Origin of the sequence: Dokdonia sp. LLG6352-1, assembly GCF_045055815.1 — a bacterium.
Classification (GTDB): domain Bacteria; phylum Bacteroidota; class Bacteroidia; order Flavobacteriales; family Flavobacteriaceae; genus Dokdonia; species Dokdonia donghaensis.
The window spans coordinates 2,540,073-2,597,743 of record NZ_CP159329.1 but is presented as its reverse complement, the minus strand read 5'-3'; the positions used below and the strand labels follow the sequence as shown (position 1 = coordinate 2,597,743).

The 57,671-nt window shown below is 36.8% G+C and carries 51 protein-coding genes (1 of these 51 only partly in view); 34 read left to right on the top strand and 17 right to left on the bottom strand.

Translation table 11 applies throughout. The features are described 5' to 3' along the window. Nucleotides 1-3: 3 nt before the first annotated feature. Nucleotides 4-369 carry a hypothetical protein gene (locus ABVM49_RS11665; protein ID WP_405202063.1) on the top strand — a complete coding sequence of 122 codons (366 nt, stop codon included), beginning with the start codon at nucleotides 4-6 and terminating at the stop codon, nucleotides 367-369. Here ABVM49_RS11665 and hutH read toward each other — a convergent pair. The 3 genes from hutH to folE form a co-directional block, all read right to left on the bottom strand. Next, a complete protein-coding gene (gene hutH, locus ABVM49_RS11660; RefSeq protein ID WP_405202062.1) occupies nucleotides 361-1,869 on the bottom strand; it encodes a histidine ammonia-lyase in 1,509 nt (502 codons plus the stop codon). The two genes, ABVM49_RS11665 and hutH, sit on opposite strands and share 9 nt — an antisense overlap. A 318-nt stretch (nucleotides 1,870-2,187) precedes the next feature. Then, the gene (locus tag ABVM49_RS11655; RefSeq protein ID WP_021779045.1) at nucleotides 2,188-2,493 is read right to left on the bottom strand and encodes a hypothetical protein; all 306 of its coding nucleotides are present in this window, start codon (nucleotides 2,491-2,493) and stop codon (nucleotides 2,188-2,190) included. A 51-nt stretch (nucleotides 2,494-2,544) separates the two neighbouring features. Further along, nucleotides 2,545-3,141 (bottom strand): GTP cyclohydrolase I FolE, encoded by a 597-nt coding sequence (gene folE, locus ABVM49_RS11650; RefSeq protein WP_035324811.1) that lies wholly within the window; start codon nucleotides 3,139-3,141, stop codon nucleotides 2,545-2,547. A 124-nt stretch (nucleotides 3,142-3,265) separates the two neighbouring features. On the opposite strand from folE, the gene ABVM49_RS11645 reads away from it, so the two are divergent. The 8 genes from ABVM49_RS11645 to ABVM49_RS11610 all read left to right on the top strand — a co-directional run bounded on the left by ABVM49_RS11645 (nucleotide 3,266) and on the right by ABVM49_RS11610 (nucleotide 12,752). Then, nucleotides 3,266-5,737 (top strand): DUF5916 domain-containing protein, encoded by a 2,472-nt coding sequence (locus tag ABVM49_RS11645; RefSeq protein WP_405202061.1) that lies wholly within the window; start codon nucleotides 3,266-3,268, stop codon nucleotides 5,735-5,737. 48 nt (nucleotides 5,738-5,785) lie between these two features. Further along, nucleotides 5,786-6,451, top strand: a complete 666-nt coding sequence (locus ABVM49_RS11640; RefSeq protein ID WP_405202060.1) for an ABC transporter ATP-binding protein — start codon at nucleotides 5,786-5,788, stop codon at nucleotides 6,449-6,451. 57 nt (nucleotides 6,452-6,508) lie between these two features. After that, nucleotides 6,509-7,273, top strand: a complete 765-nt coding sequence (locus tag ABVM49_RS11635; RefSeq protein ID WP_405202059.1) for a TIGR02757 family protein — start codon at nucleotides 6,509-6,511, stop codon at nucleotides 7,271-7,273. A gap of 69 nt (nucleotides 7,274-7,342) precedes the next feature. Continuing rightward, entirely contained in the window at nucleotides 7,343-8,536 is a 1,194-nt protein-coding gene (locus ABVM49_RS11630; RefSeq protein ID WP_405202058.1) for an ATP-binding protein, read from the top strand. 40 nt (nucleotides 8,537-8,576) lie between these two features. Further along, the gene (locus ABVM49_RS11625; RefSeq protein WP_405202056.1) at nucleotides 8,577-10,502 is read left to right on the top strand and encodes a BatA domain-containing protein; all 1,926 of its coding nucleotides are present in this window, start codon (nucleotides 8,577-8,579) and stop codon (nucleotides 10,500-10,502) included. Continuing rightward, entirely contained in the window at nucleotides 10,499-11,752 is a 1,254-nt protein-coding gene (locus ABVM49_RS11620) for a dihydroorotase (RefSeq protein WP_405202055.1), read from the top strand. The genes ABVM49_RS11625 and ABVM49_RS11620 overlap by 4 nt, the downstream gene beginning before the upstream one ends. Continuing rightward, nucleotides 11,752-12,087, top strand: a complete 336-nt coding sequence (locus ABVM49_RS11615) for a DUF4870 domain-containing protein (protein WP_405202054.1) — start codon at nucleotides 11,752-11,754, stop codon at nucleotides 12,085-12,087. The genes ABVM49_RS11620 and ABVM49_RS11615 overlap by 1 nt, the downstream gene beginning before the upstream one ends. Nucleotides 12,088-12,101: 14 nt before the next feature. Continuing rightward, complete coding sequence (locus tag ABVM49_RS11610) at nucleotides 12,102-12,752, top strand: alpha/beta hydrolase (protein ID WP_405202053.1); 651 nt, start codon at nucleotides 12,102-12,104, stop codon at nucleotides 12,750-12,752. Between the two features lies 1 nt (nucleotide 12,753). Here the strand turns inward: ABVM49_RS11610 and ABVM49_RS11605 are convergent, their stop codons facing one another. Further along, nucleotides 12,754-13,245, bottom strand: a complete 492-nt coding sequence (locus tag ABVM49_RS11605) for a hydrolase (protein ID WP_405202052.1) — start codon at nucleotides 13,243-13,245, stop codon at nucleotides 12,754-12,756. A gap of 2 nt (nucleotides 13,246-13,247) precedes the next feature. Next, nucleotides 13,248-14,039, bottom strand: coding sequence for an MBL fold metallo-hydrolase (locus tag ABVM49_RS11600; RefSeq protein ID WP_405202051.1), 792 nt, complete (start codon nucleotides 14,037-14,039; stop codon nucleotides 13,248-13,250). A 127-nt stretch (nucleotides 14,040-14,166) separates the two neighbouring features. Here ABVM49_RS11600 and ABVM49_RS11595 point away from each other — a divergent pair, with 127 nt between their 5' ends. Beyond that, entirely contained in the window at nucleotides 14,167-15,624 is a 1,458-nt protein-coding gene (locus ABVM49_RS11595) for a TonB-dependent receptor (protein ID WP_405202050.1), read from the top strand. Nucleotides 15,625-15,695: 71 nt separating this feature from the next. Here ABVM49_RS11595 and bcp read toward each other — a convergent pair whose 3' ends face one another. After that, on the bottom strand, nucleotides 15,696-16,151 hold the full coding sequence (gene bcp, locus ABVM49_RS11590; protein WP_405202049.1) for a thioredoxin-dependent thiol peroxidase: 456 nt from the start codon (nucleotides 16,149-16,151) through the stop codon (nucleotides 15,696-15,698). A 177-nt stretch (nucleotides 16,152-16,328) separates the two neighbouring features. On the opposite strand from bcp, the gene nth reads away from it, so the two are divergent. After that, nucleotides 16,329-17,003, top strand: coding sequence for an endonuclease III domain-containing protein (gene nth / locus ABVM49_RS11585; RefSeq protein ID WP_405202048.1), 675 nt, complete (start codon nucleotides 16,329-16,331; stop codon nucleotides 17,001-17,003). 279 nt (nucleotides 17,004-17,282) lie between these two features. On the opposite strand, the gene ABVM49_RS11580 is transcribed toward nth, so the two are convergent. Beyond that, on the bottom strand, nucleotides 17,283-17,867 hold the full coding sequence (locus ABVM49_RS11580) for an RNA polymerase sigma factor (protein ID WP_038600795.1): 585 nt from the start codon (nucleotides 17,865-17,867) through the stop codon (nucleotides 17,283-17,285). 246 nt (nucleotides 17,868-18,113) lie between these two features. Here ABVM49_RS11580 and uvrA point away from each other — a divergent pair, with 246 nt between their 5' ends. From uvrA to ABVM49_RS11515, 13 genes are all read left to right on the top strand, one after another. Next, nucleotides 18,114-20,909 carry an excinuclease ABC subunit UvrA gene (gene uvrA / locus ABVM49_RS11575; protein ID WP_405202047.1) on the top strand — a complete coding sequence of 932 codons (2,796 nt, stop codon included), beginning with the start codon at nucleotides 18,114-18,116 and terminating at the stop codon, nucleotides 20,907-20,909. A 194-nt stretch (nucleotides 20,910-21,103) separates the two neighbouring features. Beyond that, a complete protein-coding gene (locus ABVM49_RS11570; RefSeq protein ID WP_405202045.1) occupies nucleotides 21,104-21,967 on the top strand; it encodes a hypothetical protein in 864 nt (287 codons plus the stop codon). A gap of 17 nt (nucleotides 21,968-21,984) precedes the next feature. After that, a complete protein-coding gene (locus tag ABVM49_RS11565) occupies nucleotides 21,985-22,782 on the top strand; it encodes a T9SS type A sorting domain-containing protein (RefSeq protein WP_405202044.1) in 798 nt (265 codons plus the stop codon). A gap of 5 nt (nucleotides 22,783-22,787) precedes the next feature. Then, nucleotides 22,788-23,582, top strand: coding sequence for a sugar-binding protein (locus tag ABVM49_RS11560; RefSeq protein WP_405202043.1), 795 nt, complete (start codon nucleotides 22,788-22,790; stop codon nucleotides 23,580-23,582). A 114-nt stretch (nucleotides 23,583-23,696) separates the two neighbouring features. Next, complete coding sequence (locus ABVM49_RS11555) at nucleotides 23,697-25,085, top strand: M28 family peptidase (RefSeq protein WP_405202042.1); 1,389 nt, start codon at nucleotides 23,697-23,699, stop codon at nucleotides 25,083-25,085. A 48-nt stretch (nucleotides 25,086-25,133) separates the two neighbouring features. Continuing rightward, complete coding sequence (locus ABVM49_RS11550; protein WP_405202041.1) at nucleotides 25,134-26,414, top strand: amidohydrolase; 1,281 nt, start codon at nucleotides 25,134-25,136, stop codon at nucleotides 26,412-26,414. Between the two features lie 350 nt (nucleotides 26,415-26,764). Next, nucleotides 26,765-29,755: a SusC/RagA family TonB-linked outer membrane protein gene (locus tag ABVM49_RS11545; RefSeq protein ID WP_405202040.1), complete on the top strand. Its 2,991-nt coding sequence runs from the start codon at nucleotides 26,765-26,767 to the stop codon at nucleotides 29,753-29,755. Nucleotides 29,756-29,774: 19 nt separating this feature from the next. Next, entirely contained in the window at nucleotides 29,775-31,223 is a 1,449-nt protein-coding gene (locus tag ABVM49_RS11540; protein ID WP_405202038.1) for a RagB/SusD family nutrient uptake outer membrane protein, read from the top strand. A 147-nt stretch (nucleotides 31,224-31,370) separates the two neighbouring features. After that, nucleotides 31,371-32,639 (top strand): amidohydrolase, encoded by a 1,269-nt coding sequence (locus tag ABVM49_RS11535; protein ID WP_405202037.1) that lies wholly within the window; start codon nucleotides 31,371-31,373, stop codon nucleotides 32,637-32,639. Between the two features lie 216 nt (nucleotides 32,640-32,855). After that, nucleotides 32,856-33,209 carry a BlaI/MecI/CopY family transcriptional regulator gene (locus tag ABVM49_RS11530; protein ID WP_405202035.1) on the top strand — a complete coding sequence of 118 codons (354 nt, stop codon included), beginning with the start codon at nucleotides 32,856-32,858 and terminating at the stop codon, nucleotides 33,207-33,209. A 4-nt stretch (nucleotides 33,210-33,213) separates the two neighbouring features. After that, complete coding sequence (locus ABVM49_RS11525) at nucleotides 33,214-35,508, top strand: M56 family metallopeptidase (RefSeq protein WP_405202034.1); 2,295 nt, start codon at nucleotides 33,214-33,216, stop codon at nucleotides 35,506-35,508. Between the two features lie 402 nt (nucleotides 35,509-35,910). Continuing rightward, on the top strand, nucleotides 35,911-36,036 hold the full coding sequence (locus ABVM49_RS11520; RefSeq protein WP_262485470.1) for a hypothetical protein: 126 nt from the start codon (nucleotides 35,911-35,913) through the stop codon (nucleotides 36,034-36,036). 325 nt (nucleotides 36,037-36,361) lie between these two features. Then, nucleotides 36,362-36,511 (top strand): SsrA-binding protein, encoded by a 150-nt coding sequence (locus ABVM49_RS11515; RefSeq protein ID WP_405202032.1) that lies wholly within the window; start codon nucleotides 36,362-36,364, stop codon nucleotides 36,509-36,511. Here the strand turns inward: ABVM49_RS11515 and ytxJ are convergent. Next, complete coding sequence (gene ytxJ, locus ABVM49_RS11510; RefSeq protein WP_405202031.1) at nucleotides 36,508-36,900, bottom strand: bacillithiol system redox-active protein YtxJ; 393 nt, start codon at nucleotides 36,898-36,900, stop codon at nucleotides 36,508-36,510. The two genes, ABVM49_RS11515 and ytxJ, sit on opposite strands and share 4 nt — an antisense overlap. 231 nt (nucleotides 36,901-37,131) lie before the next feature. Between ytxJ and clpB the strand changes: the two genes are divergently transcribed. Beyond that, nucleotides 37,132-39,738, top strand: coding sequence for an ATP-dependent chaperone ClpB (gene clpB, locus ABVM49_RS11505; RefSeq protein ID WP_405202029.1), 2,607 nt, complete (start codon nucleotides 37,132-37,134; stop codon nucleotides 39,736-39,738). A gap of 98 nt (nucleotides 39,739-39,836) precedes the next feature. Here clpB and ABVM49_RS11500 read toward each other — a convergent pair whose 3' ends face one another. Together ABVM49_RS11500 and ABVM49_RS11495 are read right to left on the bottom strand one after the other, a co-directional pair. Next, the gene (locus ABVM49_RS11500; protein ID WP_405202028.1) at nucleotides 39,837-40,319 is read right to left on the bottom strand and encodes a hypothetical protein; all 483 of its coding nucleotides are present in this window, start codon (nucleotides 40,317-40,319) and stop codon (nucleotides 39,837-39,839) included. Beyond that, nucleotides 40,316-41,083, bottom strand: a complete 768-nt coding sequence (locus ABVM49_RS11495; protein WP_405202027.1) for a hypothetical protein — start codon at nucleotides 41,081-41,083, stop codon at nucleotides 40,316-40,318. The genes ABVM49_RS11500 and ABVM49_RS11495 overlap by 4 nt, the downstream gene beginning before the upstream one ends. Before the next feature lie 299 nt (nucleotides 41,084-41,382). On the opposite strand from ABVM49_RS11495, the gene ABVM49_RS11490 reads away from it, so the two are divergent. The 7 genes from ABVM49_RS11490 to ABVM49_RS11460 all read left to right on the top strand — a co-directional run bounded on the left by ABVM49_RS11490 (nucleotide 41,383) and on the right by ABVM49_RS11460 (nucleotide 47,058). Beyond that, nucleotides 41,383-41,826, top strand: a complete 444-nt coding sequence (locus tag ABVM49_RS11490; RefSeq protein WP_405202026.1) for a hypothetical protein — start codon at nucleotides 41,383-41,385, stop codon at nucleotides 41,824-41,826. A 228-nt stretch (nucleotides 41,827-42,054) separates the two neighbouring features. Then, nucleotides 42,055-43,008 (top strand): Fic family protein, encoded by a 954-nt coding sequence (locus tag ABVM49_RS11485; protein WP_405203676.1) that lies wholly within the window; start codon nucleotides 42,055-42,057, stop codon nucleotides 43,006-43,008. Between the two features lie 222 nt (nucleotides 43,009-43,230). After that, on the top strand, nucleotides 43,231-44,070 hold the full coding sequence (locus ABVM49_RS11480; protein ID WP_405202024.1) for a LytR/AlgR family response regulator transcription factor: 840 nt from the start codon (nucleotides 43,231-43,233) through the stop codon (nucleotides 44,068-44,070). A gap of 101 nt (nucleotides 44,071-44,171) precedes the next feature. Continuing rightward, on the top strand, nucleotides 44,172-44,720 hold the full coding sequence (locus tag ABVM49_RS11475; RefSeq protein WP_405202022.1) for a DinB family protein: 549 nt from the start codon (nucleotides 44,172-44,174) through the stop codon (nucleotides 44,718-44,720). A 340-nt stretch (nucleotides 44,721-45,060) separates the two neighbouring features. Next, nucleotides 45,061-45,507, top strand: coding sequence for a hypothetical protein (locus ABVM49_RS11470; RefSeq protein ID WP_405202021.1), 447 nt, complete (start codon nucleotides 45,061-45,063; stop codon nucleotides 45,505-45,507). Nucleotides 45,508-45,673: 166 nt separating this feature from the next. Further along, a complete protein-coding gene (locus ABVM49_RS11465; protein WP_405202020.1) occupies nucleotides 45,674-46,408 on the top strand; it encodes a TlpA family protein disulfide reductase in 735 nt (244 codons plus the stop codon). Then, on the top strand, nucleotides 46,408-47,058 hold the full coding sequence (locus ABVM49_RS11460; protein ID WP_405202018.1) for a hemolysin III family protein: 651 nt from the start codon (nucleotides 46,408-46,410) through the stop codon (nucleotides 47,056-47,058). The genes ABVM49_RS11465 and ABVM49_RS11460 overlap by 1 nt, the downstream gene beginning before the upstream one ends. 88 nt (nucleotides 47,059-47,146) lie before the next feature. Here ABVM49_RS11460 and ABVM49_RS11455 read toward each other — a convergent pair whose 3' ends face one another. Continuing rightward, on the bottom strand, nucleotides 47,147-50,365 hold the full coding sequence (locus ABVM49_RS11455) for a carboxypeptidase regulatory-like domain-containing protein (protein ID WP_405202017.1): 3,219 nt from the start codon (nucleotides 50,363-50,365) through the stop codon (nucleotides 47,147-47,149). Between the two features lie 238 nt (nucleotides 50,366-50,603). On the opposite strand from ABVM49_RS11455, the gene ABVM49_RS11450 reads away from it, so the two are divergent. After that, entirely contained in the window at nucleotides 50,604-51,914 is a 1,311-nt protein-coding gene (locus ABVM49_RS11450; RefSeq protein WP_405202015.1) for a DEAD/DEAH box helicase, read from the top strand. Nucleotides 51,915-51,959: 45 nt separating this feature from the next. Here ABVM49_RS11450 and ABVM49_RS11445 read toward each other — a convergent pair whose 3' ends face one another. The 4 genes from ABVM49_RS11445 to rpsF all read right to left on the bottom strand — a co-directional run bounded on the left by ABVM49_RS11445 (nucleotide 51,960) and on the right by rpsF (nucleotide 53,644). Then, nucleotides 51,960-52,436 (bottom strand): DUF6495 family protein, encoded by a 477-nt coding sequence (locus ABVM49_RS11445; RefSeq protein ID WP_405202014.1) that lies wholly within the window; start codon nucleotides 52,434-52,436, stop codon nucleotides 51,960-51,962. A gap of 99 nt (nucleotides 52,437-52,535) precedes the next feature. Continuing rightward, a complete protein-coding gene (gene rplI / locus ABVM49_RS11440; protein ID WP_021779000.1) occupies nucleotides 52,536-52,988 on the bottom strand; it encodes a 50S ribosomal protein L9 in 453 nt (150 codons plus the stop codon). Nucleotides 52,989-53,002: 14 nt separating this feature from the next. Next, nucleotides 53,003-53,299 (bottom strand): 30S ribosomal protein S18, encoded by a 297-nt coding sequence (gene rpsR / locus ABVM49_RS11435; protein ID WP_013752085.1) that lies wholly within the window; start codon nucleotides 53,297-53,299, stop codon nucleotides 53,003-53,005. 3 nt (nucleotides 53,300-53,302) lie between these two features. Beyond that, nucleotides 53,303-53,644, bottom strand: coding sequence for a 30S ribosomal protein S6 (rpsF, locus tag ABVM49_RS11430; protein WP_021778999.1), 342 nt, complete (start codon nucleotides 53,642-53,644; stop codon nucleotides 53,303-53,305). A gap of 469 nt (nucleotides 53,645-54,113) precedes the next feature. On the opposite strand from rpsF, the gene ABVM49_RS11425 reads away from it, so the two are divergent. Further along, on the top strand, nucleotides 54,114-54,815 hold the full coding sequence (locus tag ABVM49_RS11425; RefSeq protein WP_021778998.1) for a LytTR family DNA-binding domain-containing protein: 702 nt from the start codon (nucleotides 54,114-54,116) through the stop codon (nucleotides 54,813-54,815). 51 nt (nucleotides 54,816-54,866) lie between these two features. Here the strand turns inward: ABVM49_RS11425 and priA are convergent, their stop codons facing one another. Then, nucleotides 54,867-57,323, bottom strand: a complete 2,457-nt coding sequence (gene priA, locus ABVM49_RS11420) for a primosomal protein N' (RefSeq protein ID WP_405202011.1) — start codon at nucleotides 57,321-57,323, stop codon at nucleotides 54,867-54,869. Nucleotides 57,324-57,436: 113 nt separating this feature from the next. Beyond that, nucleotides 57,437-57,671, bottom strand: partial view of a DUF2147 domain-containing protein gene (locus ABVM49_RS11415; protein ID WP_405202009.1) — the 3' portion only. The gene runs 197 nt beyond the window's last position; the window shows 235 of its 432 coding nt (coding positions 198-432); the start codon falls outside the window, past its right edge; the stop codon is at nucleotides 57,437-57,439.

Sequence of the window (57,671 nt, the reverse complement as noted above, 5' to 3'; positions counted from 1 at the left end):
CTTTTGAAAATTACTAAAGAATTTGAGTTCGGAAAACTACATATAGAAGATAATATTGTTATAGGCGTGATGAACGAGGGATCACATATTGACCCTCTATCAAATAGACTCCTTCTATCTTACTGTGAAGAAATATTTGAGAAAAAGCCTTTTGCTTATTTATCATATAGAAAAAACTCCTACTCTGTAGACCCTACGGTATATATAGATGCCGCAAACCATTATGGTCTTAAAGCGATTGCCGTTGTATCTCAAAACCCGCTTAGCGAGACTAATGTTGCTATTGAGAAACAATTTTTTAATCAACCATTTGAAATATTTAAAACGACAGATGAGGCAAAAAACTGGTTAACTCAAGTTTTAATATAGCTCGTTGATATCTATATTAAAACTATTGATGAATATTTTGCCTAGTTTTATATCATTTGCAAAAATTCTATCTTTATCGGCAAACGGAACTACTTCTCTATAACTCTTTGTAAAAGACTGTAGGAATCCAGATGTATGAAGTGGCTGTCTGTAATGCAATGCTTGAACTGCATTAAGCAATTCTATAGAGAGTAACGTCTCAACATTATCTACAACCTTGAGAAGTTTTGTAGCCGCGTTTGCTCCCATACTCACGTGATCTTCTTGTCCGTTTGATGATACGATAGAGTCTACACTAGCCGGCGTACATAGTTGTTTGTTTTGACTTACTATACTTGCTGCAGTATATTGTGGTATCATCATACCACTATTGAGGCCTGGGCTATCTACTAAAAATGGCGGCAAATCTCGTAAACCACTTATTAATTGATAAACGCGACGCTCACTTATACTACCTAATTCTGCCATTGCAATACTTAAATAATCTAATGCAAGTGCGAGTGGTTGACCGTGAAAATTCCCGCCACTTATTATCATATCATCTGCCGGAAAAATATTAGGATTATCTGTAACACTATTAATTTCAGTTTTAAACGTTTTGGTCGCAAAGTCTATGACATCCTTGGTAGCACCGTGTACTTGAGGTATACATCTAAAAGAATATGGATCTTGTACATTTTGCTTTTCTGTTGCAGCAATCTCACTATCTTCTAAAAAAGAGATTATACGAGCTGCAGTCTTAATTTGTCCTTTATGGGGTCTCACGTAATGTACAAGTGGGTTAAATGGAGATAAATTACAATTAAAGGCATCTATAGATATCGCTCCCACAACATCTGCCAGATAAGATAATTTATGTGATTTTATAAGTGCCATAACACCATATGCACTCATAAACTGTGTACCATTTAGTAATGCAAGGCCTTCTTTAGACTGTAGAGAGATCTTAGTTAACCCATTACGCTTTAATGCCTCGACAGACGAGATAATTTTATTATCAAGCCAGACCTCACCTTCTCCTATTAAAGGTAAGGCAAGATGTGCAAGCGGAGCTAAATCTCCACTTGCGCCCAGCGAGCCCTGATCATATACAACAGGCAATATATTGAGATTGTAAAAATCTATAAGTCGTTGTACTGTATTAATGTGTACACCACTATGACCATAGCTTAAGGATTGTATTTTGAGAAGTAACATTAATTTTACGATATCCTTAGGAACGTAATCTCCAGTACCGCAAGCGTGAGACCGTACTAAATTCTCTTGCAGTTTTGTTAAGTTTTCATCACGTATAGCAACATTACACAAACTTCCAAAACCAGTATTTACACCATATACTGGTGTTTTACTTTCTTTTATTTTTTTATCTAGATAAGCTCTGGAGGCATTAATAGTATGTACACATTCCTCACTGAGTTTGAGTTTTTTATCTTCATCAAGAATAGAAGAAATTATTTTAAGGTCAAGAATTTCACTACTTATATAGTGTATTTGAGACATATGATCATATTTTCACGCAATTTCGTAAAAAATAAACATATAATTAAGAATATTACAATGAAGCTTGTAATACTATGTTGATTCAAGGGAAATGTAAACTATAATTATAATGAAATAGTAAAACAAATTTTGTTGTAAAAAATACACAATCTACTAAATAACAAATATTTATAAACCGTTTTTTCAACTTTATAGAATATTAAATACGTAACTATTTAAATATAAAAAACTTTGAAGATATCGTAATTGTTAGAGGTAAATTAAAATTTTTGATTGTTGCGCTTTCGCGAAAGCGTAATATCAATAAAAAGAGTATACTTAGTTCTTGTCTAGTATTTTACTCACTTTTGAATCTTTAAAAACATAGGTGTATAACCACATAAGTGTGAATGATGGTATAATGTCTACCCCGGGAATAAGCTCTTCTATAAAGGTTACCACTCCCCCTACCTTACCAGCAGTTCCTTTATAAAGCCGCGTCATAAGCCAGGCGGAAAATGGTGCCCAAGCAATATCTGAAAAATCTCCAATAACTGGAAATACCCAACTTGAAGTTACGATACCAAGGCCGTCTATAAGGAGACCTATAAGTAAGAGTTTGTATTTATTAGTTTGATTGTCCATAAGTGTTTTAAATATAACACTTTTGTATAATCAAAATACATTCCAAAAATATTAATCTAAATTTGACGAGATTAATTTAAGGAACTCATTGCGGGTTTCTTGTCTTTCAAATTGACCTCTAAAACCAGATGTAGTGGTCGTAGAATTTTGTTTTTGAACTCCTCGCATCATCATACACATATGTGAAGCTTCAATAACAACTGCCACTCCTTTAGGTTGCAAGGTTGTATTAATACACTCTAAGATATCGTGTGTGAGACGCTCTTGTACTTGAAGCCTACGCGAAAAAACATCTACTATGCGCGGTAGTTTGCTTAGACCTACAATATGACCGTTAGGAATATAAGCTATGTGTGCTTTTCCAAAAAAAGGTAGCATATGATGCTCGCAGAGAGAGTAGAGTTCGATGTTTTTAACAATCACCATGTCATCATAGTCTTCCTTAAACATTGCTCCCTTTAATATAGCAGCAGCATCCATTTCATAACCAGAGGTTAAGTACTGCATTGCTTTTGCAGCTCTTTCTGGTGTTTTTACAATACCTTCTCTACTTGTGTCTTCACCAAGACTTTTAATAATTGATGTAAAATTACTTTTTACATCTTCTGTTACTTCTATGTTGTACTCTTCAAATTTTCTGTATGGCATTGTCTTAATTAAAATGTTTAATCAAATATACAATTTATTAAACAGTTTGATTTTGCTTTTTAACTTTTTATTTAGAGTTTGATCTATATGACAACCATAGTTTTGTCTAGTCAAAATAAATTTTATGCGCTTTCTTGCTTTAGGAATACTCTCATTACTATCTACCGGATTTCTCTTTTCTCAGGGTACCAAAATTCTGAACGCAGAGCGTATTAGTGTAGCCCCAAAGATAGATGGGCTACTAGATGACAATATCTGGAAATCACTACCTGTTTATGGTGACTTTCAAATGTTTGAACCAGGCAACGAGGGGACGATAGAAGAAAACCAACGCACTGAGGTAAAAATGGCCTATGATGATAAGGCTATTTACATCGCAGCATACTTATATGATCCTAATCCAGAAGGTATTGCACGACAGTTTAGCCAGCGTGATGAAGTATTTGCTCAGGCAGATCATTTTATGGTAGCTCTTAACACCTATAATGATGGTATAAATGAAACGAGGTTTTATGTCACGAGTGCGGGAACTATAGGAGATCAACGAGTCACTCAAAATAATAGAGACTTCGGTTTTAATGTTGTTTTTGAATGTAAAGTATCACGTGATGAGAAAGGGTGGTATGCCGAGTACCGCATACCATATAATGCTTTACGTTTTCCAGAAAGTGACGTTCAAAATTGGAGTGTTAACTTCTATAGGCGTTTAGTAAATAAAAATGAAACACATACTTGGAGTAGAATTGAGCGTGGTATAGGGAGAGATACACAATATAATGGCACAGTTACCGGAGTGCGCAATATAGATCCTCCAGTGAGACTTACATTTTTTCCATTTGTACAAAGTGCTATAAGCACACAAGATGGCCAGACAGAAACTAACTTTGCTGGTGGACTAGATATAAAATATGGCCTTAGTGATAGTTTTACTTTAGACGCACAACTTATACCGGATTTTGGACAAGTAGCTTTTGATAATGTGGTGCTCAATTTAGGACCTTTCGAACAAACCTTTGGTGAGAATAGAGCCTTCTTTACAGAAGGTATTGACTTGTTTAATAAAGGGAGAATCTTTTTTTCTAGACGCATAGGAGGTCCAGCATCTGGCAGTGTAACTCTTGAAGATAGCGACACCGTCACCGAAGAGATTATAGATTACCCTGCAAAAGTTAAACTCCTCAACTCAATTAAAATATCTGGACGTACAAAAGGGGGCTTAGGCATAGGTTTTCTAAACTCGATAGGTAGTAAGACATTTGCAACCATAGAGCGCACAGAATTTAATGAAGACGATACAAGTAGTATTATAGACACCTCGAGACGTAAAGTTCTTATAGAACCACTATCTAACTATAACGTCTTTGTACTAGACCAGCAGTTTAATCAAAACTCTTCTGTATCACTCATAAATACAAATGTCACAAGGAGCGGTAGCAATTTTAGAAATGCAAATGTTACTGGCGGTGTTTTTGACATCGCAGATAAAAACAATAATTACAACATCTCTGGTAGAGGGATTTTTAGTAATGTGAGAGAGTCTGGCGAGACCACTACAGGTTTTCAGTCAGAATTTGATTTTAGAAAAATATCTGGAAACTGGAGATATCGAGTAGGTCACGACTTTGCAGATACTAAACTTGACATAAATGACCTAGGCGTAAACTTTAGAAATAACTTTAATAATTTCACTCTAGGTGGCTCATACCAGCTCATACAACCTAAAGGTAAATTTAACAACTATAGATTTGATGTAACTGTACGTCACCAGCGGTTATACAAGCCCAGCGTAAAAACACGTAACAGCATCCGGCTCAACTCATTTTTTGCAACTACAAAAAGACTTGCCTTTGGCGGTAATTTGAGTCTAAATGGTAAAAATCAAGATTATTTTGAGCCACGTGTAGATGGTAAGTTTGTAACGTTTGAGTCTAATCTAGGTGGAGGAGGCTTTATCTCTACAGACTTTAGAAAAAAGTTTGCCTTTGATTTTGGAGGAGCTGTAAGACAGTGGTTTGGCAATCAAGACCAGTTTAATTATAGTATTAACTTCTCTCCACGTTATAGATTTTCAGAAAAACTACTTGTCATATTAGCATCAGATTACTCAAGTAGAAAAAATAACTTTGGCTGGGTAGATAATACAGATACTGAGGTCTTCTTAGGCCTACGCGACGTAACCTCTTTTGAAAATAGAGTTACAGCAAACTATAATTTTGATCCCTACAAGGCTATAAATTTAAGTTTAAGGAACTTCTGGGCAGTGTCAGACCATAGCAGTAATATATATTATTTACTTAACGATGATGGTTCACGATCAGAAATAGCAGATTATGACTTAACAGAGCGCAGAGATCCTAATGCAAATTTTAATATCTGGAATCTTGATCTAAGTTTTAGGTGGAGATTTGCACCAGGTAGTGAAGCTTCCCTACTCTATCGTAATCAAATTTCAAAGTTTGATGAATTATCAACCATAAGCTACAATGATAGTTTACGTAATTTATTTCAAGAATCTTTAAATCATACCTTATCATTGAGGGTTACTTACTTTATAGATTATAACAACATCAAGCACGTCTTTAAAAAGGTCTCTTAATTGTGCTTATAAGGTTATTGTAGTATTTTCACAGTCAAGTAATTTTTTATGGTAAAGGCACAACACATCTCAAAAACATTTGGCGATCTTAAAGTATTAAAAGATGTCTCACTTACGGTAAATAAAGGTGAAGTCGTCTCTATAGTAGGACAAAGTGGAGCCGGTAAAACCACATTACTTCAAATTATTGGCACATTAGACAGCCCAGACACGGGAGTCACTACAAGTTTGCATATAAATGGTAAGGAAATCATAGGTATGAAAGCAAAACTTATGAGTGCCTTTAGAAATGAGCATATAGGTTTTATATTTCAGTTTCATCAGTTATTACCAGAGTTTACAGCGCTAGAAAATGTTTGTATACCCGCTTATATTGCAAAAAAAGATAAAGTTACTACAGAAAAGAGAGCTAAGGAGCTATTAGACTTTTTAGGACTATCACATCGTTATGACCATAAGCCTAATGAGCTCTCTGGAGGCGAGCAACAACGTGTAGCCGTTGCAAGATCACTTATAAATAACCCAGCACTTATACTTGCAGATGAGCCATCTGGGAACCTTGATACAGAAAGTGCAGAGCATCTACATAATTTATTTTTTAAACTTAGGGATGAGTTTAACCAAACAATAATTATAGTCACGCATAATGAAGAGCTTGCAAATATGGCAGACCGTAAACTTGTGATGAAAGACGGTATGTTTGTAAAAGCCTAAAATGACCCATAGCTTGAGGTAATATATACACCATTACGGTCAACCCCTAATCTGAAGATGAACAAAAAGGAGCTCAAAATTTTTCTAGACGAGAAGGCCATACAGTATGAAAATAATGACTTTATACCTCACGACCCTATTCAAATTCCACATAGATTTGATCTAAAAGAAGATATAGAAATAGCCGCTTTTCTTACAGCTACCATAGCTTGGGGTAACAGAAAGAGTATTATCAATAACGCTACAAAGATGATGGAGATAATGGGTGAAGCTCCTCACGACTTTGTAATAAACTACACGCCAGACCAGGCTCACCTCTTTGAAGGGTTTGTACATCGCACATTTAATAGCATAGATTTTGAGACGTTTATAAGAGCACTTAAAAACATCTACACACATCACGGCGGTCTAGAGCAGGTATTTTTATCAGGAATTACAAATGGTGATTTACAACCTGCAATCACACATTTTAAAAAAGTGTTTTTTGAAGTAGATCATTTACCACGCACACAAAAACACGTAAGTGATCCTTCCAAAAATTCGGCAGCAAAGCGTATCAATATGTTTTTAAGATGGATGATACGAGATGCTCGAGCCGGTGTAGATTTCGGGATTTGGAAATCTATCTCTCCTTCCCTATTATCTTGCCCTCTTGATGTACATACGAGCAATGTTGCAAGGAAGCTTAGATTGCTTTCGCGAAAGCAAAATGATGGTAAAACCTTGGCCGAGCTAGATAAAGCCTTAAGAAAAATGGATCCCGTAGATCCAGTAAAATATGATTTTGCATTATTTGGACTTGGTGCTTTTGAAAATTTTTAATCTATCTTTATTTATTAGAAAACAGTCATCAACATCTGTTTGCAATATAACTAGCAACTATCCATACTCGTGAAAAAACCTGTACCACCTATAAATGAACAAGAAAGGCTTAAAGCGCTACGTAGCTATGAGTTACTGGATACGTTACCAGAAGAGGCTTATGATACTATTACAAAGCTAGCCTCTTATATATGTGATACTCCCATATCACTAGTGACGCTTCTTGATGCAGATAGAAATTTCTTAAAATCTAGATTAGGTATTGAGTTCTCTGAGTCACCAAGAGATATTTCTTTTTGTGGACACGCTATTCTTACAGAAAATCCCATTTTTATAGTAGAAGATGCTCGGGTAGATGAGCGTTTTCAAGACAACCCGCTCGTAAAAGATTTTAAAGCAATATTTTATGCCGGTGTCCCTCTTAAAACTCAAGATGGCTACGCATTAGGAACTTTATGTGTATATGATCACAAGCCTAGAACGCTAGATGAAAAACAGCAAGAGGCACTGCTAGGTTTAGCAAAACAAGTTATTTTATTATTTGAGGCGCGTAAAAGAAATATTGAACTCCAGAAATCACAACAAGAGACAACAGCGCGCAATAATAGACTAGAGGACTTTGCAAGACTTGTTGCTCACGATCTAAAATCACCATTATCAAGTATAGAAGGTCTTGTAAACCAACTCAACGAAGATTATGCAGAAGAAAATGATGAAGACTTTACGGTCTTTATGGAACATCTCAGTACGTCTACAAAATCTATGAGGAGCTACATAGATGGCTTACTTGAATATTATAGAGCAGATAATTTGCTCGTGACAAAAGATGATGCTACGCTTGATACTATAGTAAGTGAAGTGAAAAACCTTCACAAATCTAGTGATGTTACTATCACTCTTAATAAAAATATTGATCTCAAAGCAGTACCCGTCGTGGCTATCGAGCAAGTTATATCAAACCTCATAGATAACGGTGTTAAGTATAACACAAGTGAGCATCCAGAGATAACTTTAAATGGCACTATTACTAAAGGTTTTTATAGCATCTCTGTGGCAGATAACGGTGTGGGTATACCAGAAGATAAGCAGGCTCATATTTTTGAGCCTTTTAAAACTATGGGGACAAATGATCGCAATGGTAATAAAGGTACGGGTATGGGTCTTGCTACCGTAAAAAAACTCGTAGAAGCATTAGGCGGTACTATTACTCTAGACTCTACTGTTGGAAAGGGAAGTATTTTCACTTTTACTATTAGGCGATAAAGGGTCTTTTATCTATTTTTGAACAAACCACAACGACTTTATGCAGTTTAGACATCCAGAACTACTTTATGCCCTGTTCTTGCTGCTTATCCCTATTATTGTTCACTTATTTCAACTACGCAAGTTTAAGACTGAGACTTTTACAAATGTTGCTTTCCTCAAGAAGATTAAGACTCAAACTCGTAAAAGTAATTCGATAAAAAAATGGCTTGTTTTACTCACTCGTATGGGATTGCTGGCAGCTATTGTATTTGCTTTTGCTCAACCATTTATACCACAATCTGATATAGCAACGCAACCTAAGGAGACTATTATTTATCTTGATAACTCTTATAGTATGCAAGCAAAAGGCCCTTCTGGTCAACTTTTAAAAACCGCTGCGCAAGACCTTATTACCAACCTACAAGAAGATCAAAAGTTTACCCTGCTCACAAATAATGCAACATATAGAAACACCACAGTAAAAGATATAAGAAATGAGTTGCTACAACTCCCCTTTACTGCTACACAACTTTCTGAAGAGGCGGTCACACTAAAAGCTCAAAAGGAATTTACAAAGGACCCCTCTACAAGTAAAAGGCTCATCCTTATTTCAGATTATCAAGAAAAAGGAACGCCTTACCAACTCCCTGCTTCAAACGTTTTAAAAAACTACATACAGCTGCAACCCGTTCTAAAAAATAATGTGAGCATTGATTCTATATATGTTTCTGCAAGAAAAGCTTCGGGACTAGAGCTTACCGTGTTACTTTCTACACTAGAAAAAAGAGAGACTAATACCGCTGTATCTCTTTATAATGGAAACACCCTACTAGCAAAGGGAACGGCTTCCTTTAATGATGATCTCACAACAAGTGTTCTATTTACAATAAAAAGTGAAGATGGCTTAGAGGGTCGCGTGGTTATAGATGATCCTTTATTACAGTTTGATAACACATTATTTTTTACAATAAATAAAGATAGACCTATACGTGTGCTAGCTATTAATGGTGGTAATTCAAATTACTTACAACGTATTTTTACCGCTCCAGAGTTTGAGTACACCACAAGCACGCTCAAAGATTTAGATTACAGCAAAATTCCTGAGGTAAATTATGTCATTTTAAATGAAGTGACAGATATTCCGTCATCTCTTATTGGGGTTATAGACGCTTTCGCGAAAGCGGGAGGAATCTGCACAATAATACCTAATAGCACCACATCACCAAACGCTTACAATCTAACACTTCAAAATCTAGCTTCTCTACAGGTTACAGCAAAGCAAAACGAAAAGCAACTAGTCACAACAATCAATTATGACCACCCTATTTATAGAGACGTTTTTGATACTAGAATTGATAATTTTCAATATCCATCTGTAAGTGAATCATATGCTATAGCTGGTGGTGATCCTATTTTAAAATTTCAAGACGGATCAACTTTTTTAACTGCTCAAAACAGCATCTATGCATTCTCTGGGAGTCTTTCACAAGAAAACTCTAATTTTAAAAGTTCACCACTCATTGTGCCTACTTTTTATAATATGGCTAGACAAAGTTTGCAACTCCCAGATCTATATATGAATACGGGGATTACAAACACCTATGATATCCCACTAGTATTACAAGACGATGAAGTTATCACACTTGAGCAAAGCACTGCTCAAGAAAATAATTTTATACCATTACAGCAATCTAAAGGTAGTAGAGTACAGATCACAACAACACAGCGCCCACAAGTGGCAGGTAATTATAACGTGCAGTATGGTACAAACACTTTACAGCAAGTGAGTTATAATTATACCAGGTCAGAAAGCAACTTGCGATATGCACAGCTAGATAATGATAAAAATTACCATACCTCAATTAAAAGTCTTTTTGACAAATTTGAGAGTAGTGATAATGTACAATCTCTTTGGAAATGGTTTATTATTTTTGCCTTACTATTTCTACTATTAGAAATCCTGATTTTAAAATTCTATAAATGAAAGTACTCATAAAGAACGCCACAATCATAGATAGTGAGAGCCCCTACCACGGCACAACACAAGATATCAGGATTAAGGATGGACTCATTATAGAAATAGGTCAAAAACTAGCGAGTCTTAAAGGTGAAACTACAATTGAAAAAGAAGATTTACACATCTCGCAAGGCTGGTTTGACACTAGCGTGAGTATGGGGCAGCCTGGTTATGAGGAGCGAGAGACTATAGATAATGGTCTTAATGTAGCTGCTCGTAGTGGTTTTACAGGTGTTGCACTTAACCCAAACACATATCCTATAATAGATACCAGCTCTGACATAACATTTGTAAAAAAAATGGCAGAGGGACACGCAACATCATTATATCCTATAGGTGCGCTTACGCGAAATAGTGAGAGCATAGATCTCGCAGAATTATATGATATGCAACAATCTGGAGCTGTAGCCTTTGGCGATTACCAGACGCCTATCAAAAACCCAAATCTCCTTAAAATTGCATTACAATATACTCAGGGATTTAATGGACTTGTATTGTCATTTCCGCAAGAGCAGCAAATAGCTGGTAAAGGGATGGTAAATGAAGGTGTGATGAGTACAAGAGTAGGCCTTAAAGGTATACCTGCCATAGCCGAAAGTTTACAAATAGCAAGAGATTTACATATACTAGAATATGCAGGTGGTAAACTGCACATACCTACAGTCTCAACAAAGGAAGGAGTTGCATTAATACGAGCGGCAAAAAGTAAAAAACTTAACGTCACTTGTAGTGTGGCAATTCATAATTTATGCCTTACAGATGATCTTATAGAAGATTTTGATACACGTTATAAGGTGTTACCTCCCCTTAGAAATAAAGAACACGTAGAGGCCCTCGTAGCAGCAGTAAAAGATGGAACTATAGATACTGTTACAAGTGACCATAATCCGCTAGATGTAGAACGTAAGAATGTAGAGTTTGACAATGCTATGTATGGTGCAATAGCTCAAGAGGCTACTTTTAAAGCACTTCTTACAATAGTTTCAGAAAAAAGAGCTATAACACTACTTACAGCAGGAAGAAATCTATTTATAGGTCAAAATAACCCTGTAAAAGAACAAGTTAAGGCAGATCTTACACTGTTCTCTACAAAGGGAAGCCAGACATTTACAAAACAAGATATTCTCTCAAGTTCTCAGAACGCCATATTTCTTAATCAGAAAGTAAAAGGTGAGGTTTATGGTATTATAGCAAATAATCAAGTTGTACTTAACTAATGGATGAAAACACAGTATTTGAAGGTAAAACAGCTGCCGTTGTAAGCTACATTACCTTTGTAGGTCTTATCATAGCTTATTTTATGAATAGTGAGTCAAAAAATGAATTTGCCGCTTTTCACATAAGACAATCGCTAGGGCTTACCCTTAGCTATTTTTTAATAATGATTCCTCTTAGCTATTTAAATATACCAATGGCATCACTTGGATTTTTGGTGCTGTTCTTTGCATTATGGCTTTATGGAATCATATCTGCCTTTCAAGGAAAGAGACAACTAGTTCCTCTAGTAGGTTCTTTTTATCAGAATATACTGGGAGGAAATAACAATAACTAGCATTATACATACCTATGACACTGTCATTAGAACACATTATACAAAAGCCTAGCATCACCTCTAGTGATAAAGCACCACTACTACTCCTACTTCACGGTTATGGAAGTAATGAAGAAGACTTATTTAGCTTTGCAGAGGAGTTACCAAAAAATTATTTTATCATATCTGCCAGAGCACCTATTGCAATGCAGCCATATGGTAATGCGTGGTATCATATAAGTATAGATCCAGATGGAGTAAAATCTTCAGATAATGATGGTGCACGTCAATCTAGAGATCTTATTGCCCGATTTATAGATGAAGCAATTGAAACATATGATCTTGATAAGCATAATGTAACCCTTTTAGGTTTTAGTCAAGGAACAATACTTAGTTATGCCGTGGCACTTACCTATCCAGAAAAAATTAAAAATGTGATAGGTCTAAGTGGTTATATTAATGAGGACATCATTGGGCTTAAAAGTAATCCCTCTTATGCGCACCTCAATGTATACAACTCACACGGTACGGTAGACCAAGTAATACCTATAGATGCTGCTCGCAAAACACCTCCTTACCTTGAGAAAGTAGGCATAAACTCTACCCTAAGTGAGTTTCCTGTAGGTCACGGCGTGCACCCTACTAATTTTTATGAGTTTAAAAAGTGGCTTAAGGAGCAGGTATAATTTAGTTAGGATATACTAAGCTTTCAACACGATTGTAATCTACAGAGCCATCTTCATTTACAAAATACTCAACTAGTATTTCTCCCCATTTTTTACCATCTGAGAAGTCGGCTATTATCCATCTGTGGTTCAAAATTTGTACACGATTGATCTGAAATGGTCTTCCGTCACCTACAAAATTTATAAGATCATTACCTTTTGAAGTATTCTTTGCATATAAACCATCTACTATAGCTGGCTTTATATCTTCAAGAACAAGGTTATCATTATCAAAGTATTCCTTTGTGTTTTCATTACCTAAAAGTGTAAAATACTCTGTATTTGCAAGTCTATCTTCCAGAGCGCTATAGAGAGAGTCTTTCTTAGCTATCTTTTGCTCTAGTTTCGTTATTCTGCGACCCTGATATTCAAGACCTTTGCTACTATTTATGTATTGAAATATGATATATAATGCAGCAAATAAAAATAGGTATAAAAATATATTTCTTCTCATAATTAAGTAGTTAGGGTAAGGCCATCATAGGCTATGTAAACGTTTTCTGGGAGCTTTGCTTCTGCGTCTGCGTGAAAACCTAAATGATGACTTATATGTGTTAAATATGCTTTTTTTGGATTAATTCTAGCTATTAAAGATAGAGCCTCATCAACGTTAAGATGCGTTCTATGTGGCTCCTCACGCAAGCAATTAAGAACAAGTATATCAAGATTTTTAAGCTTAGCTATCTCCTCTTCTGCAATAGTTTTTACATCTGTGAGATAGGCAATATTATCAAACCGATACCCAAATACCTGTAAATCGCCGTGATAAACTTCTATAGGGGTCACCGCTATATTACCCAGAGAGATTGGCTCATTATTTTTAACTTCGTGAGAAGTTACACTTGGCGCGCCGGGGTATCTATTTTCTGTAGTGAAAATATATTCAAAACGTTCTTCTAGATTTTTAATCACTCTTTTATGTCCATAAATAGGCATATCACCTTGTCTAAAAACAAAAGGTCTTATATCATCTAGCCCCGCAACGTGGTCTGCGTGCTCGTGGGTAAATAATATCCCGTGCAAGGGAGCAGGATCACCTGCTGGGGTGCGCTTTCGCGAAAGCGTACTTAACATCTGTTGTCTAAAATCTGGCCCACAATCTATCACATAGTTATACTCGTCCCACTCTATAAGCACAGACACGCGCAATCTTTTATCACGTGGGTCATCACTAAGACACACGGGATGCGTGCTTCCTATAATGGGAATGCCTTGTGAGGTGCCGGTACCGAGAAAGGTGATTTTCACGTAAGTGTAACTAGATTAAGAAACTGTAGTAGCTAATAATTCTCTCACAAAAATACAGTTATTTTTTTGGCTAGTAGCCCCTTTTTGTATCTTTGGTTAACCATTAAAAGATGGAAAAAACAATACTATGGCTGTTACAATTTTAGGAGATAAAGACTTTGAAAAGGTACCTCCCCTCAAGAATAAAGTTCTTAGAGTAAATCTTAACAATAATATATATGGAACTTTTGCAGAGATAGGTGCTGGGCAAGAGACCGTACGTCACTTTTTTAGAGCAGGTGGAGCAAGTGGTACGATTGCAAAAGCAATGAGTGCTTATGACAAAGACTTTTCTGATGCTATATATGGTGTAGAAGATGATGGTCGTTACGTGACCGAAAAGCGTCTAAAAAAGATGCTTTCTCACGAGATGAAGCTTATAGAAGACCGTATATCTCGTTACAAGCAGCCAGATAAAATCTTCTTTACGTATGCAAATACGGTTGCTACCATAGATTTTGCAAAGAAGTATAAAGGACACGGATGGGTAGGTATACGTTTTCAAATCTCTCCGGAAGGTGAGTTTAATGAAATTATTTTACACGTTCGTTTTCACGAAAATGATGCTCGTTTACAACAGTTAACTCTAGGTACACTGGGTGTAAACCTTATATATGGTGCTTTTTATAAGCACGATAATCCTAAAAATTTATTACGCTATCTATACGATCACATAGATCAAGATCAGATAGAGATAGACACGATAAACTTCTCTGGACCTCAGTTTGAACACGTGGATAACCGTCTTATGAGTTTACAACTTGTAAAGAATGGTATGACAGAGGCCGTAATGTTTGATGCAAAAGGTAACAACATTTTACCAGCAGCTTTACTTTACAAGAAAAACGTACTAGCCCTACGTGGTAGCTTTAGACCAGTTACTAAGGTTAATATGGATATGTTTGAAAAAGCATATAAAATGTTTGTAGAAGCAAACCGTGTTAATGAGAAGAAAACAGAAGCCATTTTTGAAATCACCTTATCAAACCTTCGTGCTGAGGGAGATATAGATGAAGAAGATTTTATGGCAAGAGCAAGACTGCTAGGCTCACTAGGGCAAACAGTGATGATCTCAAACTTTAAAGAGTACTATCGTGTAGTTGAGTATTTCTCAAACTATACAAAAGAGCGTATGGGTCTAGTAATGGGCGTAAACAATCTCATAGATATATTTGACACAAGCTACTATCGTCACTTGAGTGGAGGTATACTAGAGGCTTTTGGAAAATTATTCTTTAAAGATCTAAAGGTATTCTTATACCCTATGAAAGATCCAAAAACTGGAGAGTACACTACAAGCGATAATCTTAAGGTACACCCACGTATGAAAGAGCTTTACAAGTTCTTTAAGCTTAATGGTAAAGTACTAGATATAGAAAATTATGATCCAGCAATCACAGATATATTCTCTAGAGAAGTATTACGTATGATCTCTGATGGTGAAAAAGGATGGGAAGAAATGCTACCGGAAGGCGTTTCTGAACTTATAAAGTCTCGCAACCTATTCGGTTATCAACCATCTGCATTACTTGAAGCAGATAAATAAAATCAACATTATTGCAATAGAAAAAGCCTTAAGTATTTTACTTAAGGCTTTTTTTGATTTTAATTCATTTGTTAAGCATCTAGCAATTGAGCGGCGTGATCTTTGGTTTTTACTTTTTTGATAACATCTGTAACTACACCTTCCTCATCTACCTTAAAGGTCATACGGTGTATGCCGTCATATTCTTTACCCATAAACTTTTTAAGTCCCCATACACCAAAGGCGTTTATCACTGTCTTGTCTTCATCTGCAAGAAGCTGGAAAGGAAAATCATACTTAGTCGCAAAATTTTTCTGGCGCTTCTCAGAGTCTGCGCTTACCCCTAGTAGGTGGTAGCCCTGGTCTTGTAGTTCCTTATAATTATCTCTAAGATTACAAGCCTCTGCGGTACATCCAGGTGTACTAGCCTTAGGATAAAAAAATACAATAAGCTTCTTCCCTTTAAAATCAGAAAGGCTTACGCTATTTCCATCTTGATCTGTTGTAGTAAAATCTGGGACCTTATCCCCTACTTCTAATGTATTCATCTTCAATTTAAAATTTATTGTGGATGCGATATCTCATTTCACATCTCACAATGGTTAATTACCTTTACATAACAATTGGATCATCTCATAAAGACCATCACTTTTATAAAGTTACGAGTTATCTCTATTAACAAAAAGAAATACACTTTTAAGGTGCTATAAATTCTCAATAAAGCAATGACTAAGCAAGAAAAGGTTGACTTCACTATAGATACACTACAAGAGCTTTATCCTCAAATCCCTATTCCTCTAGATCATAAAGATCCCTACACGCTTCTTATAGCCGTACTTATGAGTGCACAGAGCACAGATGTGCGAGTAAACCAGATTACACCACTACTATTTGAGGTGGCAGATAATCCTTATGATATGGTAAAGCTTACCGTAGAAGAAATAAGAGAGATTATAAAGCCCGTAGGACTGTCTCCTATGAAGGCAAAAGGAATACACGGGCTATCACAAATCCTTATTGATAAATATAATGGCGTTGTACCTGCTAGTATAGAGAAGCTTACAGAGTTTCCCGCTGTGGGCCATAAAACTGCGAGTGTTGTTGTTGCTCAAGCCTTTGGTATACCAGCTTTTCCTGTAGATACGCATATACATAGACTTATGTACCGCTGGGGCTTTACAAATGGTAAAAATGTGGTGCAAACAGAAAAGGATGCAAAGCGCCTCTTTCCAGAACATCTCTGGAATGATCTTCACCTCCAAATCATCTGGTACGGCCGTGATTACTCACCTGCTAGAGGATGGGACTTAGAAAAGGATATCATTACTAAAACCATAGGCCGTAAGACAGTACTTGCAGACTATGAAAAAATGATGGCCAAAAGAAGGAAGAAGAAATAAGTTTTACGCTTTCGCGAAAGCGTACTCAAAACCCATAAAAAAACCCCGATGACTAGTCGGGGTTTTCTCAAAGTTTAGTTGATGAGTGCTTCAAACTTCATCGATTTATAATGTATAACACTTAAAGCCTTAGAGTAGTTCAAGAGATAATCTACAGTCTCTTGTTTTGGTTCATATGGGGTCGTCTTTTTATTACCTGACGAAGGTTTAGAGTAAAGTTTTGCCATTCGGATTTTCTTTGGTTCTTATCAAGAACGCAAAAAAGTATGGCTTATTATGTTAATTTGTTAAAACTATGTTATTTGTATCAATCACTTTTCTCAAATTGATCAATGCGTAGCGCATTCTTCCCAGTGCAGTATTAATACTCACTCCCGTGCGCTCTGAGATTTCTTTAAAACTCATCTCTTGGTAAATACGCATTTTAAGAACTTCCTTTTGATCTTCTGGTAGCTCTTCAATGATACGCTTTACATCTCTGTTTACTTGATCACGTACCATTTGCTTCTCAGCATTAAGACTATTATCACTCAATACAGAAAATATTGAAAACTCACCCGTGTTATCAAATTTAGGCATACGGTTATTACGTCTAAAGTGGTCTATCACAAGATTGTGAGCAATACGCATTACCCAAGGTAAAAATTTACCCTCTTCATTATACTTACCTTTTTTGAGCGTTTTAATAACTTTAATAAAAGTATCTTGAAAAATATCTTCAGAGATATCACGATCATACACCTTTGAGTATATAAAACTATATATACGTTGTTTATGCCTTGCGATAAGCATAGCTAATGATTTTTCGTCTCCTTTGATGTAATTGCTAACGAGCGTAGCATCTGTAATTAAAACACTTTTCATAAGTACCACTTTGTAGATTAAAATTGCTAGAACCTCATTCTAGCCCAAAATTTTATAAAGTAGTATTATGCTATACGCAGTTTGTTTTTGTGTTTATGACCGTAAATATATAATAATTATGTTAACCTTTCCTAAAAAATGGGGTAATTACACAATATTTTAATTAAAACATCTTAAAACCCGTCTTTACTCGGTTTTAATAGCACTACACTTTCGGTATCTTTGTTAGATATCTAAAGAATTGCGATGCTTATAGACGTTGAGGATGTAAATCCTAAGAAGAATATTATCATTAAGGGTGCCAAACTCCACAATCTCAAAAATATTAATGCTGTTATCCCTAGAAACAAACTTGTGGTCATCACAGGGCTCTCTGGATCTGGTAAATCATCTTTAGCCTTTGACACACTCTATGCCGAAGGACAGCGTCGCTATGTAGAAAGTTTATCATCATATGCCAGACAGTTTTTAGGCAGGTTAGATAAACCTAAGGTAGACTATATAAAAGGTATTGCTCCTGCTATTGCTATTGAGCAAAAGGTAAACAGCACAAATCCTAGATCTACCGTAGGTACCTCTACAGAGATTTATGATTATCTTAAATTGCTCTTTGCCCGTATAGGCAAGACCTACTCGCCTGTGTCTGGTAATGAGGTAAAAAAGGATACCGTTACAGATGTGGTAAAGTATATTTTGGCTTTCGCCAAAAGAGAAAAACTCCTGCTCCTCGCTCCTATTCACTTAGAAAAAGGAAGAAAAATTGAATCAAAACTTCAAGCCCTTTTACAACAAGGGTATGCTCGTATACAAGTAAAAGGAGAAGTAAAACGCCTAGATGAAGTAGCCGAAATAGATTCTAAGCTTAAAGCGAAAGACATCCTACTTGTAGTAGACCGTATCATCACAAATCCAGAAGATGAAGATTTTGTAAATCGTCTCTCAGACGCGATACAAACGGCGTTTTTTGAAGGTAAAGGAACGCTCTTTATAGAAAAAATGGAAGACGGCTCACGACGCCAGTTCTCAAATAAGTTTGAGCTAGATGGGATGTCATTCTTAGAGCCTAATGTACATCTATTTTCTTTTAATAATCCTTATGGTGCGTGCCCTACTTGTGAGGGCTATGGTGATGTAATAGGTATAGATGAAGATCTTGTAGTGCCTAACACGGCACTCTCTGTATATGAGAATGCTATTTTTCCTTGGAGAGGTGATAGTATGAGTCATTACAGAGACCAACTAGTTAATCGTGCATATAAGTTTGACTTCCCTATACATAAACCTTGGTTTGAACTCACGCCAGAACAGCAGCAGCTTGTTTGGGAAGGTAATACACACTTTTACGGACTCAATAAGTTTTTTAAATTCTTAGAGTCTAAAGCTTATAAAATACAAAACCGGGTGATGCTCTCTCGCTACCGCGGTAAGACCAAGTGTAATACCTGTAAAGGTAAACGCCTGCGCCCAGAGGCAACCTACGTGAAGATAGGAGGAAAAAACATAGTAGACCTTGTAGAGTTACCTCTTAATGAAGTGGAAGACTTTTTTAATGGATTAACGCTTAATGAATATGATACTACTGTTGCAAAGCGATTACTTACAGAAATAAAAAGTAGGTTACAGTTTTTACAAAAAGTTGGACTCAACTATCTCACACTTAATAGAAAATCTAACACACTCTCTGGTGGTGAGTCACAACGTATTAACCTCGCTACATCATTAGGAAGTAGCCTTGTAGGCTCTATGTATATTCTTGATGAACCTAGCATAGGTTTACACCCTAGAGATACAGAAAAACTCATAGAGGTCCTTAAATCTCTAAGAGATTTAGGCAACACAGTCATCGTAGTAGAACACGATGAGGATATTATGAAACAAGCAGACTTCATAATAGATATAGGCCCAGAAGCAGGAACCTTTGGGGGTGATGTAGTTGCAGTAGGTGACTATGATGATATCCTTAAAAGTGAGTCACTCACGGCAGGTTATCTAAATGGAACATTAGAAATAGAGGTGCCTAAAAAGCGTAAAACTTCAAAGTACTATGCAGAAATTTTAGGTGCTCGAGAAAATAATCTTAAAAATGTAGATGTTCGTTTTCCTCTAGGAGTTTTTACGGCTGTTACAGGTGTTTCTGGAAGTGGTAAGTCTACACTTGTGCGAAAGATCCTCTATCCTGCTATGCTTAAAGCTATAGGAGGTTATGGTGAGAAAGCAGGACAGTTTACAAAACTTACAGGTAATTATGACAACATAAAGACTATAGAGTATGTAGATCAAAACCCAATAGGCAGATCTTCTAGATCAAATCCGGTAACTTATATCAAAGCTTACGATGATATTAGAAAACTATTTGAAAGTCAGAAGCTTAGTAAAATAAGAAATTATAAAGCAAAGCACTTTTCTTTTAACGTAGACGGTGGTCGCTGTGAGACTTGCAAAGGTGAAGGCGAGGTAACTATAGAGATGCAATTTATGGCAGATGTGCATCTTGTATGTGAGACGTGTAAGGGCAAAAGATTTAAAAAAGAAGTGCTTGAGGTAACCTTTAATGGTAAAAATATAGACGATATCCTCACGATGACTATTGACGATGCTGTGTCATTTTTCACAGAACACAATGAGGCAAAAATAACACGTAAATTAAAGCCACTTCAAGATGTAGGACTAGGATATGTAACTTTAGGACAAAGCTCTTCTACCCTATCTGGTGGTGAGGCACAACGTATAAAGCTTGCAAGCTTTCTCGTAAAAGGAACTACAAAAGATAAGACACTATTCATTTTTGATGAGCCTACTACGGGACTTCACTTTCACGATATAAAAAAGCTCCTAGCTTCTTTTGAGGCTCTTATTGAAAAAGGTCACTCTATCATTGTTGTAGAGCATAATATGGACCTTGTAAAATGTGCAGACTATGTTATCGATATGGGACCAGAAGGTGGTAAAAATGGAGGAAAACTCGTAGCCGCCGGAACACCAGAAGAAGTTGCAAAAAATAAGAAATCATTTACCGGTACATACTTAAAGGAAAAACTTTAAGCATCTGCCTTGAACCTCACGATCTGAGATCAAATAAAAATAAAACAAGTTATGATTCGTCATCAACTACTTATGCTAGTGATAGTATCTATGAAATAGATGATCTAGATAGTGATTATGACTCAACAAAACCTCGAGAAATGTAGCATCACGCTTTCGCGAAAGCGTAACAAAAACCATCAACACGTTTAATTATGAAAAACCTATTACTACTATTACTTCTGCTTTCAATTACGTTTGTGAGGTCACAATCTGATACAGAGATTTTTCTATTTGATATCGATGCCAAGCAAGAAAAACCTGTGCTTAACAACAAAAAAAACATTAGTCAAAATAAAGGCTATGACAGCCAGCCACAATTTCTGGCAAATAATGTGATTATTTATGCTGGTACTCGTGAAGGGCAAACAGAAATCATACAGTATATGAGAGGCACTTCAAAACAGTTTAACACAAGCACTCAAGGAGGAGAATACTCTCCGCAGTTTATGATGGGTAAACGAGGAATCTCTGCAGTGCGTCTAGATCCAGATGGCTTACAGCGTTTATATCACTACCTACCTAGAAAAACAGAAACTCCTACCCTAGTTAAAGATGCGGTAGTGGCTTACTATACTTGGTTTGACAAGAATACCATTGTAGGAGCAGATATTGTTAAAGATAATTTACATCTAGTAATTCATCACTTAGATAGTAAAAAAACAGAAGATCTGAAGATAGCAGTAGGTAGATCTTTTCATAAAATTCCTGAGACTCCTCTGGTAAGTTTTATAGACAAAACTTCACAACCCTGGATGGTAAAATCTATTGACCCAGCTACAAAAAAGATAAAAAATATAATACCGCTAGATGAGGGTGTAGAAGATATAAACTGGCTACCAGATGGCCGATTACTTGCAGCAAAGGGCAATACCATTTTTGTAAAAGAAAAAAACGCGTGGAAGGTCTTCCATAGTTTTACAGATACAGCGCTACAAGACATCACACGCTTTGCTATTGCGCCTAGTGGTAACCAGATTGCTATTGTATCTTCAATCTCACAACAAAAATCTGAGTAATCCTATATATCATAAAGATGAAAAATAATATCGCAATGAAGACAAAAATGAATCGGCAGCTTATTTTGAGTATGGGATTCGTACTCACAACTGTTATTGCCACTGCTCAAGGCTTTACTTATAATGAGGAGACTGACGGTGACCTCTCAGATCAATTTGATGCTCCTAGTGGTCCTTTTATTCTCGAGGTAGGAGATAATAGCGTTACAGCAGATCAACAAGGTAATCCTCGTGATATAGATTATATCACGATAACATTGCCTCCAGATTTACAGCTAGATCAACTTATTCTTGACGGTTATACCGCAGAGGGTACAAATAATGAGGCATTTCTTGGTTTGCAAGAAGGTGATGCGTTTACAACAGATGCAATGAGTACAACTGCAAGTGATTTACTAGGAGGTATGACGTATGGTAGCGGTAATCTAGATACAGATTTACTACCACAAATTGGGCAACTGGGCACAGGCTTTACCCCACCACTACCTACCGGAACTTATACCTTCTGGCTTAATCAAACAGGCCCTAACTCTCAGGCTACGCTTAGATTTGTAGTTTCAGGAACTCTAGATATAGAAGAAGTTACCTCACAAAATGATATAGTAATCTACCCTAACCCAGTACGCGAGACGCTACATATAAGCGCTCCTGGCACAGCCGTTCAGAAACTCGAAATCTACAATATCACAGGACAATTAATAGTTTCGCAGGCTACTCTATCACCTGTAACATTTAGTGCCACACCGTCCGGAATCTATTTTGTAAAAGTCTTTACAAGCTTTGGTATAATTACTCAAAAAATCAACAAACTATAATATTAATGAAACACCTACTAGTCATCTGTTTACTCACACTCGCATTATCGAGCTGTAAAGATTCTACAACAACTGCATCCCCATCTTCAGACCTTGTTGAAGATACAAGCGAGATACCTAATAAGAAGATAGATCACCAGTTACGACAAGTTCAAAAAGCCACTATTGCGCCAGAGCTGGACGGAAAGGCAGATGATCCCATATGGAAAAGTGTGAGCTGGCAACAATTAGATCAAAAATGGCTGGGAGATGATTATTCTGCACAAGATTTCGCTGGTCGTTACAAACTTGCTTGGACTCCAGAGGCCTTATATATACTTGCAGAAATTACAGATGACGTAATTTATGATAAAGAAAAAGACCCACTCACCCTATGGTGGGATGATGACTGCCTAGAGATTTTTATAGATGAAGACAACTCTGGTGGTGGTCACCAGTTTACCCACAATGCCTTTGCATATCACGTAGCTCTAGACGGTAATGTGGTAGATGTTGCTCCAGGTAAAATACCTACATTATACAATAGCCACGTACAATCTAAAACTACAACTTTAGGAGAAAATACGATGCTGTGGGAATGTAAGATGACTATTTATGACGCTACTTATAAAGATGGCGGTGTGAACGAGCAAAAAATACTAGCACCTAATAAAAAAATGGGCTTTGCCCTTGCCTATTGTGATAATGATGCAAGTGAAGAGCGAGAGAACTTTATAGGCTCTGTAGCCGTGCCAGGTAAAGATAAAAACAGAGGTTGGATAGACGCAGGTATTTTTGGCACTATTGAGCTCGTGGAGTAAATCTTGAGTTGCTTCGGTTGAGCTGTAAGTTTTATATACACGCTTTCGCGAAAGCGGTCTACACATCAACACATTCTTTACTATCTTTAAAACAAAAATTTATACTTTATATCAATGTTAAAAAATTTACCCACCCTACACATTCCAAATCCAAAACAACTCATCACTACTTCTGTACTTACCGCTTTTACATTTTGCCTTTCTATAGGTACAAGTGTAGCGCAAACAGATACAAGAATTTATGATATCATAGATGCCGTATCTGAAGACAGATTACGGGCAGATGTAAAAAAACTTGCAGATTTTGGAACAAGGCATACTTTAAGTGATACCGTTTCAAACACTCGCGGCATAGGCGCCGCTAGAAGATGGATTAAAAGTGAGTTTGAAAAAACATCTCAAGCTTGTAATAACTGTCTAGATGTTTTTTACCAGAGTGATTTAGTAAAAAAAGGTACAAACCCTCGTATTGTAAAGGATGTAGAGGTAGTAAATGTTGTTGCTGTACAGAAAGGTAGCAAGTACCCTAACCGTTACATACTAATGAGCGGTGATATAGATAGTAGAATTTCTGATCCTACAAATTATACAGATGACGCACCTGGCGCAAATGATAATGCGAGCGGTATGGCTGGTACACTAGAGGCGGCAAGAGTATTATCAAAATATACTTTTGAAAACAGTATCATATATGTAGGCCTCTCTGGAGAAGAGCAAGGACTCTTTGGCGGAAAAGGGCTCGCAGCTTACGCAAAAGAGCAAGGCTGGGAGATAATAGGTATTATGAACAATGATATGATAGGTAATATAGAAGGTGTAGATGGAGTGATAGATAATAGAACCTTTAGAATATTTTCTGAGCCGGTCCCTCCTACTGAGACAGAGAGACAGCGCAACGCACGACGTTTTTATGGCGGTGAGGTAGATGGTATATCAAGACAACTAGCTCGTTTTATTTACAAAACCACAAAGACTTATATGCCAGAGATGAACCCTATGATGATTTATAGACTAGACCGTTTTGGTCGTGGTGGTCACCACAGACCTTTTAACGACGCTGGTTTTGCTGGAATACGTATAATGGAAGCACACGAAAATTATACACAGCAACACCAAGACATACGTACAGAAAATGGAATAAATTATGGAGATACATTTGAGCACGTAAACTTTCCATATAATGCAAAACTTACAGCCGTAAATGCCATAAACCTTGCAAGCATCGCCTGGGCACCTCCTACTCCTAGTAACGTAGGTATAGGTGGTATTGTTGAGGCAAATGCACGTTTACAGTGGGATGCCGTAGAGGGCGCAGTAGCTTATAAAGTGTACTGGAGAGACACTACCTCTCCTACTTGGGATAACTCAAGACTTATCGCAAATGGTACAAGTGCCACTCTTAAAGGTATTGTGATAGATAACTTTTTCTTTGGAGTCGCTGCTGTAGGTAAAGATGGTCACGAGAGTCCAGTAGCATTTCCTAGCACTATTATAAGAGATTAACCTAATACCATATGGACTCAAAATGTGAGTCTGCTTAATAACAACTATATGAAATACACAAAAACCTTATGTATTGTAGGGACTATTTTAGTTTCCGCTTTCGCGAAAGCGCAAACCTCTTTTGATCAAGACATCGCTGCAGTAAAAGATAGAGTAATAGAATGGCGCAGAGACTTTCATCAAAACCCTGAACTAGGAAACAGAGAGTTTAAAACCGCCGAAAAAATAGCTAAACATTTAAAATCACTAGGTATAGAAGTACAAACCGGTGTTGCAAAGACTGGTGTGGTAGGACTTTTAAAAGGAGACTTACCAGGTAAAGTGGTTGCACTGCGAGCAGATATAGATGCATTACCAGTTACAGAACGTAATGACCTTCCTTTTAAATCTAATGTAACTACCACATTCCTAGGTGCCGAAACTGGTGTAATGCACGCTTGTGGTCACGATACTCACACGGCTATACTTATGGGTGTTGCAGAAGTACTGGCTAAGAATAAGGATAAAATAAAAGGTTCTGTAAAGTTTGTCTTTCAACCTGCAGAAGAGGGACCACCACCAGGTGAAGAAGGAGGTGCAAAACTTATGGTGAAAGAAGGCGTATTACAAAATCCTCAGGTAGATGCTATTTTTGGGTTACATATTAATAGCGCTACACCCGTGGGAACTATACGATATAAACCAGGAGGCACTATGGCCGCAACAGAGCGCTTTGTTGTAAAAGTAAAAGGAAAGCAATCACACGGTAGCCAGCCGTGGTCTGGTGTAGATCCTATTCTTATCTCTGCTCAAATTATAGACGGTTTTCAAAGTATTATCTCTCGTGAGAGTAACTTAACAGAAGAAGCTGCGGTAATAACTGTGGGTAAGATAACTTCTGGATTACGTTTTAATATAATACCAGAAAGTGCAGAAATGATAGGTACTGTTCGTACGCTTGATCCAGATATGCGTGAAAAAATCATAAGACGTATGAATGAGATGGCACGCGACATTGCAAAGGCTTACGGTGGTGAGGCAGAAATTGAATGGCAAAATATGACCGTGGTAACCTATAATGACCTGGATCTTACGGCGCAATCATTACCAACACTTCAACAAGTAAGCGGTGCCGAAAATGTACAATTACAGAAGGCAGTTACTGGTGGTGAAGATTTCTCTTTCTTTCAAGAAAAAGTGCCTGGATTTTACTTCTTTTTAGGCGGAATGACTCCTGGAAATAAAGAAGCATTCCCGCATCACACTCCAGATTTCTTTATAGATGAAAGCGGATTTCAGCTAGGTGTAAAAGCCCTTAGTCAACTTACTGTAGACTACCTTTCGAAATAAGCTAAACAAAACACGATTTATAGAGCGTCTCTTCCTTGTGAAGAGGCGCTTTTTTGGTTTTTATTAAGATATAATTATCATAAACAAATGTTAACATCAATGTTACCTTAAGGTAAACTTTAAGACCATTTTTAGTTAAACATTTATTAAAACTCGACGCTTAAAATGTTAAGAAAATTCCTACTTAATGGATTTTCAAATAGTTATAAATGTTAAAGGATTTTTGTAGGAAATTTTAACACAAAATGCGAATTCTTAAATTTATGATAAACTTAGGTTAATTGTGATATGGCATTCTTAACGATTACCCTAATTGAATAATTTTATCGCATCATTAAAAACATACATACATGAAAAAAACTATTATCAAAAAGTATCTGTTTTTGGTTCTTTTAGGTTTTATGGCGCAAGTCACTTTAGCCCAAAAAACAATAACAGGTACGGTGAAGGAACAGAATGGCCCGCTACCAGGAGCCAGTGTTTTAATTCAAGGTACAACTACGGGTACCCAAACTGATTTTGATGGAAACTTCTCTATAGAAGCATCATCAACAGATGTATTAACTTTTAGCTATGTAGGCTTTAAAGAAGTTTCTATTCCTGTAGGAAATCAGACTATTATTAATGTGACGCTAGAAGAAGATAATGCGCTGGATGAGGTCGTTATTGTAGCTTTTGGTTCACAAACAAAAAAGAAAAATGTTCAATCTGTATCTGTAGTTGGTCAGGATGCTATTAAAGATATCCCGGCAAACTCACCACAAGAGTTACTACAAGGTCAAGCAGCAGGTGTACAAGTAGTACAGTCTTCTGGTGTACTTGGAGCAGCTCCTACTATTAAGATTAGAGGTGTCGCTTCAGTATCGTCTGGGTCTAGACCACTATTTGTTGTAGATGGTGTACCACTTAACGATACAGACCTTACATCTAACCAAGGTGCAAACCAAGGTCTTAACCCACTGGCAAACATCAACCCAAATGATATTGAGTCTATCTCTGTATTAAAAGATGCTTCGGCAACGGCTATCTACGGTTCTCGTGGATCTAACGGTGTTGTAATTGTAACTACAAAATCTGGTTCTAAAGGAGGACAAACTACGGTTACTTTGAACGTTAGTACTGGAATCAGTGAGTCTACAGACACATTTGATATGATGAATGCAGATGAGTTTAGACAATATGCTGTAGATGCAAACTACTTTGGTATAGACAACGTTGCAGATCTTCCTCAAGGTGGATTTAACTGGGTAGATGGTGTTACAAGAACAGGAATCTCAAACAATATAGACGCATCTGTAAGTGGTGGTAGTGAGAAAACTTCTTTCTACATAAGCACAAACTTTAAAGATGAAGAAGGATTCATCATTGGTAATGATTTAAAAAGACGTGCTGGTCGTTTAAACATTAACCACACTGCAACAGATTGGTTAGAAATAGGTGCAAACATAGGGGTTACAAGAAATGAGTTTGACCGTGTAGGTGCAGAAAACAGTACGTTTGCTCCACTTACTTCTGCTTATTTAATACGTCCTTGGGTACAACCTAGAGATGAGAATGGAAACCTAGTAAACACTGGATTTATTGCAAACACAATTGCAATTGAGTCGCTAGATATCAACGATTCAGATGTTACAAGAACAACAGGTAACGTATCTGCAAAGGTTTCTTTATTTGAAGGATTGACTTTCAACTCTCGTTTTGGTATTGATAGAGTTCTTGTAGAAGAGCAACAACGTTCTTTTGAGCTTAACTCACCAGGAGGAACAGGATCTAACTTTTATGCACAAGACAACCGTTATATCTTAACAAACACGCTTAACTACGATACTACATTTGGAGATAAGCACGATTTAGGAGCAGTAGCAGGTATCTCTTATGAAGAGAATACAATTAGAACTATTGCTGTTGCAGGTACAGGTTTTGCTAGTGATTCTAGTTTAAACATCGAGTCTGCTGCACAAAAGACTACTACTACATCTAGTGCTACAGCAAACAGCCTTGTAGGTTACTTTGCACGTGTAAACTATGCTTATGATAGTAAATATGTTCTTGAAGGTTCTTTACGTCGTGATGGATCATCTCGTTTTGGAGCAGATAACCGTTTTGGTACATTCTTCGCACTAGGTGGTGCTTGGAACCTTTCTGAAGAAAAATTCTTAGAAGATAGTTCTTGGATTAATAACCTTAAACTTAGAGCAAGTTTCGGTACAACAGGTAACGACCGTATAGGTAACTTCCAGTCACTAGCACTTTACAGTGGTGGTACTTTTGGACAGTACAATGATCAAGCTGGTCTTGCTCCTGTTTCTGCACCAAACCCAGATTTAAAATGGGAACGTTCTAAAGCTTTTGATATAGGACTAGCAGGAGATCTTTTTAACAACAGAATTTCTTTTAGTGTTGATTATTACAAGAAGAGAACAGATGACCTTATCTTAAACCTTCCACTTCCTATCTCTACTGCAGCAGGTACAAATAATACCATTGCTCGTAACGTAGGTGAGATTGAAAACAGAGGTTTTGACGTTAGCCTTACTTCTAATAACTTTAGAGACGGTGATTTTAAATGGACAACAACGCTTAACATAGGTTTCAATACAAATGAAGTAATCTCTTTACCTGGAGCATCTATTGATACAGAAGGAAGAGAGTTTATAGCTGGATCTGCTTCTCAAAGAGCAATCGTAGGTGAGTCTATTAACACATTCTACTTAGTACGTTACAAAGGTGTAAACCCACAAACTGGTGATGCAGAGTGGCTAGACGCAGATGGTAATGCAACTACAAATCCTAACCCATCTACAGATAGAGTTATTGCAGGAGATGCAAACCCAGACTTTGTAGGAGGACTTACAAACACGTTCAAATACAAAAACTTTGACTTAAACGTCTTGACTAACTTTAGTGTTGGTAACGATATCTATGTAGACGGATTACGTTTTACAGATAACGCTGCTTCTGGATCGTTTAACAACAGAGCTGCTTTATTAAATGTATGGCAACAACCAGGTGACAATGCTTTTGTACCTGCTTTTGATAGCCCAACTTTTAACACGTTTGCACAGAGATCTACTGCTCAGTTAAGAGATGGTTCTTTCTTAAGATTTAAGAATGTAACGTTAGGATACACAATTCCTAAGTCTGTATTAGATAAGACTAAACACGTTAAAAACATAAGGTTATATGCTACAGCAACAAACCTTATTACTATAAAAGGAAGCGACTTAGAAGGTATTGATCCAGAGGTAACAGATACAAGTGCTGCTTTAGGACAAGGAGAAACTTTCTTTACTCCACCACAATCAAAGTCTTTCATCTTTGGAGCAACGATCCAATTATAATATAAAACCAAATAACAATATGAAAATTTTTAAATACACACTTATTTTCCTTTTGAGCGTAGGGTTCTACTCTTGTGAGGACGATTTAGACATACTGCCAGAAGACGATCAGTCTCCTGAGCAAGTATTCTCTAGTGAAGCAGGTGCAAACGGTGCACTAGTAGGGGTTTACAGTCTTGCACAGCAAGATGATGTACTTAACGGTACTTCTGCCCTAGCTACAGAATGGCAGTCTGATAATGTTGATTTTGTAGGGTCTTTCCCAACATTTAATGACATTAGAACGTATGACACAAGATCTACAAATACTTCTATACAGGGTATTTATGATGATAGTTATGAAGTAATTAATGCTGCAAACAGAGTAATTGCTTTTGTACCAGAAATTGCAGATGAGACTTTTCTTGAAGAAGATAGAGCAAACATTGTTGCGCAAGCAAAATTTATGAGAGCCCTAGTATACTTTAAGCTTGCAGATCTTTTTGCTCAACCACTTCAAGTAGGTGGAGGTACAAACCTAGCTGTGCCATTAGTAGTTAACCCAGTTAATCCTAGTACGGCTACAGATGAGGAATTATTCCCAAAAAGAGCAACACTTAATGAAGTGCACACACAGATTGAGATTGACCTTGTAGATGCAATTCCTGCACTTACAAATAGTGATAACTCAAGAGCAACGCAAGCAGCTGCACAGCAGTTACTAGCACGTCTGTACTTATATCAAGAGCGTTTTGAAGAAGCTGCTAGCCTATCTAACGATGCGATAAACAGTTCTTTCCAACTAGCGGAGAATTATGAGTTTTACAATGACCAGTCTCCAGAGCACTTATTTACATTAGTAAACACATCTGCAGATGGACAAGACTCAGGAGAAGGATTCTCAGGTCTTACTAACCCAGCTCCTACAGGTCGTGGTGATGCACCATTTACAGATAACTTAATTGCTGCATACCTTGAAGAATTCCAAATTGATGAAGATGGAAACCCACTTCTTGATGATGAAGGAAACCCAGTACCAGATGCTAGATACACAGATCTTATTCAGATAGGTACATCTGCACCAGGTAACGCACGTGTATTTACTGCAAAGTTTCCTGACGGAGTAAACAATGCAGATAACGCACCAGTACTTAGAATTACAGAAGCATACCTTACAAGAGCCGAGGCTAACTTAAGAAACGGTTCATCTATAGGAGCAGATCCTCTTACAGATATCAACCTACTTAGAGCACGTGCAGGTCTTGTAGCACTTACTGCTGTAACACTTGATGATATCTTAAACGAGCGTCGTAAAGAACTTGCCTTTGAAGGGCAACGTAGAATGGACTTGTTAAGAAATGGTCTTGACTTAAGAAGAGCAGGAATGCCTAACGAAGTGGAGAGCGCATTTGGAGCAGATAAAACAATCTTCCCTATCCCGAATAGAGAGATTGAGCTATCTCAACTTGAACAAAATCCAGGATACTAAATCATTTAGATTCCACTAGATGTATTAAATCCCTAGCTAGCCACTAGGGATTTTTTTTGCTCTATTTTCAATAACTATCATTTTATAAAACTGTAGCATTTCATAAATCATTTGTACATTAACCACATAAAACAGCAAATCATACTTATGAAACTAAAACTCGCAGCAGTAGCCTTTTTGGTATTCGCTTTCGCGAAAGCGCAAAACAATCTAGAGCAACAAATTAATGATATAGAATCTAAGGTCATAGAGTGGCGTCGTGACTTTCATCAAAATCCAGAACTAGGAAACAGAGAGTTTAAAACTGCCGAAAAAATAGCCACACACCTCAAATCCTTAGGGATGAAGGTACAAACCGGTGTTGCCAAAACTGGAGTTGTAGGTATACTAGAAGGAAAGCGGAAAGGAAAAGTACTCGCACTACGAGCAGATATAGATGGGTTACCTGTAAAAGAACGTGCAGATTTATCGTTTAAATCTGAAGCAATGGGAGAATATCGTGGTGAGGCAGTGCCTGTAATGCACGCCTGTGGTCACGATACACACATCGCAATCCTTATGGGCGTGGCAGAGATACTTGCAAAAAATAATGACTTTGCAGGAACCGTAAAATTCATCTTTCAACCAGCCGAAGAAGGTGCTCCTCCGGGCGAAGAAGGTGGTGCAGAGCTTATGGTAAAAGAAAATGTGCTTAAAAACCCAGATGTAGATGCCATTTTTGGCCTTCACATAGGGTCTGGGCAAGATGTAAATACCATAGCCTATAAACCTGGCGGAATTATGGCCGCTTCACAGAGCTTTGAGATACATATAAAAGGAAAACAAAGCCACGGCTCAACCCCGTGGACTAGTCGTGACCCTATTATGGCTGCCGTAAAGATTATAGATGGTTTACAAACCATCATATCTCGTGAAATCCCTCTCACAGACGAGGCTGCAGTATTATCTATAGGTAAAATTAATGCGGGAGTACGTAGTAATATTATACCAGAAGAAACACATATAGTAGGTACATTACGTACACTAGATTATGATATGCAAACCTATATTAATAACCGGATGAAGGAAATGGTGCCAGCAATAGCAGCTGCATACCGTACAGAAGCGACTATTACCATACCAGAAGGGTATCCTATTACATATAATGATGAAGACCTAACCGCTCAAATGTTACCATCACTAGAGAAGGCGGCTGGCAAAGAAAACGTACACGTAATAAAAGCAATTACCGGGGCAGAAGATTTTTCATTCTTTCAGAAAGAAGTTCCTGGGCTTTATTTCTTCTTAGGAGGTAAAACTCCAGGTACCACAGAGGCGTTTCCACACCACACACCAGATTTTTATATAGATGAAAGCGGGATGCTACTAGGTGTAAAAACGTTTGTACAAATGACACAAGACTATCTAGGGCAATAACCCCTACTCTAGTATCATACATTGTTATACATTAGACCGTAAATAGCTATAAGTTATTTACGGTTTTTTTATACACAAATTCCTCATAAACTATAAAATTCGTTATATAACTATAAAAATAGTTGTTTAACTATATTTTTCGTTGTATGTTTGAATCATCAATCAAATCATTCGTATACAATCGCTTACAAAGCGCTATTATAAAAATTGTTTCTTATGGATAAACTCACAAATAAAGAAGAACAGGTTATGCACGCTTTATGGAAGCTTGAGCGCGCCTTTGTAAAAGAGGTCGTAGCCGCATTACCAGAAGGCAATCATTACAATACAGTTTCTACCATTATAAGGAATCTGGCAGATAAAGGATATGTAGGGTACCAAGCCTTTGGAAAAACACACCAGTACTTCCCTACTGTGTCTTTAGAATCATATCGTAAGGAGTTTATGGAGACGACTACTCAAAAGTATTTTGGTAACTCGTATAAGAATATGGTTTCCTTTTTTGCCAAAGAAGAAAAGATCTCTGCAAATGAGCTTAGGGAGATACTAGCAATCATAGAAAAAAAATAAGCTTATGGAAACGCTCATACTCCTTGCAAAAAGTGCCTCTATACTCGGGCTCTTCTATGTAATCTACCTAACCGTACTTTATAAAAACACCTTGTTTACCGCAAAAAGGCATTACTTTATAGCCGGTATCATTGCTGCTATTACCCTTCCTTTTATAGAATTTACACGTGAGATTGAGGTGATTATACCCTCACAACCGCTTGTGATGCCCGCTCTGGATAAAAGCTCAGTAAGTACAGCACCCATCGCTGTAGCATCGCAACCTATAGAACAAGCTATAAACTGGTGGCAAGTACTTGTAATAATATATATAATAGGTATCTGTATAATGCTCTTTAGGCTTTGTGCGCAATACATATCCTTAAGACAGCTCATTGCATCTGGCAGTCGCAGCACAAAAGGGCACTATATATTTGTAGCGGTTACAAGAGCGATAAGTCCGTTTTCTTTCTTTTCAAAAATTGTTTACAATCCTGCGCTTCACACTAAAGAAGAACTAGAGATGATTATCGCTCACGAAAAAGTGCACGCACAACAAAGGCACTCTCTAGATATGCTCTTATCTCAAATAACGCTTGTGGTACAATGGTGTAACCCCTTTGCCTGGTTGTATAAAAACAGTCTTGAGCAAAATCTAGAATACCTAGCAGATCACCAAGCTATACAAGAAATTAAGAATCCAAAACAATATCAACGCACGCTGGTACAGGTCTCATCCCCCTCATTTGCCCCAGCACTTACTAATCAATTTTATCAATCATTTATCAAAAAACGAATCGTTATGATCAATACACCACAATCCCACAAAAACAATCTTTGGAGGTTATCACTTATCATTCCCGTGCTTGCGCTCTTTATGTACTCTTTTAATGTAAAAGAAGTGACTAATTATGTGGAGGAGGATAATACCGCTTTCGCGAAAGCGGAAAAAGACACCACCTATACAAATCAAGGTAGAGATGTTTTCTTTATAGATAGCAATACCACTCCGGCAAAACTAGATCGAATAGAAGACTATGTATCAAACCACTGGGAGAACGTAGCCATTAAGTTTGACAAAAGAAAATTCAATGCGAAAAACACGCTTACTGGTTTCTTTCTACAAGCGAAGTTTGAAAACCAAGAGGCTTTTACCAATAAATTCTCTTTTAATGCAAAAGAAAATACCTCTTGGGAAGGCTATAGCCTAATGATTAATACTGAAAAGGAGATTGTTGTAATGGAGCAAAAAGATGGCACATTTATAAACATCACTCCAGATAAAACAATCATCACAGATGAGAAGCTTGCTGTAAATACAGAAAAAACAGCAGCTCAAGAAAATAATATGACAAAGGATGCACTAGGTCCTAATCCCGTAATAGTTGTGAATAATAACGTTGTACTGGGACAAGAAAAAGAGAAAAGAGTCACAGGTGATAGTATCACAAGCTTACCTCCTGCTCAAGCTATCAAAGCCTACGGAACTATTGCACAAGACGGTGCGCTCATTGTACACAGCAGTCTAAAAGCAGACACCTCACGAGTAGTATCGCGTATAGTACAAGAAACTTATAACTATATCATTACTAAAAACACAACAGACAATGAGATTGATGCGCTCAGTAAAGTAATGAGAGAAAAGCACAACGCTACTCTCAAGGTGAGTGGTATTAAAAGAAATAAGAGTCAAGAGATTACAAGTATTGTAATTAATCTCATAGATGATAAGGGTAATAATAAGAACTATACCTTACAAACACCTAACCCTATTAATGATATTTACATCTATAAGGATGAAAATGGTTTTACAGGTATGGGTAATGTAAATATGAATAAAGGTTCAAAAGCTTCATATGACAATTTGAGAGCTCAGATGGAAGAACGTCGTAAGGCTTTATTGAGCAATAGAGATAGCCTACGCGCCGGTATGGAGCTTCGTAAGCAAGAACTACGCGCTCGTATGGATGAACGTAGAAAACTGCAAGGCCGTACACAAAGCGACTCTATGCGCCAGTACATAATGGCTAGACGTGATAGTATGAAAATGCAAATGAAAGAGCAGCGTGAGGAAATTAAATTAAAAAGGGTAAAGCTTAAGAAAAATAAAACATTATCTCGTGAAGAAGATATGATAAAACGTGGTGGGCTTGATAAAGCAATCTATTACATAAATGATAAAGAGGCTTCTAAAGAAATGATAGATGCCTTAGATCCTACATTTATTAAGAGTGTTACTGTATATAAAGGTGAGAAAGCAATTAAGCTTTATGGAAAAAAAGGAAAGAACGGAGTAATTCAGATAGATACCACCTATTAAATATATCCTCAATTAGTATTTAAGTCCACTTTCCATCAGAAAGTGGACTTTTTTTATGTGCTGTTTTTTACAAGAGTCTCTTGTAAAAAACTGGACAAAAATGATGAAAACACCATTTTAAGCGTATTTATAGCCCTTTTTCCTCTACAGATTTTCAAAAGAGGTCAAAAACCCTCTACAAAACTAACAGATACGGCAATATCAATCAGCACAGGTTACAGTTACCAACACAATCGGAGATAGTTGCATTACACATATAAAGTATTGTTGTTTTTTTAGTTACAATATTGCTGTTAATTTCATTAAAAACTTCTTTTCTATTTGTTTTATCGAGCTCAAGGTGACTTCTTTGCTTCATCAATAACAAACAACGATACAATTACTAATCAAAATCTCACTATTATGAAAACGCCAGTCCACACTCAGAAACAAGTAAAAACAAACAAAGTATTAGGTCTATATACCATCTTTATGGTAAGCCTTAGCATCTCTTACATTGTAACTACCTTTTTACAACTAGGTAAGTAATAATAGTAATCATCAATCACATTCATCAATTAATCACATTCATCAATCAATTTTCATTCATCAATCAATTTTTTAAATAATCATTTTCAATCCAAACCCATTCATTATGACACAAGTAATCATTACCATTTTAGAAATACTTATAGGATAATATATCCTGCGCCTCCTGCCGCATCTAGCATCCCAACTGCTAGACGCATAAGGACCGCATAAAAGCACACGTATATAGTTGTATTTAACTATTATAACCTGTAGCAGAATTAGCCAACTAATAAAGCCGTAACGCATTGCGTTACGGCTTTCTAATTTATATATCTTTGTCTAGATGTCTACTTTCTATAAAACACTAGCAAAACTCAATAAAGCAATCTTACCATCGTATTCTAAACGTGGTCTTGACCTTACACAAGCCACAAAGTTTCAGCTTGCCATTATAGGCTATAGAACGTGGGTTACAAAAAGAGCGTTAGGTTAAATTTTTTCGGCAAGTGCTTGTGCGCTTATCGCTCCGTGGCTGTCAGAATACACAGCGGTTCCATTCTTAATCAATATAATCTGCGGGCTCTGGTGCATTACCTGAAATTTATATCCCACCTCATTAGATACTTCTCTGTACGCCTTAAGATCTAAGTAATAGATATCCAGCTGGTTTGGATCTATATTATATTGTGCCTCTAGCTGGCGTATTGCCATACGGCTTATACCGCAAGTTGTAGAATGCTTAAATATCGCCTGTGGCTTGGTTTCAGAATCTTTTGCAATTTGATCCAGTTGCTCGAGAGTGGTAAGTTGTTTCCACGGCATTGGTGTTTTTTCCTCTTGAGGTTCTTTATCTCCTCCAAAAATCGAATTAAATATTCCCATTCTTCAATATGCTTTTATACAAAGGTAGTCGTTGTGTTTGTGTTACGCTTTCGCGAAAGCGTAAAATAGTTCTTAAACAAGTCATAAAGTCAGTTAATTCAAGCCTTTACAAGACATTATGTCGCAATACCGTATTGGAACAATACTTGACTATTGTCTCTCAAAAAAAGTACAACCAGAAATCATTAGCAAGCGCTTTACAGCAAGTAATGGTCTCTTAAAACATATGAAATGAATATTAACAATTTTACGATAAAGTCGCAGGAGGCCATACAGCGAGCACAGCAAATTGCTCAAGAGCTAGGTCACCAGCAAATAGAAAATGAGCACATTTTTAAAGCCATTTTTGAAGTAGATGAGCACGTAACGCCTTTCTTGCTTCAAAAACTTGATGTAAATGTGCCTTTATTACAGCAAATTTTAGACAGCACCCTTGAGAGTTATCCTAAGGTGTCTGGTGGTGATATAATGCTAGGGAGAGAAGCAAATAAAGCAATCACTCAGGCTAATATTATTGCCAAAAATATGAACGATGAGTATGTCTCTATTGAGCATCTCATACTCGCTATTTTCGAGACAAAAAGTAAAGTAGCCCAAATCTTAAAGGATCAAGGTGTCACTGAGAAGCACCTGCAAGCTGCTATTACAGAAGTGCGCAAGGGTAACCGTGTGACCTCACAAAGTGCAGAAGAGACGTATAACTCACTAAGCAAGTATGCAAAAAACCTTAACGAACTAGCACGCACAGGCAAGCTAGACCCCGTGATAGGTAGAGATGAAGAGATACGTCGCATCTTACAGATTTTAACACGTCGTACCAAGAACAATCCTATACTCGTAGGAGAGCCAGGTACGGGTAAAACCGCCATTGCCGAAGGTCTTGCGCATAGAATTGTAGATGGTGACATCCCAGAAAACTTGCAGAACAAGCAAATATTTGCGCTGGATATGGGAGCGCTTATTGCGGGTGCAAAATTTAAAGGAGAGTTTGAAGAACGTCTTAAAGCAGTTATTAAAGAAGTAACAGAAAGTGATGGAGACATTGTACTCTTTATAGATGAGATTCACACCCTGGTGGGAGCCGGTGGTGGTCAAGGTGCGATGGATGCGGCAAACATTTTAAAACCTGCCCTTGCTCGTGGGGAGCTGCGCGCCATAGGTGCTACCACGCTTGATGAGTATCAAAAATACTTTGAAGCAGATAAGGCCCTGGAGCGTAGATTCCAGAAGGTAACCGTAGATGAGCCAGATACAGAGAGTGCTATTTCTATCTTACGTGGTATCAAAGACAAGTATGAGACACACCACAAGGTGCGTATTAAGGATGATGCTATTATTGCTGCTGTAAAGTTATCACAGCGCTATATTACGAGTAGATTTTTACCAGACAAGGCGATTGATTTGATGGATGAAGCTGCCGCAAAAATGCGAATGGAAATCAACTCTAAGCCAGAAGAGCTGGATGTATTAGACCGTCGTGTGATGCAACTAGAGATTGAGATTGAAGCGATAAAGCGTGAGAAAGATGAAGACAAGCTCAAAAGCCTACGTGCAGATCTAGCAAACCTTAAGGAGGAGCGCAACGATCTTAACGCACAGTGGCAATCTGAAAAGGATATTGTAGAGAGTGTGCAAAGTGCAAAACAAGACATAGAAAACTACAAGCTAGAAGCCGAAAAAGCAGAGCGAGAAGGAAACTATGGCCTGGTAGCAGAGCTACGTTATGGTAAAATAAAAGAGGCTCAAGAGCATCTTGAGGAGCTACAAAAGGATCTTGCAAGTCAAGCAGATACTTCGCTTATTAAGGAAGAAGTAACTAGCGAAGACATTGCAGAGGTAGTTGCAAAATGGACAGGAATCCCAGTGCAAAAAATGCTACAGGGAGAACGTGAGAAGCTACTCAAGCTAGAAGACGAGTTACACAAACGTGTGGTGGGACAACGTGAGGCTATTGTTGCCGTGAGTGATGCCGTACGACGCAGCCGTGCAGGATTGCAAGATCAGAAAAAGCCTATAGGTTCGTTCTTATTTTTAGGAACAACCGGTGTTGGTAAAACAGAACTTGCAAAGGCACTTGCAGAGTACCTCTTTGATGATGAGAATGCGATGACGCGCATAGATATGAGTGAGTATCAAGAGCGTCACAGTGTGAGCCGTCTGGTGGGAGCGCCTCCGGGATATGTGGGATATGATGAAGGTGGCCAGCTTACGGAGGCCGTGCGACGTCGCCCCTACTCTGTGGTGTTGCTCGATGAGATTGAGAAGGCGCACCCAGATACGTTTAACGTGTTATTACAGGTGCTTGATGAAGGTAGACTCACAGATAACAAAGGCCGCACTGCCGACTTTAGAAATGCCATTATCATAATGACTTCAAATATGGGTAGTCATATCATAAAAGAGCGTTTTGAGACCATTCCAGATGTAGATGCTGCAATGGAGTCTGCAAAGGTGGATGTGCTAGGATTATTAAAACAAAACATACGTCCAGAGTTCTTAAATAGAATAGATGACATTGTAATGTTTAGTCCGCTTACGCGAAAAGATATACGTGATATTGTAAAACTGCAGTTCAAGGGTATTAGAAAGATGCTCTCACAGCAGAATATCACGCTAGACGCAACAAAGCAAGCCATAGACTTCCTTGCCGAAGCAGGTTTCCAACCAGAATATGGTGCAAGACCTGTAAAACGAGCAATGCAGCGCGAGGTGCTTAACCAGTTGTCAAAAGAAATTTTGAGCGGTAAAGTAGCATCAGACAGTGTGATACTTGTAGACTCCTTTGACGACAAACTCGTCTTTAGAAACGAAGGAGAACGCACAGGAGAAGAAGAATAAAGATTAATTGATAATTATATAAAGTGGATATCTAGCAATAGGTATCCACTTTTTTTTGTGGTTAAAAATGACTACCATAAAAACTTGATTAACTAAGATTAGAACAATCTTCCTAATTTATCATTGAGTGGAATAGTTAAATCAATAAATTCAAAATTTAAATTATGTGATTTCTTCAGAGGCTCAATCATTTTAACTAAAGATTTTCTATCCTTCGTTATGTAAGCATCAATTTTCCTATTATGAATTTGAGAGAATAGCTTAATATCGTTTATGATAACTTTTCTTTGTTCTGATTCCCTTAAAGTTTCATTCCCTTTAAGCTCTAAAAAAAAGCCACCAGCAATTTTAGCATCTGCATAATCAAATTCTACTAGCCTAAAAGTATTAAGTGAAAGTAAATTGTCTGGATTATCACCAACTGCATATTCACTAACTACTATAGTTGAAAGAAACATTTCTATTCCATTTTCCAAGAAATACTCGAAGTAATCTTTTGCATTTTGATGATATTCATCATCCGATTTTAATAATCGAATACAAAAGGAATTATCTAAAAGAACATTTCTTATTCCTTTCATATTCCATCTGTTTTTAAATCATCAATCCAAGAGTCAACATTTGTAATTTTATTCAAATTTACAGAAGCTTTTTCAATAACCTTTTCTAATAGAGACTTATTAAATACAGGCTTGTATTGTATAAATTCAAGTAATTCTAAATCCGACAATTTTTCATCTTTTAAACTTTTCTTACCCCTGACTTTTATTCCATAAGGTTTGTAAGTTTTCTTTTCACCATTCATTATCTGCTCTTTTGTTGCAGAAACAGTTAGATTACCAAATTTTTTAGTGCTAATATGCAAATTCGGATTTTTACCACCTTCTTGATAAATTTCACCATAAAGATAAAATTCACTTTCATAAAAAGTTGGAGCAATCATTTCGAAATTTGTAGAATAATCAATCACTAAAGATGAATCTTTAGAAATTGAATTGTTAAACTCGATTACATAACCTTCCTTAACTGCTCTTTTTTGAAACTTATCAATTATTGATTGTCTTTTATAATCTAGAAAATCAAGATTATTACGACTTCTAATCTCCGTAGTTAAACCATTAAATAATATGACAGCTGTAATTGGCAGAAAGAATTTGTGCTTTGCAGAACCTTCTTCAATGTCATAAGAAATGTGTGGTCGATTTTGTTTTTCTTTTCGATTGGGATATAAAAAAGACTCGACATCTGATATAAAGTCTTTTACCTCATTGATATCAATATCTTTAGGACTTAAGGAATTATCCTTATTTGTCACTCTCAATTCTATATAACCTTGTTCTTCCACGATTCTAAAATACAAATTTACTTAATATAAAATAGTTTAGCCTCAATATAAAAGAGTTTAAAAAAGTATACTTCGGCAATACTTAGTTAAGGGTTCTAGGCTAATTTCAATCCATAATTCACATCCCAGAACCATCCTCAATTTATCCTTTCGCGAAAGCGTCATCTTTCTCAAATACTTGTATATTTAAACAATCAATAAAAAAACAATCAAATAGGCTCAACAGCAGTTCCAATAGTCAACGAAGTTGTACTCGCTTTATGAAGTGACCTGTTGAAAGCAATTTAAGAAATAGAGTTATGGGATTATTTGATATTTTCAAATCTAAGAAAGAGATTAAATCTGATTATATCCCTGGGATGGGTGAATTAATTTTTTCTGCCGAGCATAACGAAAATGCCTGCCGAGGGAAAATAAATCTTACAAATTTAGAATACAAAACTGAAATTGTTTTTCCATCGGACAGTAATAATATAACCGACTATCAATTAGCCTACTTCAAAAGAATTAATGATAATATTAAGGATATATTAGATTTTGCATCTAAAATGCCAAATTCAAAAATTGTATTATCTAAGTGTAGAGTAGATTCTGTTTCAATACCTAATCGAGAAAATAATAGTTATGATATGGATGCGGAAATAGTCGTAACTCAAAAAGAAAAGGCCAATATTTATGGAAGGACTATTTATTCTTTGATAATGGATGAACTAAAAGTCGCTAAAATTATAACCATTGTATAACGGCTTACAACAAAGAACTGAGTTAAAAAAAACAAACTTACTTCGGGTGCGCTCAGCACAAGCAGTTGAGCTACCTTCAATCTATAATTTTCTTCGTAGAGTCTTCCTGATTTAACCCTTTCGCGAAAGCGTCATCTTTTTAATAAACGTATCTTAAAAAATCACACTGAATTATAAAATTCGTTCGTGTGATTGTATATTTGATAGTATCAAATGATAGTATCAAAAATGAAACCGCCTTACGAAATAACATCGTCTATTTTAAAGCTAATCACTTCTATTTCAGAAAAAATAGGAGAAGTTAATGCTAGTTATCTAGACAGACCTTCTCCTAAGCTGAGAAAGCAGAATAGAATAAAAACGATTCATTCTTCGCTTAAAATAGAAGGAAACACGCTTACAGAAGAACAAATCACAGCCCTTTTAGAAAATAAAAGGGTGATAGGTCCTCAGAAAGATGTACTTGAAGTCTTGAACGCCATTAAGATTTATGAGAATTTAGAGCAATACAAACCTTCTAATGAAAAATCCTTCTTAAAAGCCCATAAAGCTTTGATGGAAGGGTTAATTGAGAAATCTGGAATATATAGAAAACAAGGTGTTGGAATTGTAAAAGGATCTAAAGTTGAGCATCTAGCTCCTCCTTTTGAAAATGTGCCTTATTTAATGAAAGACCTCTTTGAGTATCTTAAAAAGTCTGATGAAATTGAATTGATTAAAAGTTGTGTTTTTCATTACGAAATGGAGTTTATACATCCATTTTTGGATGGAAATGGTAGAATGGGAAGATTATGGCAAACATTAATTTTGATGGAGAAATATCCAATCTTTGAGTTTTTGCCTTTTGAAACCCTAATTAGTAAAGATCAAGAGAAGTATTACAAAGCGCTGGCTGAGTCTGATAATGCAGGGAAATCCACTGCCTTTATTGAATATATGCTCAATGTAATTCACACTTCAATTAGTGAATTGTTAGATTTTAACAACCGAACATTAAGTGCAAAAGACAGACTAGCCTACTACGTCACCCTGGATAAAACCGAATTTACTAGGAAAGATTATATGGATACTTTTAAAGACATCTCTTCTGCGACGGCAAGTAGAGATTTAAAAAAAGGAGCTGAATTAGGTTTGTTTGAAAAAATTGGAGAAAAAAATAAAACAATTTATCGTTTGAAATAACTGAGCACGACTAAAATTTGTTTAATTAAATAATTCGGATTCTAATTCGAACTCGAGTCTTCACCCCTATTTCAATTAATAATTCACATCCTAGTACCTTACTCAACAAAGGCTTTCGCGAAAGCGTCATCTTTCTTAAATACTTGTATATTTAGACAAGCAATTAAAAAACAAGCACACGTAAAATGTATCTTCAAATCAGACTAAAATAAACCGTTTCTTATGCAGTGGCTCAAATCACCATATCCTTTGTTACAAAACACTAGATACAAGTGGTTATTTGCATTATTGTCAGGCGTTTTTGTTTACCTGTTTTTAATAGCTTTTGGACCTTTTGGTGCGGGACAGTCTATAAATTATAAATATGCATTCTTAGCGGGTTTTGGAGTTTCCGTTTTTCTGGGTGTTTGTGTAACCTACTTTGTTCTACCTAAATTATTTCCGGCATTTTTTCGTCCAGAAAAATGGACTATAGCAAAGGAAATTATATTACTATCAACCTGCATCTTGATAATAAGTACTTTTAATTCCTTTCATTACTACTATTGGCGAGGTGATGGTGCCTTTTATAAAACCTTTTTTAGTTTTCTTAAAATCACTACTTCAATAGGGATTTTCCCTATTGTAGGTTTAATCTTTTTTACAGAACGTACACTTTCAAAACAAAACCTCAATAAAGCACAATTACTTTCTACTAAGCTACAACACCCAGCTGTAGAAGAAACGGTTACAGTACAAATACAAGAAGAGAGTGTAAAAGCAACGCCTATTGCAATGCAATTATCGCAGTTTATATATGCACGATCAGAAGGGAATTATGTGACGATATTTTATCTAGATGAGAGTACGCTTTCGCGAAAGCTAATTAGGCTTTCTTTAAAACAGCTTGAACAACAATTTGAAAATCACTCTCAGGTAAAACGTTGTCACCGCTCCTACCTTATTAATACGGAACATATAATAGCTATTGATGGTAATGCAAGATCGCTCACTATACAACTAGATAAAGTACCTACGAGTATTCCCGTCTCTAGATCTTTTTCAAAAGCCGACTTTTACTAGCCTTCCCGTTCATCACAAAAGTGGCACATACGTCCCATTTTAATATAACGTATTGATTTACAGTATATTTTTGGGATAAATAAATTTTAAAACATAGACTTATGAAAAATCGTATTCACATCATCTTACTCTCAATGGCAGGAATCTTGTTACTAAGTAGCGCTGCACGTATGGAATTAAACAAAGGAAATTCTGATCTTAAAGTACAACTTAATGAGGTGGCCACTTATAACCCTGTGAGGGAAACAAAAAATCTTGAAGTGTCTGAAGCTGCTGTTGCGTGGCATATGGATCATATTTATTTAATGGTCAATCAATTATATAAAGCACTCGCATATTCTGATGAAAACAATTATAAAGCAGAATCTAATATGGCACGTGATTATGTCTTCACTAATAATATGCTGCCTAGGGGAAAAGCTACTGCACCAGAGGCTGTAACACCAAAAGGAAAAATAACAATCGAAATCTTACAAATGCATTATGATGAAGCGCTTGCAACAGTTGAAAAGTTCCCTACACTTGAAGAAAATAAGCACTTTAATCATCCTATTCTTGGAACATTGAATAGAGATGAAACCATTAAGTTTCTCGCTATTCATACAGAACATCACCTTAAGATTATACGCGATATTTTAGAAGACAAGTAGTTTTCTGATTGTTTTATGAAGTGCCAATTGCTATTTTGAAATACAGAGGTGACTGCATAGTTGATTTTTACAAATCTCTAAACCTAAAATGGCTCACTTGAATTTAAAAAATATTGTAGCACATGTATAAACTATTTACATAAGAGTTTTAAATTATTAGGTGACACATTATAGGCTTTACCAAAAAAGGGTAAGCCTATATTCTTTCTTAAATACTCGTATATTTAAAGAATCAATTGAAAAACAAAAAACAGGTACTACCGCAAGGCTTGTACTGAGCTTGTCGAAGTATGCCACACTCACTTTATGTAGTGTTTTTGTTGTGCAACAAGCTGAAGAAATGAAACTAAAAACAATAATATTAGCAATGGGAATTCTATCATTTCTATTTAGTTGTAAAAAAGAGAATAGATATACAGATAAGCACGGAAACGTGATAATTGAAAAAGGTGACGAAACTTTCATAATTCCAGCCGAATATGAAAAGACTGGAGCGGCTTATAAAATATTTTTACGAAATGAGACTGATAGAACAGTTACGTTAGAAAATAAATTCACTTTAAAGCCGAATGAAGAAAAAATATTCGAATTTGTAGACACGGATTCTATTCTATTTGATTTTGGAGCTAAAATATTTTTTGGAGACACTGGACTTGAAGTCAATGATAAAAAAGGCGACTTAGCTGGAATTGGCGGTGAATATTGGGATAAGTACAAAGTACCTGATGATGTGGAATATGGATTTGTAATAGTTGCACCAGGTAAAGGAGATATACCGACGGAATAAAAAAAAGGAAGTTGCCAACAATAAACTAAGCTGTATTCCAAGTGTATTTTTTGATTAATTTCTTGCATAATTAGGATTATAAAAATAAAGTGCAGCTACACTAAGGCACGATAAATGTATATAGGTGCGTGTTTGATAGCAATAGCTATCTTTGTAACACACGCCTATGATGATGAAAAAAATACAATGCTTATTTATACTCTTCTTTGCGCTAGCGCTTAACGCGCAAGAAAACTACTACGTTTTTCATGGTGATACCTATAATGAGGAGGCTTTTCAAGCCAAACTAAAATCTATTGAGCAGGTGTATGGTGCGCAAGGAAATTGGAAATACACAAAAGCCAACTTCAAAGTTCGCCATTCTCGTGTGCGACAAGACTCCATTATACAAGAGGTCGAGGTGATGCTATCGCAATCTAATAGCGCTCCTCTAGATATTAATGTAGGTGTGAATGGTTTAATTAATAAACCCCTACCCGACTTTCAGCTGCAAGATCTTGCAAACGGGCTTAAGTCTAAGGATAGTTATAATGATAAAATTACACTCATTAACTTGTGGTTTACGAGCTGCCCTCCTTGTATCGCAGAGATTCCATATCTCAATGACCTTAAAAAGCAATATGAAGATCGTGTAAATTTTGTAGCCATCACTTTTGAACCAAAAAGCAAAATCGACGCTTTTCTAACTAAGAAACCTTTTGATTTTGAGCACCTAGTAGATGGTGCCAGCTATTTAAAACAGGATTTAAAAACAAATACCTATCCTAAACTTGTATTTATGGATCGTAGTGGTACCGTACGTTTTGTAGAAAATGCAGTGATGGCTCAAGGAAGAGGCCCAGCAGCAGAGGTTACAGAAATTCTTAAGGAACACCTAGATTACTTACTCGCAGATAACTAATGAAAAACACCCCAGCCCCAACTCCAGATTACTCCCCTCAAGAGGAACGTCTTAATATATGGACACACGGTTTTGGTTTTGTAGCAAGTGTATTTGGGTTGATATTATTTTGCTTTCGCGAAAGCGTAACTACAACCGCCACCATAAGCCTTATCGTTTTTGGAATAAGTTTATGTGTGTTATACTTTGCCTCTACAGCTTATCATAGCGCGACAAAACCTTTACGTAGAGCAAGACTTAAAATATTTGATCACGCTGCAATCTATGTACTCATTGCGGGCACATACACGCCTTTTACGCTAGTTACTCTAGATGGCGCTACTGGGTGGTGGATTTTTGGGATAGCCTGGTCTATCGCTCTCTTTGGGATTATATTAAAACTCTTCTTTACCGGACGATTTGATATCCTTTCTACTATCCTTTATGTGATGATGGGATGGCTTATTGTTTTTGCATATAAACCATTACTAGCAAATCTTGATCCTGCTGGTGTGCAATGGTTATTTGCAGGAGGTATTTTATATACGATAGGGGCTGTACTTTACAGTATATCCCGCATTCCTTATAACCACGCGATTTTCCACGTATTTGTATTGGGAGGATCTTTTGCACATTTTATGGCGGTCTACTTTTATGTAGGAGTTGCTTAGACCATAAAGAGCCAGTAGTTTTACATTATATAAATAAAAAACCGCCTGCAATTTCTTGCAGGCGGTTTTTATATGTGGTCGTAAGGTTCTAGTTAAAGATGTAACGTAACCCTACTTGTGCTTGCCATCTGTTAAGAAGGCTTGCATCTGTACCAAAAGTTTGTGTTAACTCCTCATTATAAGTATATGTAGGAACACCATCTGTAACAGATACACTTACTGGCTGTATACTGTTAGGCTGCTCTACAAGTCCCCAATCTGAACTGATAAGGTTACCCACATTAAGGATGTCAAGGCTAAACTGTAATGTGTTTTTCTTTCCTTTTACATTAAAGTTATAATCTTGAAGTAAACGGAAATCTACACGACTTCTCCAAGGTGCAAGTGCTCCATAACGCTCTGCATAACCGCCTCTGTTTTCGCTCAGGTAATCATCTTGCTGGATGTACTGCTCAAATGCTTGTGCTTGCTCTGGCGTAACAAAGTTTTGCTGTGCTAGCTCGTCTGCAGTAGGGATATAGATAAGGTCATTAAAGTTACTACCGTCACCGTTTATATCACCAGCATATGTGTAGTTAAAACGTCCTCCTCTAGCCCACTCTCCAAAAGCAGAAACTGTAGTTGCAAATTTGCCATCTCCGTACTCAAATTTCTTTGATGCTACTGCGATAATACGGTGTTGATCACCATAACGAGAGTTTGCAAGGATATCATCATTTGCGTTTCCTCTTATTGCGTTTGCATTAAAAGCATCTCCTGTTATCTCTGCATCAATAGAGTTTACATCTTTTGAGTCAAGGTAGTTATAAGCAAGACTTGCATATAAACCGTTGCTGAAAGACTTCTCTGCCTTAAATGTTGCGTTATACGTACGTCCAGAGTTTGAGTTTGTAAATACATACGCATTTGTAGGACCTCCAAACTGGTTTGTAGCAAAGTCTGACGTCTGGTAGATAGGTCTGTTATCTACACCTTCTAGTGTAGCAGATGGATCATTAAGTGCCCAGTTCTGTACGTGTGCAGCGTTAAGATCTTCTGTATAAGAAAGATCTGCAGTAAGAACGATACCATTATCAAAACGGTAATCTGCTCCTATGTTAGATCTCCATACTTGTGGCCATTTAAAATCTTGATCTACCGTCTGGTAGAAGAAGAAATCTACACCTTGCACTTGGTTACCTAACCATACAAATGGGAAACGACCTGTAAATACTCCAGTTCCTCCACGTACTTGGAACGTCTTATCTCCTTTTACATCCCAGTTAAAACCTAATCTAGGTGACCATAAGAATGCGTTATCTGGAAGTACTGTACTGTCTAATAAGATATCTTCTCCAGTTGCTGGGTCTACATACACGTTATCTGCCTGGTAAGTACCTTTTCTATCAATATTCTCTTGAATCTTGTCTTTAGTATCAAAGTATAAAGGCTTATCAAATCTCATTCCTAGTGTAAGTGTAAAATCTTCACTCATTTTCCACTGGTCTTGAGCATAAAGGCTAAACTGTCCTACGTTAGTCTCTGCAAGTGACCATCCGTTTGGATCACCTATAGGTAAACCGTTGTTTTCATTAAACTCTGCCTCTGCAGCAGTAAATGTATCTTGGTAACGATCTATAAGGAACTGCTGGAAAGCATCTAGATCTGTCTCACCTGTTACATCATTTATGTAATCTGTATCTGCGATACCGTCTCCATCAAGATCTGTTTCTTGATCTATTGCTACACTCCCGAATAAATCAAAACCATAACCGGTAAGGTTAAAAGAGTTATAGAAGCTGAATTTTTCAAAAGAAGTACCAAGCGTGATTGTGTGATCACCAGATACAATGTTTAAGTTGTTTGTGATTTGAAAAACTTCTTGCTCAAGCTTGTTTCCTATTGAGAATGGCTCGTGACCTGCAATGATATAGTTCTGACCTCCTTTTGTAATGTTTATAGAAGGTGCTGGCGTAGAGAATGGCTCTCTAAAATCATCAAAGAATGTGTAACCTGCCTGAAACTTGTTTGACACGTTAGGTGCAAATTCACTATTCCACTCTAGTTGGAAAGAGTCTATGTTATTATTTATTGCATATCCTGCATTTTCAAACTGTATTGTAGACTGGCTTGGTCCACGTAATGCAATTGCATTAGGGTTTGCCGGGTTATCTTTAGAAGATCTTAGTAAGTTATATACTAATGCAACACGGTTTTTATCATTTACGTTCCAATCTAACTTAAATAATGCCTTTGTAGAACCTGCATCAAAGTTAAATCCTTCATATCTACCTGGATCGTAAGAGCTTCCATCTGCATAAGTAATACTACTTAATGCTGCAGAGACTGCATCTAGATCTGATGGTAATACACGTGACTCATTAATAGCTCCTGTATTACGGTTAGGTGCCCAAGGTGCTCCTAGGTCAGAACGGCTCTCATCTTCAAAGTTTGCAAAGAAGAAAAGTTTGTTCTTAATGATAGGACCTCCTATACTTATACCATATGTGTTCTGGCTTAAGTCTGCCTTAAAAACGTCATCACCAGCAACTTTTCCACCAGTAAGATCTTCGTTTCTATAAAAACCGTAAACAGTTCCTTTAAACTCATTAGTACCACTCTTAGTTACAGCATTTACAGATGCTCCTGTAAATCCAGAAAGAGTTACATCATAAGGTGCAGTAGTTACTTGAATTTGCTCAATCGCATCAAGAGAGATAGGCTGTGATCCTGTCTGTCCTCCTGGAGTAGCAGCATCAAGACCAAATGGGTTATTAAAAACCGCTCCATCAAGACTAAAATTGTTAAACTGATCATTACGACCTCCAAAAGATCCATTACTAGAAGCACTAGGCTCTAGACGGTAAAAATCTGCAGCAGATCTTGAAATCGTAGGTAAAGCCTTAAGCTGGCGCTCTCCTACATTTGTAGCAGATCCCGTACGTCCATCACTAAAAGTGTTGTTACGGCTACCTGTAATTACAACTTCTTCAAGAGCATTACTATCTTCAGATAGTGTTACCTCTACATTATAAGTTTCTCCTAAGTTAAGAGTCACTCCAGTGTATTCTTGTGCTTGAAAACCTACATAACTTACCGTTATTGTATAAGGTCCTCCCACACGTAAATTAAAAAGATTAAAACGACCATCAAAATTTGTGATCGCTCCATACGTAGTACCAGTAGGTGTGTGTACCGCTACCACGTTTGCACCAGGAAGCGTTTGCTCACCAGCGTTTACAACTCCAGAGATAGCAGAAGTAGTCGTCTGTGCGCCTACAGCTACTGCCATTAGAAGTGTTACTAAAAATAAAAGTTTTTTGAACATAAGATTTTTGTAAAATTATTTTGCGCGAATTTAAGAAGTTGTTAACACTTAATAAACCTTAAGTTAATTTTATTTTCACAATTAATTAACAATTGTGAAAATATTATTTATGGGTATTACGCTTTCGCGAAAGCGTAATAAAACCCCACAAAACTTATCACATAGACAATTAAGCTGTTGAATATTTGCACTCTTACCATACAACGCGCATTGAAAGAAAGTTCTACCTTTGTACCCTATGATAAGTAATCAAAAAAATCAGCAACAAATTCTAGCAAAATTAGGAATCACCTCACTTAACGAGATGCAGGAGGCGGCACAACTTGCCATACATTCTGCAAAGGAAGTGATATTACTATCTCCTACAGGTACTGGTAAAACGCTTGCGTTTTTACTACCTGTAATTGCAGAGTTAGACTTAAGTATAGAAGAAGTACAACTACTTATAGTCGTACCTTCTAGAGAGCTTGCCATACAGATTGAAAACGTTGCCCGCAATATGGGTACGGGTTATAAGATACACGCAGCTTATGGTGGTCAAAGTTTTAATACAGATAGACAAGCCATAAAGCACCGTCCAGCAATATTAATAGGAACACCAGGTAGACTTGCAGACCACCTACGTAGAGAAACTTTTTCTACAGATCACATCAAAACGCTTGTGCTTGATGAATTTGACAAATCACTAGAAGTAGGTTTTGAAGGAGAGATGACAGAGATTATGAGCTTTTTACCTGCTTTAGAAAAAAAGGTGCTCACCTCTGCAACCCAAGGTGTAGATATACCACGCTTTGTAGGTCTTAACAGCCCTGTAGAAGTAGATTATTTACATCAAGGGGGTTCTAAGCTAGAAATTAAAGCGATTATATCACCAGAAAAAGATAAGCTAGACACGCTTGTAAAAGCTTTATGTCACTTAGGTGATCAACCGGGTATTATTTTCTGTAACTTCAAAGATACCATCTCTAGAATAAGTGATTATCTCAACGATCACGGTATCGCACACGGCACTTTTTATGGAGGAATGGAGCAGCGTGAGCGCGAGTTATCACTTCTTAAATTTAGAAATGGCACACACCAGCTACTGCTAGCAACAGATCTTGCTGCACGTGGTATAGATGTACCAGAAATCAAGTTTATTATACATTACCACCTTCCTATTCACTCTGAAGAGTTTACACACCGTAATGGTCGTACGGCTCGTATGCAGTCTGAAGGTACGGCTTATGTACTACACTGGCGCAACGAGCGACTGCCAGATTTTATGCCGGTAATGGATGAAGAGTATTTACACGACAGAGAGATACCAGAAGGATCACAGTGGACGACCCTTGAGCTCTCTGGTGGTCGTAAAGACAAGATATCAAAAGGTGATATCGCTGGCTTTTTCTTTAAAGAAGGAAATGCACAACGCGAGCAACTAGGAACCATTGAGGTCAAAAACACTCAATCTTTTGTAGCGGTCCACAAAAGTGCTGCTCAATCGTTTATAAAAAAGTTAGATAACAAGCGTCTTAAAAAAGCAAAATTGAGGATACGACTAGCTTAGTCATATCCTCAATTTTACATTTATTGCTGGTATGAGTAGTTATAATTACTTCACATCTACAAAGCGCTCAAACCATTTGTATAAATCACCACGTGTGATTACTGCGCCTTCTCTTATGAGTTTAAACTTATCTGCATTGCGATCTTCACTATAGTCTTTACTTGCGCTCATAAATACCACATCATCATCACCTAAGTTTTCCTTAAGCCATCCATACCCTTCTGCGGTAGTAATATCTATGTTTTCTTTATTGATTTTTATGGCTATAAGTGCCATATTGTTTTCTCTTAAAAAGAAAAGGTGCATCTGGTTAGGCGAGATATGCTCTAGGTATTGAGCCTTTGTGAGTACACCTTCCCATACTAGGTCAGAAAAGACGTCTATCTCTTCTTCTGCAACGAGGGGTTGTTTTTCTTTAATAGTTGCCCACTCATCTGCGGTGATAGACTGGGTAGCTAGAAAGTTTATAAACTCTGGGTGTAATTCTTCTAGTTGTTCTTTTGTAAGGCGAGCGTATTTCATTGTGTGATATTTTTTCGCGAAAGCGTATTTAAAAAATATAGTTCATAAAAAAACCGTCCTTATATGATAAGAACGGTTTTTAATCTATTTACTTAAGACTTAGTTTGCTTCTGCAACTACGTCAAAAGGAAGTGTAGCTACCACATCTCTGTGGAAACGTACTTTTGCTTCATAGTTACCTAAACGTTTTACTGTGTTACCAGCGATAGCGATATACTTTTTGTCTACCTCTACTCCTTCTTTTGCTAGGTATTCTGCTACGTCTGCATTTGTAATAGATCCGAAAAGTTTGTCTCCGTCTCCAGTTTTTGCCGATATCTTAACTTCTAAAGCGTTAAGTTTATCTGCCTGCTTCTGTGCATCATCTACAACTTTTTGCTCTTTGTGAGCACGTTGCTTTAGGTTTTCTGCAAGTACTTTCTTTGCGCTAGGCGTAGCAAGTACTGCGTGACCGTTAGGGATTAGGTAATTTCTACCGTATCCGTTTTTTACTTGTACTATATCGTCTGCAAATCCTAGATTCTCAACGTCCTTCTTTAATATAAGTTCCATCTGTTATCTAGTTTCTATTTATATAAATCAGTTACATAAGGCATCAATGCAAGGTGACGAGCTCTTTTTACAGCTACAGACACTTTACGTTGGTACTTTAAAGAAGTTCCTGTAAGACGACGTGGTAACAATTTACCTTGCTCGTTTACAAAACCTGCTAGCCAGTCTGCATCTTTGTAATCTACATACTTGATACCAGATTTCTTAAAGCGACAGTACTTCTTTGCTTTGTTAGTTTCAATATTAAGAGGAGTAAGATATCTGATATCTCCGTCCTTCTTTCCTTTTGCTTGTTGTTGTAAAGATGCCATAACTTACGCTTTTTGCTTTTTTAGTTTTTCACGTCTTCTTTCAGCCCACGAGATCGCGTGCTTATCCATTGCTACCGTTAGGTAACGCATAACGCGCTCGTCACGGCGAAAAGCTAGTTCGTAATCATTGATAGCTTGTCCATCAACAGTAAATTCAAGTAAGTGGTAAAAACCGCTTTTCTTGTTTTGAATAGGATATGCAAGCTTTTTTAAGCCCCAATCCTCTTTACTAATCATCTTAGCACCCTTTTCTTTAAGAAGACCTTCGTACTTCTTTACTGTTTCCTTTATCTGATCATCAGATAAAACGGGATTCAAGATGAAAACAGTTTCGTAATGGTTCATATAATATGAGTTAAATTAAAAATGAGTGCAAAAGTAAGGATTCTCTTTTGATTTTCAAACAGCTATTTCTATATATTCTAAAAAACTTCTTCCCTTGTATGATGTATAATTAATAAGGTATGTACTTACGCTTTTGCGAAAGCGTAAACATTACAATTTTTGTAAGACAACCTACTATAACATATAACTAGAGTCTAGTCATTATTTAACTTACATTCAGACTGTTAAAAACTATATTTGTTAAATTTTTAATAATCATTTTGTAAGAATTATATGATATACTACTTATTAAGCCACATTGCGCTCACTACCAATACTGTGGGTTCGCAGCGATTTTAAAAATCATAATTTTTAGAAATTGCAGCTCGACAAAAAACGTAATTATCCGATGAAAGTCACTTTTTTGTTGGTTTTATGGAGTTTTTTACCTAATATTGACGTGCTTAACCTATTAAACAAATAAATCACTGTGGACGGAGTATTATTAGATTGTGCAGTTGTAGATGATTCTAGCTTACAAAGACTGGCTATTGTAAAGATGATTAATGATCATCCTAACCTACGATTAGTAGCCGAATATAACAATGCCATTGAAACAAAGAATGGTCTTTTAGAAACAAAGGTTGATCTTATCTTCTTAGATATTGAAATGCCTATACTTTCTGGATTTGATTTACTAGATGACCTTATACATAAACCACAAATTATATTTGTAACTGGTAAAACAAAGTATGCTTATAAAGCCTTTAACTATAATGCTATAGATTATTTACGTAAGCCTCTTACTAAGGATCGTTTTACGAACGCTGTTTATAAAGCTATAAGCCTTCACAAACTAAAAACCGAAGGTGCTGTAGAGGATGATGATTATATCTTTGTAAAAAGTAATCTGAAAAAGAAAAAGGTGATGCTTAACGAACTTAAGTATATTACTGCTCTTGGAGATTATGTAAAACTTGTAACTGTGCACGACCCTATTGTTGTACTTGCTACGATGAAATCTTTTGTTGCACAATTACCTCCAGAACGTTTTATGCGTATACACAAGTCTTATATTATAAATATTGACAAGGTAGATAAGTACAACAGTAGAAATATTGAGATAGATGGGGAGAAAATACCGCTATCTAGACATAAAAAGTCTGATCTTATAGATGCACTCTCTGCTTAAAAGCAGATTTTAATATAAAAAAAACCACTCAATGAGTGGTTTTTTTTATGCCTAATAACAATCTACATCTACGACTAATCGTACACTCCGATATTGAGCAATAGCGTTAAAACTTGTTACTACTCTACCTATCGTTTTTTTAGTTTCGAGTAAATTTTGCCTTCTACTTATTTTAATAAGAATATTACGCCTGTAGAGGTTTCTTATTCTTGCTATAGATGGTGTTTCGGGACCTAATACCGCCTCTGCTCCTAAAGTTTGTCGCAATGCCTTAGATAACCAAATACTGGATTCATCTATTTTTTGATAATCTCTATGTTTTAATGTAATGCGTATCAACCTATGAAATGGTGGATACTTAAAGTTGCGACGCTCTTCTAATTGTTCTTTATACATCTCTTCAAACTTATTTGAAGAGACCTGCTGTAAGATTTGATGATAAGGATTATAAGTCTGCACAAGTACTTTACCTTGCTTTTCTGTACGCCCTGCCCTACCAGATACCTGAGCAATTAATTGATAACTACGCTCGTGTGCTCTAAAGTCTGGGAAATTAAGCATACTATCTGCATTCATAATCCCTACTAAGGTTACGTTTCTAAAGTCTAATCCTTTGGTAAGCATTTGAGTGCCTACTAATATGTCTATCTGCTCTTGTTCAAAAGCAGTTATGAGCTTCTCAAAACCATACTTACCTCTTGTGGTGTCTGAGTCCATACGAGCGATATTGTTATCTGGATACAACTCCTTGAGCTCTGCTTCTATTTGTTCTGTACCAAATCCCTTAGTTGTGAGATCTGTGCTACCACAGGCCATACACTTTTGCTGTAGAGCAATATTATAACCACAATAATGACAACGAAGTTGTGATCTATACTTATGATAGGTAAGACTCACATCACAATTAGGACATTGTGGAGCGTGCCCACAAGTATTACACTCTAAAATAGGAGAAAAACCACGCCTGTTTTGAAATAAAATAACCTGCTCACCAAGTGCCAAGGCATCTGTAATTGCTCGTAATAATGTATCAGAAAAGTGCCCTGTCATCTCCCTTTTACGTGACTTTTCTTTTATGTCTACAAGGTTGATTTCTGGCATTAAAATATCGCCGTGACGCTGTTTCAAAGAGACATAACCATACTTTCCGCTCTGGGCATTATAAACCGTCTCGATAGACGGTGTTGCAGAACCTAATAAGACTTTGGCTTTAAAAAATGCTCCTAGCACAATAGCACAGTCACGAGCGTGATACCTTGGCGCAGGGTCATATTGCTTAAAGCTACTCTCGTGCTCCTCATCTACCACAATAAATTTTAAATCTCTAAACGGTAGTAGTAATGCGCTTCTAGCCCCAATAATGATTTGGGCCTTGTCCATTTTTTTAAGGACATTATTCCATACTTCTACACGCTCATTTACAGAATACTTAGAATGAAATATAGCTACTCTTTCTCCAAAATAAGTTTGCAGCCTGCTTATTAACTGTGTTGTAAGAGCAATCTCCGGCAGGAGGTATAGAATTTGATCTCCATTTGCAAGCATTTCTTCTATGAGCTGAACATAAATTTCTGTCTTACCAGAGGCAGTTACACCGTGTAATAATGTTACGTCTTTTGTTTCAAAATGTGTTTTAATCTCAGACAGTGCTGTTGCTTGATAGGTGTTGAGAGTCTTCGTCTCAAAAACTTCTCCCTCAAACCCTACTCTATCTTGGCGTTTTTGATATGTTTGAAAAACTCCCTTATCTACCAGCGCGTTGAGCTGACTAGCGGTTGCTCCAGATGCTTTTTGCAACTCTTGTGAAGATATGGGTTTTTTGGTTTTCGCTTTAAGCGAAAAAAAAGTGAGCACCATCTCTCTTTGTTTTGGTGCGCGAGATAATTCTTCTAGAATTATAGATAAAGCCTCCTCGCTATCATACTCTGGGGCTATTGTAATAAACTTTACAAGTTTAGGGACATACTGCTCATAAATCTCTTCTTGCATTTCTAAAACCCCTTGATCTATGAGGCGCTGTATAGAAGGAAGTATTTTCTTTTTATCAAGAATATCCATCACCTCGTGCACCTTAAGCTCTGAGCGATGTTGTAATGCTTCGTAAATTAAAAACTCATCATCTTGAAGCTCTTCTTCATTAATTACAAGACCATCAGACTTGAGCCTTATAACGGTCTCACTCTCTAGTAAAAATGCTTTAGGTAATGCTGCTCGCATCACTTCCCCCTCGGTACACATATAATAATTTGCAATCCAAGACCAGAATGTGAGCTGCTGCTCTGTGACTATAGGATCCTCATCTAATATTTGCTGAATTTCCTTTGCCTCATAAATTGTAGGAGCATTAGTGTGCTTTTTTTTTACAATAGAGGCGTACACTTTCTTTTTCCCGAAAGGAACTGCAACACGCATTCCTTTCTGTATGTAATTATATTCTGCCTCTGAGACGAGGTAGGTAAACGTATTTTCTACAGGTATAGGAAGTATGACGTCTATAAAGTGGGGCATAAATGAGCAGTGTGTATTTCAAAAGTACTGTTAAGTAAAGTTTTGCGAAAGCATAGCACAAAAAAAGAGCCTCAATCTTTATAATAGCGGCTCTCGTATAAATAATTATGATGTTACTTAACGCGTATCCACTCTTGAGTTCTATATAAAAAGGCAATATAACCCCTAAGATAGAGCTTATCTGGATTATCATTTTCTATCCAGATTTTTGCCTTATAGGTTTTCCCTTTTTCTGGATCAAAAACAGTACCTCCGGTATACTCATCATCATCTCTTTCTAGGTTTTTAATAATATCTAGACCAAGTACCGGCTTGTTATACTCTTCTCCCTCGCAGTAAATACATAGT

Coding starts and splice junctions, on each gene's coding strand:
- hutH (WP_405202062.1), bottom strand. CDS start 1,869: ATGTCTCAAATACACTATATAAGTAGTGAAATTCTTGACCTTAAAATA.
- ABVM49_RS11655 (WP_021779045.1), bottom strand. CDS start 2,493: ATGGACAATCAAACTAATAAATACAAACTCTTACTTATAGGTCTCCTT.
- folE (WP_035324811.1), bottom strand. CDS start 3,141: ATGCCATACAGAAAATTTGAAGAGTACAACATAGAAGTAACAGAAGAT.
- ABVM49_RS11645 (WP_405202061.1), top strand. CDS start 3,266: ATGCGCTTTCTTGCTTTAGGAATACTCTCATTACTATCTACCGGATTT.
- ABVM49_RS11640 (WP_405202060.1), top strand. CDS start 5,786: ATGGTAAAGGCACAACACATCTCAAAAACATTTGGCGATCTTAAAGTA.
- ABVM49_RS11635 (WP_405202059.1), top strand. CDS start 6,509: ATGAACAAAAAGGAGCTCAAAATTTTTCTAGACGAGAAGGCCATACAG.
- ABVM49_RS11625 (WP_405202056.1), top strand. CDS start 8,577: ATGCAGTTTAGACATCCAGAACTACTTTATGCCCTGTTCTTGCTGCTT.
- ABVM49_RS11620 (WP_405202055.1), top strand. CDS start 10,499: ATGAAAGTACTCATAAAGAACGCCACAATCATAGATAGTGAGAGCCCC.
- ABVM49_RS11615 (WP_405202054.1), top strand. CDS start 11,752: ATGGATGAAAACACAGTATTTGAAGGTAAAACAGCTGCCGTTGTAAGC.
- ABVM49_RS11610 (WP_405202053.1), top strand. CDS start 12,102: ATGACACTGTCATTAGAACACATTATACAAAAGCCTAGCATCACCTCT.
- ABVM49_RS11605 (WP_405202052.1), bottom strand. CDS start 13,245: ATGAGAAGAAATATATTTTTATACCTATTTTTATTTGCTGCATTATAT.
- ABVM49_RS11595 (WP_405202050.1), top strand. CDS start 14,167: ATGGCTGTTACAATTTTAGGAGATAAAGACTTTGAAAAGGTACCTCCC.
- bcp (WP_405202049.1), bottom strand. CDS start 16,151: ATGAATACATTAGAAGTAGGGGATAAGGTCCCAGATTTTACTACAACA.
- nth (WP_405202048.1), top strand. CDS start 16,329: ATGACTAAGCAAGAAAAGGTTGACTTCACTATAGATACACTACAAGAG.
- ABVM49_RS11580 (WP_038600795.1), bottom strand. CDS start 17,867: ATGAAAAGTGTTTTAATTACAGATGCTACGCTCGTTAGCAATTACATC.
- uvrA (WP_405202047.1), top strand. CDS start 18,114: ATGCTTATAGACGTTGAGGATGTAAATCCTAAGAAGAATATTATCATT.
- ABVM49_RS11570 (WP_405202045.1), top strand. CDS start 21,104: ATGAAAAACCTATTACTACTATTACTTCTGCTTTCAATTACGTTTGTG.
- ABVM49_RS11565 (WP_405202044.1), top strand. CDS start 21,985: ATGAAAAATAATATCGCAATGAAGACAAAAATGAATCGGCAGCTTATT.
- ABVM49_RS11560 (WP_405202043.1), top strand. CDS start 22,788: ATGAAACACCTACTAGTCATCTGTTTACTCACACTCGCATTATCGAGC.
- ABVM49_RS11555 (WP_405202042.1), top strand. CDS start 23,697: ATGTTAAAAAATTTACCCACCCTACACATTCCAAATCCAAAACAACTC.
- ABVM49_RS11550 (WP_405202041.1), top strand. CDS start 25,134: ATGAAATACACAAAAACCTTATGTATTGTAGGGACTATTTTAGTTTCC.
- ABVM49_RS11545 (WP_405202040.1), top strand. CDS start 26,765: ATGAAAAAAACTATTATCAAAAAGTATCTGTTTTTGGTTCTTTTAGGT.
- ABVM49_RS11540 (WP_405202038.1), top strand. CDS start 29,775: ATGAAAATTTTTAAATACACACTTATTTTCCTTTTGAGCGTAGGGTTC.
- ABVM49_RS11535 (WP_405202037.1), top strand. CDS start 31,371: ATGAAACTAAAACTCGCAGCAGTAGCCTTTTTGGTATTCGCTTTCGCG.
- ABVM49_RS11530 (WP_405202035.1), top strand. CDS start 32,856: ATGGATAAACTCACAAATAAAGAAGAACAGGTTATGCACGCTTTATGG.
- ABVM49_RS11525 (WP_405202034.1), top strand. CDS start 33,214: ATGGAAACGCTCATACTCCTTGCAAAAAGTGCCTCTATACTCGGGCTC.
- ABVM49_RS11520 (WP_262485470.1), top strand. CDS start 35,911: ATGAAAACGCCAGTCCACACTCAGAAACAAGTAAAAACAAACAAAGTA.
- ABVM49_RS11515 (WP_405202032.1), top strand. CDS start 36,362: ATGTCTACTTTCTATAAAACACTAGCAAAACTCAATAAAGCAATCTTA.
- ytxJ (WP_405202031.1), bottom strand. CDS start 36,900: ATGGGAATATTTAATTCGATTTTTGGAGGAGATAAAGAACCTCAAGAG.
- clpB (WP_405202029.1), top strand. CDS start 37,132: ATGAATATTAACAATTTTACGATAAAGTCGCAGGAGGCCATACAGCGA.
- ABVM49_RS11500 (WP_405202028.1), bottom strand. CDS start 40,319: ATGAAAGGAATAAGAAATGTTCTTTTAGATAATTCCTTTTGTATTCGA.
- ABVM49_RS11490 (WP_405202026.1), top strand. CDS start 41,383: ATGGGATTATTTGATATTTTCAAATCTAAGAAAGAGATTAAATCTGAT.
- ABVM49_RS11485 (WP_405203676.1), top strand. CDS start 42,055: ATGAAACCGCCTTACGAAATAACATCGTCTATTTTAAAGCTAATCACT.
- ABVM49_RS11480 (WP_405202024.1), top strand. CDS start 43,231: ATGCAGTGGCTCAAATCACCATATCCTTTGTTACAAAACACTAGATAC.
- ABVM49_RS11475 (WP_405202022.1), top strand. CDS start 44,172: ATGAAAAATCGTATTCACATCATCTTACTCTCAATGGCAGGAATCTTG.
- ABVM49_RS11470 (WP_405202021.1), top strand. CDS start 45,061: ATGAAACTAAAAACAATAATATTAGCAATGGGAATTCTATCATTTCTA.
- ABVM49_RS11465 (WP_405202020.1), top strand. CDS start 45,674: ATGATGATGAAAAAAATACAATGCTTATTTATACTCTTCTTTGCGCTA.
- ABVM49_RS11460 (WP_405202018.1), top strand. CDS start 46,408: ATGAAAAACACCCCAGCCCCAACTCCAGATTACTCCCCTCAAGAGGAA.
- ABVM49_RS11455 (WP_405202017.1), bottom strand. CDS start 50,365: ATGTTCAAAAAACTTTTATTTTTAGTAACACTTCTAATGGCAGTAGCT.
- ABVM49_RS11450 (WP_405202015.1), top strand. CDS start 50,604: ATGATAAGTAATCAAAAAAATCAGCAACAAATTCTAGCAAAATTAGGA.
- ABVM49_RS11445 (WP_405202014.1), bottom strand. CDS start 52,436: ATGAAATACGCTCGCCTTACAAAAGAACAACTAGAAGAATTACACCCA.
- rplI (WP_021779000.1), bottom strand. CDS start 52,988: ATGGAACTTATATTAAAGAAGGACGTTGAGAATCTAGGATTTGCAGAC.
- rpsR (WP_013752085.1), bottom strand. CDS start 53,299: ATGGCATCTTTACAACAACAAGCAAAAGGAAAGAAGGACGGAGATATC.
- rpsF (WP_021778999.1), bottom strand. CDS start 53,644: ATGAACCATTACGAAACTGTTTTCATCTTGAATCCCGTTTTATCTGAT.
- priA (WP_405202011.1), bottom strand. CDS start 57,323: ATGCCCCACTTTATAGACGTCATACTTCCTATACCTGTAGAAAATACG.